This is a genomic window from Streptomyces sp. CWNU-52B (assembly GCF_047444975.1).
GTDB lineage: Bacteria > Actinomycetota > Actinomycetes > Streptomycetales > Streptomycetaceae > Streptomyces.
On the sequence record NZ_JBLFJV010000006.1, the window covers coordinates 340,435 to 396,376 of the forward strand.

Below are 55,942 nucleotides of genomic sequence, written 5' to 3' on the forward strand. Positions count from 1 at the left end.
CTTCGAACCGCGTCCCCGTACCTCCTTCAGTGAGCGGCGGTTCGCCTCTCCGGCCACCGGGGCCTGTGGCAACGCCCGTGCGGTGACGGTGTGGAGCGACCCTTCGAACGACCCCCGTTTCCGTGTCTTCCAGCTGTCCGTCGCACAGAACGGCGAGGAGCGGTACGCGTTCACCGTCCTGGGGGACACCATCGGCAGACGAGGGCCCGTGCCGATCGCGCTCGACCCGGACCGCCTCTTCTCCCGGGCCGGGACCGACCCGGAGAGACTGGGGGAGCGGCGTGCCCTGCGGGCGCTCGCGGCCGAGTTCGGTGTCCGGCTACCGAGGTTCGCTCTCGGGCACGGACGTCTGCACACCCTCCGCACCAGACCCTGGAGCCACTCGTCACCGTCTTCATAGGACTTCATAGGGTCCGGTGCGGGGCGCTCGGGCTCGTGCCGGGCGGGCGGGCGGGGCAGCAGAGCTGGGCTCAAGCCGTGACCGTGGTGTCGGAATCGGAGTCGGCGCCGATGCCGGCGGGGAGCTCGGTCATTCGCTCGTCGTAGCCGGTGTCGGGGTCGACGACGCGGCCCGCGGCCCACCAGTTCTCGCTTGCTGTTTCGAAGGCCACGAGCATGACGTCCTCTTCGGGGACGTCCGCGAAGAGCCGGAGGTTGTCGACGATCGCCCGGAACAGCGCGGCCTTCTGCTCCGGGCCGCGCCGGTTGAAGGACAACTGGATGAACAGGGTGCGCTCACTTCGCCGCCGCAGGCCGAACACGACCGGCTGGATGACGAAGTTGTCGCTCGTGACCTCGTGGAAGACGTGGAACTGATCGTCCTGGGGGATTTTGAGGACATCGACCATGGCGGTGTGCAGGGCCGCAGAGACGAGGCGGCGGTACTCGGGCGTGGTGCCCTGACGCAGGGAGACGGTGATCAGAGGCATGGCTGTTCGCGGCTTTCTGGTGAGTCGTGTCGTTGCTGAGTCGTGTGGTGCGGCGATGGAGCGGGAACCCGGAAGCAGGCCAGCAGCGCGGAGGTGTTGAGGTACTGGCCGATCAGGTTGACCAGGGCCACGAGCAGGTCCGTGCCGAACACCGTGACGGCCTCGTCGTAAAGGCCTTGCGGTACGTGGTGGTCGCCGACCAGTGCGACGGCCAGCCGATGGGCGACATGGGCCTCGGCGCGCATACCGAGGGGAGGCTCGCCACGGACCAGGGCGGCGACGGCGGGCCCGGGTACCCCCGCTTTTCCGGCGGCCAGGGTGTGCGCGTAGAGCACGTACTCGGCACGCCACTGTGCTGCGACGGTGAGGACGACCACCTCGCGGACGTCCGCCGGAATGCCGGACCCGGCAATGGCCTGGGCCCACTCCAACAGGGGTCCGGCGAGCTCCGGGGCCCGCAGCATGGCATTGAACGGACCGATCAGCCGCCCGTCGGGCAGAACGGCCGCGTAGCCCGCGTCCTCCGCACCGCGTACCCGTGTGACGTGCAGGCGGTGGTGCAACGCGCGCTGTGCGTCGTCGAAGGAGGCGGGGTGGATCAGGGGCAGCCGGCCGCCCAACAGCCGGTCGTCGCCGGCGGGTCGCTGGTTCATGCCTCCACGCTAAGGAGCCGCACAGGCATTCCGCCATCGAATGTTCAGCATGATGGGTATGCTCATTGCTCATGGGATTCGCCGATGTGACGCTGGCCGGACTGCGGGTGCTGCGCGAGGTGGCCGAGCGGGGCACCTTCACGGCAGCCGCGCAGGCGCTGGGGTACACGCAGTCGGCCGTCTCCAGGCAGGTGGCCGCGCTGGAACAGGCGACGGGTGCCCGGCTCTTCGACCGCTACCCGGGCGGGGTACGGCTGACCACCGCGGGCCGTGCCCTGCTGGGCCACGCCGTCTCCGCCCTGAACGCCCTGGAGGCGGCCGACCGGGAGCTGCGCGGAGCGGAGCCGGGCACCGGCCGGGTCCGGCTGGGGTACTTCCCGTCGGCGGGAGCGGTGATCGTGGCCCGCGCCGTCGAGGACCTACGCGAGGAGCACCCGCACATCAGGGTGACGACGCGCGAAGGAAGCACGCCCGCACTGGTACGCGCACTGCGCAGCGGCACCCTCGATCTCGCCCTCCTGTCCTCCCGGCCCCCGCACCGCTCCCCCGACACGGACGACCCGCCCCTACGCGTCGAACCGCTCCTGGAAACCCGCCTGGCCCTGGCGGTTCCGACAGGCGGCCGCTGGGCCGGCCGAGCCAGTGTCAGCGCCGACGACCTCGCGGGCGAACAGTGGATCGCCAGCCCCGGCAGCCCGGGGGAACCCCTGCTCGGAGTCTGGCCGGGACTGCCCGGACGCCCCCGGATCAGCCACACCGCCCGCGACTGGCTGACAAAACTGCACCTGGTCGCGGCCGGAGCGGGCATCACCACAGCCTCCCCGGCCCTCCTGCCGGTGGTCCCACCCGGCGTCCGCTTCATCGAGGTGGAGGGAGTGGGAGAGGAACTACGTCGCATCAGCCTGGCATCGACACCGACCCCACCCACGCCCCCGGCACAGTCCCTGACCCGGGCCCTGCGCCAACAGGCCCAGAACCTGACGGACCAGGACTGATCCGCTGCTCCGCTCCGCCCCGCCCTCAACTCGTGCTCGGCGAGCTCCCCGAGAGCGCCCGGTTCACCACGACGCTCAGGACCCGTACGCCATGAGTGGACCCAGGATGGATCCCGGTGAGCTCCCGAGCACGCTGTAAGCGGTAGTCGAGCGTCCGTGGATGGACGTTCAACGCCGCGGCCGCGTGCGTCCGGTTCATGTCGTTCCGGTAATACGTCTCCAGCGTGGTGATGAGGTCGGGCCCGTCCGAGAGCCGCGCGCCGATGTCCCGCAGCCAGCCCTGGGCCTCCGGCAGCCGCGCGACGCCGAGTTCGAGGAAGACATCGCCCAGGGTGTGCAGGCGATGCGGTCGCCTCTGCATCGGGGCCACGCGGCTGACACCGCGCGCCCGGGTGAGTGCTTCGGCCAACGCGCCGACGGGCCCTGCGCTCACGCCGATCGCGCAGGCGCCTCCCACTCCTTCCGCGACATCGCGTACCAAGGAGAGCGCGCGGTCCTCCACGACCGCCGAGGCCGTGCCGGGCGACCGGTTCGTGCCAGTCGATGGGTTCGTGCCGTCCGGCTGGACGGGGTAGCCAGGGATCAGCGCCACCAGTTCCTCGGGATCGCGCCACATGACCGGCACCCCCCGGCGCCGTACGAGAGCCTCGGTGATCTCCTCGCGGCGGGCGGCGGTGGGACACGGCCGGGCGGGAAGGCGGATCACGGTCACCAGATATCCCGGATGAAGGCGCATCTGGACGCCGTGTGCCAGATGCGACGCGGCGGGATCGTCGGCGAGCAGCGCTTCGGCCAGCGTCCGGACGCGGCTGACGACGGACGCGCGACGTCCCTGCCCCTCGACGTGACCGGACATGTAGGCGTCACCGCCGCGTGTCCCCTGCGGTCCGAACCACCGCATCAGGCGCATCAGTTCGTCGCCGTCGCCCGGCTCGGTCGCCTCCTGGATCTCGCGCAGCATCAGGCTGGTGTGCGAGACGACCAGTCGCTGATGTGACCGCAGGGACAGCCCTCTCTCGGCTCGCTGTCTCCCGACCGACGCCATGAACGCGAGATCGTCGGAGCTGAGCGGTTGCTCCCGCTCCGCCAGCTCGACGGTGCGGCGCCGCAGCCACACCGTGTACTCCAGCGCCTCCGCCCGCGAGCGGACGTCGCGTTCCAGCACCTCGTACTCCCGGACCTCCTGCCGGTAGACGTCCATCGCGTGCCGTGCGTTGGCGTCCACCCGTGTCATCAGCCTCGCGAAGAGATTCCCCATCTCGTCCTCCCGGTCTCACCCGTGTCCGGCCTCGCCGCCTTCGCTGCCCTCGCGGCGAGGACTCCTGGACAGTTGTTCGTGTGAACCACCGCTGTGGATTGAGCTGTTGCGATGTTTCGCGGTGACACGTGGTGCTGCGGTGGCCTGCACGGGCCGCGCCGCGACCGCTGGTGAGAAGTGACAGACTCCGGCGCAGTTGAGGGCGCCGGTTGCTGGTGAAGGCACGAAGACGAGGCCCTGCCGCCTCCGTGATGCTGGTGCACGGCCAAGGCGCTCACGGCGCCCGGAGATCACGGAAGGCAGACGATGATCACGTCAACCATTGGCAAGTTAACCGGTGCCCTGCTCGCGGTGGGCGCTGCGGCGGCCGTACTGATGCCCTCGCCGGCCGCTGCAGCGCCCGCGTCCGTCCAGGCGAACCAGGACGGTGTGTGCACCGGCGGCGAGTACTGTTTCGCCAGCAACATCCTCGGCAACGGAAGCCTCTCCGACTTCTCCGTCGCCGACAGCAACCTCAACAACAACGTCTACACCACCCCCGGTCTCGGCCAGGGCACGCCGCTGGGCAACACCGCGCGCTGGGGCTGGAACTACGACTCGACGCGCAGCGCCGTGATCTGCACGGGCACCGGCTACACGGGCAACTGCGCGGGCGCGCCCCCGAACACCGGCGGCCAGTACAACGTGACCTACCGGGGCAATGTCGAATCCATCTACTGGACGTAGCCCGTTGCGCGGGATCGTGGTGGCGCTCGCCGCGACTGCCGCCGCCGCGCTCACCGCGGGGTGCTCCGCAGCGGCCGGGGACCAGCCCGAAGAGGTACCCGTGCTGCTGCGGAGCACCGGCCTCCGGCTCCCGCTGGACGCGTACCTGCTGTCGCCGGGCGAGACGACGGAGGTCACCGAGGCGCACCGGGTGCTCGTACGGCGGTGCATGGTCCGGTTCGGGTTCGACTATCCGCCCGTCACGGCCGGGGGAACGGGCGGCGGCCTGACGAGCTGGACGCAGCGGCGGTACGGGATCACCGACCCGACGGAGGCGGCGGCCCGCGGATACCGGCTGCGCGCCCCCGCCGATCCGGCCCCGTCCGCCGACCCGGGGCCGCAGGAACGCGTCGCACTGACCGGCGAGGGAGGAAGCCGGATCAAGGGCCGCGCGGTGCCCGAGGACGGTTGCGCCGGGGAGGCGGGGCGGCGGCTACGGGCGGGCGGCCCCGAGGACGTGGACCGGAGCCTGGCCCAGACGCTGTCGGCGGAGAGCTACGAACGATCGCTCCAGGACAAGCGCGTCCGAGCTGTGACGGAACAGTGGTCGCGGTGCATGGCGGCGAACGGGCTGGTCTACGCAGGCCCGCTCGACCCGCCGAAGGACCGCCGTTTCCAGGGCACCGCACCGTCGACAACCGAGCGCACCACAGCGAAGACCGACGTCAACTGCAAGAAGCGGACGAACCTGGTCGGCATCTGGTTCACAGCCGAGACGGCCACCCAACGGTCACTCATCGCCAGAAACCACGAGGCGCTGACCCGAGTGGCGGCAATGAACCGAACAGAACTCACCACTGCCCGGACCGTACTGTCGAAGTTCCCCTCAGAAAACGACTGACCTGAGGGAACGAGACCCGACGCATGCGTCCCGTCGCCCTGCTCCCACCACGATGCAACGAACCCGAAACGGCCAGCCGGGGACTGCCACACGACCGAGAAACGAAACGACCTAGCCAGGGCGATCGGCGCACAGCAACGACAAAGAGCGGGACCCAGTGAAACTGGTTCCCGCTCTTCATACGTGGCACCTGCGCTGACCAACCGCATCATCGTGCTGGTTGAAGCGAAGTGCCCCCGGCAGGATTCGAACCTGCGCACACGGCTCCGGAGAGCACGCTCCTGACATGCTGGATTGTGGCTCTGACCTGCATGGGAGTGCTGGGGCATGTCTGCGGTCCGCGAGCTCACACGCTTCTCACACGTCGGCTAGCGACAAGGAGCCTGGCCTACTCCAGCGAGTAGTCATCCTTGAGGATCTTGGCGGTGTCGTTGATCTCCAGAACCTCTAGTTCGACCTCTAGCTCAGCGAGCCTCTGGGCGCATCGGGCCAGGCTCACTTGGGAGAACGTGAAGAGCGCTTCTGGTGTGGCCGGGCGCCCGCCAAAAGCGAGAACGATCTTTGTTGGCTGGAAGTCGTCTGGGATCTCGCGCTTCCCCTTGCTTTCTCGTCTGACGACTTCCTGCATTTTCGGCACCGTGTCCGGTTGGCGACGTAGCGCTTCGGCGGCGACGAGGGCTTGATTGAAGAGATGGCTTGCTGAAACGGAGCCATCCATACGCTTCACGTGGATAAGTTCATCGTCTGGACCTAGGAGATCGCAGACCTCGAAACCCTTCGGGTGCTGCGTGGTGTACAGCAATCTTGTATCCAAGCGCAGGAAGCGTGAGTCATCATGTTGGACAAGGAGGTTGTACCTCCCTTCAACGGCGGCTGCAATATTTCCCCTCTTCTTTACCTCTTGCGGCCAGTCAGAAACCGAAAGTTCGCTCCTCTTACTCAGGATTTTTGCGACTTTCTGTCGCAGCAAGTCTAGGTATGCGCCGCCGATGTCGAACCAACGTCCTTGGTGAAATACGTACCTCTTTCCTTCGTGATCGGTTTGAAACGTGATCCACTTATCCCCGTGAATGGCTCTGGAGATGGAAAATCCATCACTGTTAAGACCCTGTATAGTGATTCGCTTCAGGGCGTCAAAGCGAGTCGAAGCCTCGCGGCGAGTCAGCGGTTGTAGGAGGTGGTGCAGCTCCAACTCCTCGGGCTGTTCCTCGCGACCTGCGCCAGACCCACGGATCTTGTAGCTGTCGGCTTCTCCGTGATCACTCTCCTGCCACTCGGCCGGCCACGTAAGAGCAATGAGTGGCGACCCTGGTTCCAGGGCCTGGGACAGCAGCCTCTGAAGTTGAGTGGTCTCTGGCGCCCCAGGGCGCAGCGGACGCGTGTGCTCGAAGTGTTCGAGCCCCTTAACAGGCGGCTCATTCTCCACGGTGTCATGCAGGTAGCCCAGGTCGGCGAGCAAGTCCCGTGGACTCTTAGCAAGCGGCAGGCTTAGTCCATCGGCCCCTCTGACCGTCGCGTAGCTGTCTGCCTTACCGGCGGCTGCCGTCAGTCCGGAGACTGATATTCGTCCGACCAATCGGCTTATGACCTCGCCGATTTCTTCAACACCGAAGGCGTCCAATGAAGCACCGGATGGAACGCTCGTACGTGCAGTTCTAGCGAGCGTATCCATTGTGTGGCTCGTAAGGGATCGCACCTGGTCCGCGCTCGCTTTACGTATGGCAAAGCGAAGGCCGAAGCCGGGGTCAAGGAATATGGGATTCAGTAGGATGTGCCCGAATCCCCACGTTAGCGCATAGTCGTATCCTTGCTGTGGGACTATCAGCGCTGCTGCGGAAGTTATGTTCTTGAGTTGAGGGTTGAGGCCAACTAGCGAGACGAGGTGCGGCATCCATCGAGGTTCATCTGTGCTTATCTTTCCCGTAATGAGAAGCGATTGGGTCCCGCTGATGGATACCTCGCGCATCTGAAAATCATCCTCGTTCTCTGCGTACTTCTGCTGTATGCAGAGTTCGAGGGGTTCATCGCCAGGTCGGGAAAGTCGGTAAACCGTCGCCTTCTTGGCCGGTGCCTGCTGACGTGCCATGGCCTACCCCCAAGCCCGAGGTTCCGTCGATGCGCAGAATTGGCGCATCAGGTCATGTCTTCCCCTGGTGTCCTGGATGTCTAACGAAGTCCACCTATCACGCTTTATCGAATATTTGACCGAATCGCCGTCCGAGGTTGGGCGGTCGACTCTTGCATCTGGTGCCTGGCAGTGGCCGTTGCGCCGATGGCTGCAACACCGGGGGTGTTACAGCCACCAATACGGTCGGACAGGTGGGACAGTCCGGTTTCCCGCTGTCCCACCTATTTGTGCAGGTCAAGAGCAGTAGTGGGACAGTCGGACAGCTAGGACACTGCCTGTCCGGCGGTAGGCTGCGCGCCCCGTGGCACCCTTGGCAGCGGGCAGTGCAGAGAGCGAGAGGAGCTGAAGTGTCGGAGGCCAGTCCGCGCGGAACCTACCTGGTCATCTCGGAGGCGCTACGGAAGCGGATCGACAAGAACCAGGCCGAAGATGGTGTGGCGTCGGAGGCCGAGTTGATGCGCGAGTACGGGGTCTCACGCAATACGATCCGGCGCGCTCTCAAGGTCCTTGAAGCCGAGGGTGTTCTTGAGCCCGCCCCAGGGATCGGGTGGCGTGTCGTACGGGGTGGTGATCGCCGTTCCCTTGAGGACCGGATGGTTGATCTGATTGCGGAGGACTCGCTGTCGGTTGGGGACATGTACCCGTCTGAAGCGAAGCTCTGTGAGCGCTTCGGGGTGTCCCGTACGGCCGTGCGTCGTGTCCTTGCACAGATGGAGGGAAACGGCTTGCTCGCCACCGTTCATGGCAAGGGGCGCACAGTGCGCACTCTCCCGACTCCCAGCCTTCGGCCGTAGCCTTAGCCGCCATGGGACTTACTGAGTGGGCGTACTCGCTCTCCGAATCGCTGCTGTCCGATCCGCTCCCGCGTCGGTGGGCGCACTCTCTGGGGGTCGCTGAGCGCGCTCGCTCCTTGGGTCCGATCCTGAGCGACGATGCCGAACTGTTGGAAGCCGCCGCGGTACTGCATGACATTGGATACTCGCCGGCGATCGCCGTGACTGGCTTCCACCCGCTGGACGGAGCGCGGTTCCTCCGGGACCAGGAGAGTGCGGACGAACGGGTGGTTCGTCTCGTTGCCCATCACTCCTGTGCCCTGCTCGAAGCCGAGGAGCGGGGGCTGAGGCAGGAACTGGAGAGTGAGTTCGAGCTAGAGCGCCCGGACCTTGTTGACGCGCTGCTCTACTGCGACATGACGACGACGCCAGACGGGACGCACACCACGCCGGCCGAACGGCTGGACGAGATTGTGCAGCGGTACGGCCCGGACACGATCGTGGGGCGGTTCATCCAGCGCGCGGCGCCTGAGATCCACGGAGCCGCGAAGCGTGTTGAGGACCGATTGATGCGGGTCTCCGTTGGGGATCAGCCGATGTAGGGCTCTCGCCGTGATTCGTCGAGGCCGTGCCTGATGCGCAGCATCATCGACGGGTGGATGTCCAATTCACCAAGGTCCGCTGGGTCGACCCAGCGGACCTCTTTCGACTCGCTGCTAGTGCGCAGAGAGCCGCCAACGGGGTGGGCCCGGAAGCAGATGGAGAACTGTTGCCGCACCTCCCCGTCGTCGTATGCCAGCACGTGTTCAGGGTCGGTGTAGAGCCCCACGATGCCGTCAACCTCAACTTGAATGCCTGTCTCTTCCAGGACCTCTCGCACGGCGGTGTCACCGATGCGTTCGCCAATGTCGTGGCCCCCGCCTGGCAGAGCCCACAGATCATTGTCGGTCTTGTGGATGAGCAACAACCGTTCGGCGTCGTCTTGAACGATCGCCGTGACCGAGGGCACCACTGAGTTCGCCTTCGGGGCTTTCGGGTCACGGAAGTAGTCGATGCGGCTCATCAGGGGGCGCCTTCCCATTCGGCGGGCGAAGAGATCGGGCGGGCCGATTCCCATACCCTCTCAACGCTCTCAGCGTAGGCGTCGAAGAGTTCACCGCCGGGTACGCGTTGCAGGTGCAGCACGGGGGCCATGTAGGCGCCGACGCCGTAGAGGTGCCCGTTCGCCAACATCTCGTCATCGGCCCGGTAGATCGAGTTGTAGAGCGTGGTGCTGTGCAGACGGAAGTCAACTCCGGGGAGGCCGAAGAGCGGGCCGTAGTTGATGAGGGCGTTGCGGATCTTTCCTCCCATCGCCGCTCCGATCCCCTCGTCTTCCCCGCGCGCAGCCACGGCTTGCGAGGTGGGTTCACCGAGCATGAAGCGGATAGGTACTCCGTCGGCCGACTTCTCTTTCACGATGCGGTGGAACGTCGCGTCTTCAGTGAGCCAGAACCCGGAGTAGACCAGCACGTCGAACTGACGCGCTGCCTTGGCGTAGAGGCTTGTCCAGAGGGTCTGCATCACGACGGACCGGTGCGGATAGAGCCTGACCAACTCCGCGTTGCCGGATGCCGTGACCTCGGCTGATGTGCGTTCGTCTGGCCACAGGTACGACACTTCGCACTTCAGCAGCGAGGCGGTCGCGTACTGGAAGCGGCGGTATGGCTTGCGTTCGGGTTCGTTGATCCAGCGTTCGACCGTCTTGGGTGCGACCCCGAGCCGCTGAGCGACCTCATCAAGCGTCAGACCCAAGTCCACTATCGCGCCGCGCAGTCGCTCGTTCGCCACGCCAACCTCCGTCTTGCTGGGACGACTTGGTACGACTTCACGCTAGCTAAGAGCAACCCAAGTCGTACAGGTGCGAAGTCGAACGTCGTCGGCGCCGACGGCAGTCTGTAGGTACATCGAGGCGAGGGGCTCGCCGAACTCCAACAGCCGAGGGGCTTGACGGGGTGAACTCCTCTCTGCATGATGAGGGACATGTAATACATGTACCTCTTGAAGTGGCCCGACGAACCCCGTGAAAACGGGAGCCCCTCCAGGGGTTACCGCGTTCGCCGGAAGCGATTGATCTTTGACAACTGAATGGGGATCACGCCGCCTCTCCTCGGTCAAGTAGGCGGCCACGTTGGACTCCGTCCCGCGTGAGGTACAGCGCAACCCCTCGCAGCGCTCTGGCGCTGCTGCCCCCGGCTCAGCCGTGACGGTGGCGGATCGAATCCGCTCCGGGGCGCTTGCCCCCCTGCCGCGCCGTGCGGCTGGGGGTTTCCGGAGTGGCCGTCGTCTCGCCAAAAGCCTGCGGCTCTTCGGCTTCCTGTCCCTCCGATTCAGGAGCGTTCATGCACGCCTACATCGGCGGCCATCAGGCCGTGAACGACACCGATTTCGTCGAACTCGCCCTCGGTACCCCGGTTGAGCTGTGGCTCGGGGTCGACGGCGAGAGCGAGGAGGAGCGCGCGGCCCGGCTGGACGCGGCCCGTGACATCCTCGCCGCCCCCGAGTACTGCGACCTGCCCGACCTCGTGAGCCGGGTCGCCGCCGAGGCGATCGAGGCCTATGCGCCGGAGCTGTTCAACGTCATCGAGCTGCCGCGCCCCGCGCGGCGCCGCACCTCCCGGAAGGGGGCTGCGGCATGAGCACCGCAACCGAGACGGCAGCACCTGCGGTGCCGCCGCTGACGAAGCCGGAGCTGTGGCTGTTGGGCGCGGTCGCCGTGCTCGCGGCCGGGGTCGGCGGGCTGGGCCTGGCGTCCTCGTTCGAGGCAGTGTCGGACGCCGGAGCCCGTTGGGGATTCGCCTCGCCGTGGATGCTGCCGGTCGGTATCGACGTGGCCATTCCGGTGTTCACCGCGGCGTTCCTGCTGCTGATCCGCACGGACATGCCGTTGGGCTGGGTGCGGTTCGTACCGTGGGCGCTGACCGGGGTGACGTGCTGGCTGAACATCGCGGCCGGGCACTCGCTGTCCGCCAAGCTGGCGCACGGCACGATGCCGCTGCTGTGGGTGGTTCTGTCCGAGGTGGCCGCGCACGTCTACGCCTCCCGGATCGGCGCCGTGACGGGTCGTCGGATGGAGAAGATCCGGCGCTCTCGCTGGCTGCTCGCCCCGCTGTCGACGTTCGCTCTGTGGCGTCGCATGACGCTGTGGGAGGTCACCTCCTATGCGGACGCGCTCGGCGGGGAGCGTGAGCGGCAGTTGGCCCGTGCGGAGCTGCGCGAGCGGTTCGGCCGGCGGTGGCGTTCCAAGACGCCGCGGCCGGAGCGGGTGCTGTTGAAGCTGGGTGAGCTGGCCCCGGCCGGTGACGACCTGCCGCCGGTGCCGCCGCAGAACCCGAAGCCGGAGCCGAAGGCGGCCAAGCCACCGCGCAAGCGCACCGCCAAGCCCAAGGCCAAGACCGGCAAGGCGCCGCGGACTCCCGCGGAGCTGCTCGCCGAAGCCCGCGAGGCCACGACCGCGTGGGCGGATGACGCGATCAACGCCGAAGCAGTCCGCACCACGCTGCACTGCTCGGCAGCGAACTCCCGCGTGCTCCGGGACCTGCTGTTGAGCGAGCGCGCGGACGGCCGACGCCTGCACCCCATCGACGACACGGACGACGGCGAGGGGGCTGCGGCATGAACACCCTGGCCACGGTCCTGCTGTCCGCACTGCCCCTGATGGCCGGTTGGGCGGTCCACGTGTGGTGGCTGCGCGCTCACCTGCACACGGCACGGCGTGACCCGCTCACCGGCTTACGCACCCGCGACGGGTTCACCCGCCGCGCCACCGCCCTGCTCAAGGACCCGCGCGCGGTCGTCGTGCTGGCCGACGTGGACCGCTTCAAGCAGATCAATGACACCCACGGGCACGCGGCCGGGGACGCGCTGTTGAAGGCGACCGCCGACCGGCTCGCCCACCACGTCGGCCCGTCCGGGGTTGTGGGACGGCTTGGGGGTGATGAGTTCGCCGCCGTCGTCATCGACGAACGCGGCACGGCCGGCGACCTGCTCGCCGTGCTGCACGGGGTGCTCGCCCGCCCGGTCGAAGGTCAGGACCCGGACGTACGCACCACGGTCTCGCTGGGCTGGGTGCGCGCCGCGGACTTCCCCGCCGATGACCTGTCCGGCCTGCTGCGGCGGGCGGATGAGGCGATGTACGCGGCCAAGCAAGGTCGCGCCGGAATGCGCCGGGCCGGTCTCGGCTGGTTGTTCGCCACCGTTGCCGGACGCCGCGCCGGTCGGACCGGCGCCCGGACGGCGGCGCCCGTGGTCGGGGTCGCGGCATGAACGGGCCCCGGATCGGATCGGTCTGCACCGGATACGGCGGGCTGGACATCGCCGTCCAGGCCGTGTTCGGCGGGGAGTTGGCGTGGGTGGCGGACAACGATCCCGGCGCTGCGCGCATCCTGGCCCACCATCACCCCGAGGTGTCCAACCTCGGGGACATCACTGCCGTCGACTGGCCCGGCGTCGAGCCGGTCGACATCTACATCGGCGGCTATCCGTGCCAGCCGTTCAGCACCGCGGGCAAACGGAAGGGAACCAAGGATGCCCGGCACCTCTGGCCGCACATCGCCCGCGCCCTTGGGGTTCTACGACCCCGGCTCGCGGTCTTTGAGAACGTCGCAGGGCACCTTTCTCTCGGCTTCGACACCGTGCTTGGAGACCTTGCCGCCCTCGGGTTCGATGCGGACTGGTGCTGTGTACGAGCGTCGGACGTCGGCGCCGCCCATCAGCGCAACCGGCTGTTCTTCTGGGCCTGGCCTGCCGACTCCGGCAGCGAGGGACTGGCGCGGCGGTGGGCAGAGCGGGCAACTGCCCACCGCGGTATCGCTGTTGCCGACGCCGTCGACCTCGGAGAACACGGGGGCGGGGCATGCGGCACAGGGCGGGATGAACCTGCGGCACGTGGTCTCGCTGCTGCCCACTCCGCGCGCGTCGGAGAGCGAGAACCGGCAGACCCGGCGCAGCCCCTCGCAGGAAGCGGGCACGCACGGCAAGAGCCTGGCCGCGGAGGTGGGCGAACTGCTGCCGACCCCGGCCGCAGCGAGCTGGCCGAGCAATCAGTCTCCGAGCCCGGGGGCGACGGTGCGGCCGTCGCTGCATCAGGTCTCGGAGTTGATTGGGGGCCGTACGCCGCGGCGGTCGAAAGGTGGCAGGCGGTCATCGGCCGCCCCGCCCCCCGGCCAACTGACGCTCTGGGACGGCTGAACCCGCCCTTCGTCGAATGGCTGATGGCACTGGACGACGGCCACGTGACGGCCGTTCCGGGCTTGTCGCGCACCGCGCAGCTCAAGGCGCTCGGCAACGGGGTGGTGTGGCCGCAGGCGGTCGCCGCCCTGCGCATCCTGCTCAGCCGGACCGATCCCGTGCGGTGGGGGAGGGCTGCGGCGTGAAGTCTCAGCCCATCGTCGGCGCCGCCGTGTTCGTCACGGTCATGGAGGCCGCCGGCCACCGCTGCCAGTGCGAGGGCGAGTGCGGCCAGCCCCACACCAAGGGCGACGGCCGGTGCCCGCACGAGCACGACCACTACACCAGCAAGCACGGGCGCCTGGTGCGGCTGATGGCCGCACCGGTCGACCCGCTCGCCACCGACGTCGCCGCCGCGCGCCTCCCCGCGAGCGAGCTGCGCGCCTGGTGCCCCGACTGCCACGGCGCTGCCGCACGGCGCGCCAAGCGGCAGTTTCCCCCGACCCCGACGGATCAGTGCGGCCTTTTCGAGCTGTAGCGCACCCGTGTGCGAGGGGCAGAAATCCTGCCCCTTCCCACTCCATTGGGCGCTCAGCATCAAAGCACGGGCCCGACCGCTCACCTCCTACAGCGTTCGGCCGGGCCCGTCATCCCTCACACCCGAAAGTGGAAGGAACCTCAGTGAAACACCCCGACGACGACAACGAACTGTTCAACCGGCTGGAAGCCGAGATGGCCGACCCGGGCGCCCCGTCCGGGGGTGAGGTGGTCGACCTCGGCAAGGCCCGTACCGAGCGCGACGGGTCGCCCGACTCGACTGCCCACCCGTCGGCCGACTCCCGGTCGTCGAAGTCGGCCGACCCGGAGCCGACCGAGTCGCCCGACGTACGGTCGACTCTGGTCGACAACGCCGTGCCGACTGTGTCCGGCCCCGGCGTCATCGACCGCATCAAGAACTCCAAGCGGCTGGACGTCTTCCCGGCGTGGCTGAAGTCGAGCGCGGAGTTCAAGGAGGCGCTCGGCTGGCTGGCCGGGCACGCCTGGCATACCGTCGCCTTCCACGCGGTCCGGGTGCCGTTCGTCTACCTGCCCAAGCTCGTCTGGCGCTCGCCGCGCGGCGCGCTCAACACCCTTGGCAGGGTGGGGCGTTGGGCCGTGGACGGCGAGGGCGAGGCGCTGCGCCAGTACACCGCCACGAACGAGCAGGTGGATGAGTACCTGAAGCTCTCGCGGCAGCGGGACCGGCGCGTCCGCCTGCGGATGATCCTCACCATCCTGGGCGGCATCTTCGCCCTGGGAGTGAGTCTGTTCCTGGTGTTCGGCGCGCAGCCGATGACGCAGGTCATCGCCGCCATCGTGGCCGTGCTCGGCTTCGGGTGGGCAGGGGCGCCGGCGGATGCTCCGCTCGCCACGCGCGCGGTCATCAAGACCGAGGTGCAGAAGCTGACCAGCGACATCGTGGTCAAGGCCATGGCGTCCATCGGCATCGGCCAGATCACCTCCGCGGTCGCCAAGGGCCAGGACGGCATCAAGTTCGTCTCGCCCATCACCCGCGAGGGTCCGGGCTGGCGCGCGGACATCGACCTGCCGCTCGGCGTGACGGTCGCGGACGTGGCAGACCGGCGCTCCCGGCTCGCCTCCGGCCTGCGCCGTCCGCTGGGGTGCGTGTGGCCGGACGCCGACCCCGACGAGCACGAGGGACGGCTGATCCTGTGGGTGGGTGACAGGGACCTGTCCAAGACCGGCATCGTCAAGTGGCAGCTCGCGAACGCCCGTCGGCACGACATCTTCAAGCGGAACCCGTTCGGCATCGACCCGCGCGGCCGTGCTCAGTCGGTGCCGATGATCCAGCACAACATCCTGGTCGGCTCGCTGCCCGGCCAGGGCAAGACCGCCTCCGTGCGCGTGCTGGCCTGCGGTGCCGCCCTGGATCCGTCGGTGGAACTGTGGCTGCACGAGAACAAGGGCACCGGCGACCTGGACTCCCTCGAATGCGTCAGCCACCGGTTCGTGTCCGGCATCGACGACGACTCGATCAAGTACGCGGCGGATTCTTTGAAGCTGCTGCGTGCCGAGGTCATGCGGCGTGCGGGCGTGATCAAGAAGCTGCCGCGGGACCTGTGCCCCGACAAGCGCATCACCCGCGCGATTGCCGACAAGCGCTCGTTGAAGCTGTGGCCGCTGGTCGGCGTGTTCGACGAATGCCAGAACCTGTTCGCCCACCCCAAATACGGCAAAGGGGCAGGTGACGACGCCGAGTTCATCATCAAGCTCGGCCGCGCGCTCGGGGTCATCCTCGTACTGGCCACGCAGCGCCCCGACAAGGACTCGCTGCCCACGGGGATCAGCGGCAACGTGTCCATCCGCTTCGCGCTCAAGGTCGCGGGCCAGACCGAGAACGACATGATCCTGGGTACGTCGGCGTACAAGAACGGCGTGCGCGCCACCTCGTTCCGCCCGGAGATCGACGCCGGTAACGGCTACCTCGCCGGCGCGACCGCGCTGCCGGTCGTGGTGCGCACCGCCTACCTGGACGACAACGCCACCCACGCGATTGCGCAGCGCGCGCATGCGCTGCGCAAGGCCGAGGGCACGCTGTCCGGGCACGCGCTGGGGGAGGACGCCGAGACCACCACGGGCCCGTCGTACGACCTGCTCGCCGATGTCGCCGCTGTCGTACCGCCCTCGGAGAAGCGGGTGTGGAACGAGCGGATCGCCGCCCGGCTCGCGGAGCTGCGGCCGGAGGTCTACGGCGGCTGGAAGGGCGAGAACGTCACCTCCGCGCTCAAGCCGCACGGCATCAAGACCACTGGTGTGGCCGGAACAACGGACGACGGCGAGCGCACCACGCGCCGCGGAATCGCCCGTGACGACCTCACCGCAGCGATTGCGGATCGTGACGAAAACCGGGGCGCCGCCTAGCCCCGGACGGCTGCTACCGGTAGCGGGCTCACCTGCTACCGGTAGCACCCCCGCTAGCACCCCAAACGGCACCCCATCTGCGATCTAGCGGATAGCACCCCACCTGCGAAGACCCCGGAAACCGGCCTGGAGGGACTCTGATGACCCCCATAGCCCTTGCTACCGCCTTCCTGCTCACCGTCACACTGTGTTACGCGGCTGTTTGTGCGGGAAGCCCGTTCGGCACCTGCCGCAAGTGCCACGGCTTCGGCTTCGCCACCACCACCGACCGCAAGGGACGCCCCAAGCGCGGCAAGCGCTGCCGCCGCTGCAAGGGCCGCGGCAAGCGCGTCCGCATCGGCCGCTGGCTCTTCAACCGCGCCCAGCGGATCTACCGCGAAGGCACCCACTGACCCGAAAGGAGGTCACCGGCATGGCCGTGACCATCTCCCTCGCCCTGCTCTTCGGCTTCGTCCTGTTCATGCTGCTGCGCTCCAAGACCCTCGGAGCGGGCTCCGCGTTCGTCGCCGTGATGTTCGGCTTCTACCTCGCCTCCACCGGCGCCTCCACCACCGTCAACGAACTCATGAGCGCCCTCGTCACCGCGCTCCCGGACCTGTAGGAGCCAGCCGTGAACGAACAGATCGTGGCGCGCCACTGGCTCGCCCTCATCGCCCCCAAAGCCGCCCCCGCGCTCGCCACGTCCACCGTGTTGATCCTGGCTCGGATCTGGAACGCCAACGGCGCCGAACACTCCCTCGGCAACGCCGTGTTGATGACCGCGCTCTCGCTCGCCGCCGCGGCGGCCGGCGCCTGCGCGAGCGTCGGCCGCGCCGGAGACCCCGTCATCGCCGGAACCGCGTTCGCCGCGTCCGGCGGGCTCGCCCTCGCGGGAGTTGGCGGGTACGCCGACGGCATCTCTCTGCCGCTGCTGCTGTGGGTGCTGGCGACAGCCGTCGCCTACGGGCTCGCCGCCCGGTACTGGCGCGACGACCGCCGCGCGCGCGTGGCCTTCGAGCGGCACGTGAGCGAGCGGCGCGAGGAACGCGCCCACATCGAGCGCGTCGAGACGATCCGCGGCACCACGCAGATCGAGGTGGCCCGCACCGGCGCCGCCTACGCCGAACAGCTCGCCGCCGCGCTCACCGCCCGCGCGATGCTGCCCGGCTTCGACCCCCAGACGCTGGAAACCGCAGGCCTGCCCCAACTCCCCACCGCTGAGAGGAAATCCGTATGAGCGCCGTCCTGTGGTCCGTCACGGGCCGCATCGTCGCCGCCCTGAACGCCGCCAACGGCACCGGCGAGCACGAGAGCGCGATGCGCCTGATGAAGGTGACCGAGGAAGCCGGGGAGGCCGCTGCCGCATACATCGGCACGACCGGCCAGAACCCCCGCAAGGGCACCACCCACACCCACGCCGACGTGGCCGACGAACTGTGCGACGTCATCATCGCCGCCGCGGTCGCCCTGCACGCCTTCACCCCCGCCGCGCCCGCCGTGCTGGACGCCAAGCTGCACGCCGTGGCCCGCCGGCTGAACGCGGACACACCGGAGCGCACCGCATGAGGCAGCCCGAACCCGTCTCCGTCGGACCCATCCACCGCGCGCCGTACGGCTTCGTCGAAGACCCCGGACAGCGCGCCGCACTGCTCGCCGAACTCAAAGCTGCCGGGGTCGAACTCGGCACCTACGACCTGCGGATCGTGGACTGGCTCGCGGGCTGGGACTGGCCCACCGTCGCCACGATCGCCAGCCTCATCCGCCGCGCCCACCGCTCCGCAACCCGCCCCACCCACACCGAAAGCGAGTGATCCCATGTCCGTGGGAGAGACCCCCATCACCATCGTCGGCAACCTCGCCGGAGACCCGGAACTCCGCTTCACCACCAGCGGCGCCGCCATCGCCAAGTTCTCCGTCGCCTCCACCCCTCGCAGCTACGACAAGACCACCAACCAGTGGCAGGACGGCACCGCGATGTTCCTGCGCTGCACCGCATGGCGCGACCTCGCCAACCACGTCGCCGAGAGCCTGACCAAGGGCATGCGCGTGGTCGTCACCGGCCGTCTGCGCCAGCACAACTGGAAGACCGACCAGGGCGAGAACCGCTCGATGCTCGCCCTGGAAGTCGACGACATCGGCCCCTCGCTGCGCTTCGCCACCGCCAAGGTCGACCGCGTCCAGCGCAACGGAAACGGTGCCGCCTCCGGCCCGGCCACCGACGCATGGAACACCGCGGCCCCGGCCGGAGCCGGGGCCGCTGGGGAGTCGCAGTACCGCGAAGAGCCGCCGTTCTAGATGCGCCCGGGGTGGGTGCTGTCTCGCCAAAGCCTGCACCCACCCCGGTTCTCCGTGTCCCTCCAAAGAACAGGAGAGCTACCAGCATGACGCAACCGAGCCCCTCCAACCAGCTGGCCTCAGCGCTTGACGCAGCGTCGCGGGACTGGCAGGTCTTCCCCCTCATCCCCGGCGACAAGCGTCCGGCCGTGCGCGACTGGGAGGCTCGCGCCACCGCCGACCGCGAGCGCATCACGCGCTGCTGGACGCACGCCCCCTACAACGTCGCCACTGCCACCGGCCCTTCCGGCCTGGTAGTCGTCGACCTCGACACCCCCAAGGGCCCGGACGACACCCCGCCGGCCGAATGGGCCGAGCACGGCGTCACCGACGGAGCCGACGTGCTCGCCGTGCTCTGCGAGCGCCACGGCCAGCCGCTCCCCACCGACACGTACACGGTGCGCACTTGGAGCGGCGGCACGCATCTGTACTTCGCCGCACCCGAGGGCGAGCCCTTGCGCAACACCGCCGGGGACAGCGCCCGAGGGCTGGGCTGGAAGGTCGACACCCGCGCGGCGGGAGGCTACGTCGTCGCCCCGGGCAGCATCGTCAACGGCCACCGGTACGTGACCGTCCATGACGTGCCTGCGGCCCCCCTGCCGCACTGGCTGACGAACCTGCTGCGCCCGGCACCACTGCCCCCGCAGCGTCCGGTCACGGTCCCGCTGACGATCCGCGACCGGCGAGGCAAGTTCCTGAACGCGGCAGTCAACGGCGAGTTGGCGCGCGTCACCGGCTCCGGCGAGCACCAGCACAACAACGCGCTCTACATCGCCTCCGTCGCCCTCGGCCAGTTGGTCGCCGGGGGAGAACTGGACACGTACGAGGTGACCGAGAAGCTTGCCGAGGCGGCGCTGAGCGTCGGCCAGGGCGAGCGCGAGGCACGGCGCACCATCGCCTCCGGCCTGCGGGCCGGAGCCAACCGCCCCCGAACGGTCGCGGCATGAACAGCAACCCCGTTTCCCCGCCCTCAGACGAGCACGACAAGGGCCGTGACCCCATCCCCCCACTGCACCTCTACTCCGTGCCCACCGACCCCGAGACAGCCCTGGAGGCACCGCCGAAGCGGGAACGCCCGCGCACGGCGTGGACCGCAGATCAGCTCATGGCCGCGGACTTCCCGGAGCCGAAATGGGCCGTGCCCGGCATCCTCGCCGAGGGCGTAACCCTGCTCGCCGGTCCGCCCAAGGTGGGCAAGTCGTGGCTGTCTCTCGGCCTTGCTCTTGCGGTCGCGGCCGGAGGACACGCGTTTGACTCTCTGCCCGTGAAGGTCGGCCCGGTGCTCTACCTCGCCTTGGAGGACACCCCGCGCCGTCTCCAGACCCGCATGGGCAAGCTTCTGGAAGGTCAGGCGGCTCCGGCCGGGCTGACGCTGGTTACCGAGTGCCCGCCCTTCCCTCAGGGTGGCAGCGAGGCCATTGCCGGATGGTTGGAGCGCAACCCGGACGCGCGCATGGTCGTCGTTGACGTGTTCGCCAAGATGCGCGGTCCCGCTCCACAGGGCGTGTCCGCGTACGACGCAGACTACGTCGCCGTCACCTACGCCAAGCGGATCGCCGATCACTACGGCATCGCCGTGGTGCTCGTCCACCACGTCCGCAAGATGGCTTCCGAGGACTTCCTGACGGAGGTCTCCGGCACCAACGGCATTGCAGGTGCCGCAGACGCCACGCTCGTACTGAAGCGGGCACGCGGGCAGGCGGACGGCATCCTGCACGTCACCGGACGCGACGTCGACGAAGCCGAGTACGCGCTTCAGTTCCAAGCCGGATCCGGCGCCTGGCACATGCTCGATGGCCCGGTCGCTGACCACACCATCGGCGACACCCGCGCCGCGATTCTGCGGCACGTCCGTGCCCACCCCGGTGCCCGGCCCAAGGGCATCGTCGCCGCGCTGCCGCAGCTCGATGCCGAGAACGTCCGCCGCACCTGTTCCCGCATGGTCGCAGACGGACAGCTCACCAAGGACGGCACCGGCCGGTACTACCCGGACACCGAGACCCGGACAGAGAGCACGCCGGGGGTGTCCCAGCTGTCCGACTGTCCCAGTACGCCCCCTGACCTGCACGAACAGGTGGGACAGCTGGAATCGGGACTGTCCCACCTGTCCGACTCCCGTTCCGCTGGTGAGAACTCGGAAGGAACTGACCGTGGCGCGTGACGAGATGCTCACGATCTCTCAGGTCATTGAGGAAATCGGCGTACCCCTGTCGACCTTCTACCGCTGGCGGCAGACGAGGAAAGGGCCGAAAGCCATCAAGCTCCCGAACGGTTCCGTGCGCATCCGTCGTTCGGAATTGGAGCGCTGGATTGCTGCTCTGGAGGAAGCCGCGTGAACCATCGCAAGACCAGTGCAATTCCGGGCGCTCGCGAGGGCGAGCGCCCGGCCGCACCCGAAGAGCCCACGGTTTCCACAGACGTCCGAGTATGGAAAGTCAGTAAGATTTCCAGCAAGACGGCGCCATACCAGCTCCGTTGGAAGGTTGCTGGGAAGGTTCGCCACGCGACTTTCACAACGTCGGCCCTTGCCGAGAGCCGACGATCTGAGCTGTGGCGAGCCATGCGTAGGGGCGAGGCTTTCGATGCGGAAACCGGGCTTCCTGAATCTGAACTCCGAGTAGCGGCAGAGAAAGCGAAGGCGAGCACCCGACCGGACCCGTCATGGTGGGAATTTGCCCGTGAGTACATGGGAGTTCGTTGGCGCACTGCCGCAGCAAAGACCCGCGAGGGACTGGCGGACAGCCTCGCTACAGCGGCTCTCGGCATGATGGGGGAGACCTCGGGGGCGCCGCAGTTGGAAGACGTACGACGTGCCGTGCGGTGGGTAGTCGTGCCCAGCCACAAGGGCGAAGAGCCTCCGCCGGATCTGGAGAAGGCCTGTGCGTGGCTGTCGGCACACGCGCTCCATCTGTCAGCTCTCAAGGAGTCCAAAGTCGTTCGAGACGTCCACTATCGGCTGTCGTTTCGGCTGGACGACAAACTGGCAGCAACGGATACGTACAGGCGCCGTCGTCGCGGATTCAACACGGCAATGGAGTACGCGATTCAGGAGGGGTATCTGGACGCAAACCCGCTTGCGGGATTGAAGAGGCTCGCTTCCCCGGGGAGTGACAGAGTGGACCGTCGAGTCCTGGTCAACGAGACGCAGGGAAGACAACTCCTCATGGCTGTCTCGTATGTCGGCTCGGTTCACCGGAACAGAGGGAGGCGCCTTGTCGCATTCTTCGGCTGCATCCTCTATGCGGCGATGCGTCCGGCGGAAGTGGTCGGGCTCAAGCTGGCTGACTGCCATCTCCCCGAAAAGGGATGGGGGACTCTGACTCTCAGTGAGACGCGTCCGATCTCGGGCAAGATTTGGACCGACTCAGGAGATCGTCACGATCGGCGGGGACTGAAATCACGGGAGCCTGGTACAGATCGACCGGTACCGATTCCGCCCGTGCTCGTAGCGATGCTGCGGGCGCATCTGAAGGCATTCGGCACGGCCAAGGACGGGCGGCTCTTCCCGAATGAGCGGGGGGACTTGCTCGGCACGTCCAGCTACTGGCGGGTGTGGCAAGAAGCCAGACCGCTGGCGCTCCCGCCGGACAAAGTGGACTCCCCCTTGGCCCGGAAGCCCTACCATCTCCGAGCTACATGCATAACGAACTGGCTCCGCGCAGGCCTCCCGGTTGCTGAGGTAGCTCGGCGCGCCGGCAACTCTCCAGAAGTCATCCACCGACGCTACGCAGGTGTCATCGATGACAGCGAAGCGGAGAACAACAAGAAGATTGAAAAGGTCATGGGTTGGCGTGATGGGAGTTGACATGAAGCCGCAGTGGATCAATTTCGAAAGAAGCTGGAAACTGCCATCGCGACAGTAACTACAGAAAGCGCCCCGGTCGCGTAGGTAACGAAGGTAGGCCTTCCGGAGTCGTAGGGCTCGGCCTCAACGACATCGACATCGATCAGGGAATGCTGGCAGGAGAATGACGCGTCTCCGTCGATAAGCACTGAATAGGTGATTTGGCTCTGACGTCCGATTCGCCCAGGGCTGATATGTAGCTCTGATCCGCTGATCGTGGCGGCTGGTGCTTGGGCGGTCGCTGGCAACGCTTCAGTGCCGAGGAGATCCAAGATGCTGGTCCCCAGTCCCACTTTTAGGGGAAGCCCTTGATCGAATGACGAGCTAGCTATGTCCCGACGGCTGGGATTGCGGAGATAGATGCTGACAAGTCGCGGGTCGCGGAGGACGGTGCCACCGCGAGTGATCTCAAGCGTTGGGCCCAGGCGGGCGCGTCCTCTCAGTAGTCGCGTCTCGACCATTGAAATGTGCACGCTGCGTTTCGGGTTGGCCGCGCGAAGCGTTGCCCACACCGCGCCAACCCCGACTGCGATCGCCACGATCACGGCTGCGGCGGCCCAGAAGGTGCCTGAGGTGTAGAAGGCGTCCGAGGCGACAAGCATGGAGACATCCAAGCACCGGTGCGAGCCCATGCGCGGCTGATCGGTGAGGCTTCTCCGCTACTGGCGACGGCCCACACGCTACTCACACGCGGCCAGTGCGAAACAACGAGAAAGAGCGGGAGTCAGTGAGACTGACTCCCGCTCTCTCATGTCGGCATCCGCACAGGTCAGAGCCAAATTTCTGCTGCTTGACTGGCGAGTGCCCCCGGCAGGATTCGAACCTGCGCACACGGCTCCGGAGGCCGTTGCTCTATCCCCTGAGCTACGGGGGCGTGTCGGGCGCTGTGTTTGCGGCGACGGGTAGAACCCTACCAGCTCTTTCGGGGTCTCCATGAACGGTTTCCGGGGGTGGGGGAGCGGGTGTCGGAGGCTGGTTGGATCTTGGTGGGGTGCGGGGGCGGGAGTCCCCCGTGCGGGGTGGAAGTGGGGAAAACCCGGACGCGGTGCCGCGCGTCGACCTACTCTCGAGTTGTGCCAGGCGCGTCGGGTCGGGTGCTTGTTGTGGACGACAACAAGGTCATCCGGCAGCTGATCAGGGTCAACCTCGAGCTGGAGGGTTTCGAGGTCGTGACCGCGGCCGACGGTGTCGAATGCCTGGACGTCATACACCAGGTCCGGCCCGATGTGGTCACCCTCGACGTGGTCATGCCGCGGCTCGACGGGCTGCGTACCGCCGCCCGGCTCCGGGCCGATCCGCGGACCCGTAACCTCCCCCTCGCCATCATCAGCGCCTGTACCCAGTCCGAGGTCGAGAACGGCCTCGACGTCGGTGTCGACGCCTTCCTCGCCAAGCCCTTCGAGCCCGCCGAACTCATCAGGCTCGTACGGCAGTTGCTGGAGCGGCGGGACACCGCGGGCAGTGGTTCCGGTGCCTCGTTCGACAGTCCCGCGAGCGTCTACGGACCCAGCGGGACCGAACGCGCCGGCCGCACCGGCAATTGACCGGCAATCGATGGACACGGAGATGGACATGGAGACAGGGGCTGGTGCGGGGGAGCTGTAGGGGATAGGCGCGTCCATCCCATATCCCGGACCTCCGCCCCAATCCATTCGCCTACCCACCCCCCTCCTCCCCTACCCTTGCCCCGTGACCCCCGTCGAGCTCTCCAGCACCGTTCTGCGCGCCGTGCGCCGTGCGGTGGATGCCGGTGAGCTCGCCGTGGTCGTGCCCGAGCGAGTGCAGGTCGGGCCCCCAGGAGCCGGTGGCCTCGGGGACTACGCCACCAACGTCGCCCTGCGGCTGGCCCGCCCCGCAGGCCGGCCGCCTCGCGAGGTCGCCGAGATCCTGCGGCCCCACCTCAGCGGCGTGGCGGAAGTGGCGCGGGTCGAGATCACCGGGCCCGGCTTCCTCAACATCACCGTCCGGGGGCGAGGACAGGCCCTCGTCGCCGAGGTTCTGCGGGCGGGGGGAGTAGGCGGAGCTGAGGGTCAGGGGGAGCCTTACGGGTACGTTGCCGGGGGGGACGACGTGGGTACCGGCTCGTCCGTCCGGTTGCGCTACCCCCGCGAGGTGCGCGCCGCCGTTTCCGCGCAGGTCCTCGCCCGAATCCTGCGGTCCCAGGGCACCCTCGTCCGTACGTCCTGCGAGGTCGCGCCCGGACACGGCTCAGGCCCCGGACCCGACCCCGCCTGGGCGAAGCCCCTCGGCGTCACCCTCGACCCCGACGGCGCACCCGGCACGCCCAGCGCCCCCGCGCCCCTCGACATCAACCTGCGCCCCGTACCCGCCGGCCAGGACCCCACCCCCCTCGGCCGTGACGCCGCCCGCTGGGCCCTGCTCCACCCCACGCCCCACGACCGGCCCCACATCACCGACGAGCACCTCGTCCAGCGGGAGAGCAACCCGCTCTTCAGGGTTCGCTACGCCCACGCCCGGTCCCGGGCGCTCGTCCGGAACGCCGCCGGTCTCGGGTTCGGCGGCGTGCCCGGCGAGATCGATTCGTCGTCGGCCGCCGGGCGCCTCCTCGACGCCCTCGACGGCTACCCGCACGCCCTCTCCGCCGCGGCCCGCCACCGCGGGCCCGACCGGCTCGCGCGGCATCTTGTCGTCACCGCCGACGCCATGCTCGCCTTTCAGCACACCGTGCTCCCGCTGGGCGACGAGAAACCCTCGGCCGCCCACCGCCACCGGCTCGCGCTCGCCGAAGCCGCCGGGACGGTGCTGGCCGGCGGCCTCTCCCTGCTCGGCATCGACGCACCGGCACACCTCTGACACCTGTGACACCTGTGACACCCCTGACATCTCTGAACTTCTCCGAGAGAGCCCTACCGACATGAGCCGTTCCGCACACCCCGCCGGGCCCCGCCACGCCGATGTCCTGCCCGAGGGCCACTACACCGCCCCCGCGGCCGACCTCAACGCCCTCGACCCGAAGGTCTGGGCGCAGACCGTGACCCGTACCGACAACGGGTCGGTCAGTGTCGGCGGGATCGATGTGGCGACCCTCGCCGAGGAGTACGGCACGCCCGCCTACTTCGTCGACGAGACAGACTTCCGGGCGCGGGCGCGCGCCTGGCGCACCGCCTTCGGGCACGACGCCGACGTCTTCTACGCCGGGAAGGCGTTCCTCTCCCGCGCCGTCGTGCGCTGGCTGCACGAAGAGGGCCTCAACCTCGACGTCTGTTCCGGTGGCGAGCTGACCACCGCCCTCTCCGCCGGCATGCCCGCCGACCACATCGCCTTCCACGGCAACAACAAGTCCGTGGAGGAGATCACCAAGGCCGTCGACGTCGGCGTCGGACGCATCGTCCTGGACTCGTTCCAGGAGATCGTGCGGGTCGCGCACATCGCGCAGAGCCTCGGCAAGCGGCAGCGCGTGCAGATCCGCGTGACCGTCGGCGTCGAGGCCCACACGCACGAGTTCATCGCCACCGCGCACGAGGACCAGAAGTTCGGGATCGCGCTCGCGGACGGCCAGGCCGCCGAGGCCGTACGCCGCGCGCTCACCCTCGACGGGCTCGAACTGATCGGCATCCACTCCCACATCGGGTCGCAGATCTTCGACATGGCCGGGTTCGAGGTGGCGGCCCGCCGTGTCGTGTCGTTGCTCGCCGAGATCCGTGACGAGCACGGCGTCGAGCTCCCCGAGATCGACCTCGGCGGCGGGCTCGGCATCGCCTACACCAGCGACGACGACCCCAGCGAGCCCCACGAGATCGCCAAGTCGCTCGGTGAGATCGTCACGCGTGAGTGCGAGGCGGCGAAGCTGCGAACCCCTCGAATCTCCGTCGAACCCGGGCGCGCCATCGTCGGGCCCACCGCCTTCACGCTCTACGAGGTCGGCACCATCAAGCCCCTCGACGGACTGCGCACGTACGTCTCCGTGGACGGCGGCATGTCCGACAACATCCGTACCGCGTTGTACGACGCCGAGTACAGCGTGGCCCTCGTCTCCCGTACGAGCGACGCCGAGCCCATGCTCGTCCGCGTGGTCGGCAAGCACTGTGAGAGTGGCGACATCGTCGTGAAGGACGCCTTCCTGCCGGCCGACCTCGCCCCCGGCGACCTCATCGCGGTGCCCGCGACCGGCGCGTACTGCCGCTCGATGGCGAGCAACTACAACCACGCCCTGCGGCCCCCCGTCGTCGCCGTCCGCGACGGCGAGGCCAGGGTGATCGTCCGCCGGGAGACGGAGGAGGATCTTCTGCGTCTCGACGTCGGCTGACCAGGTTGGACCGAGTTTGACCAGGTCCGACCGAGGAAATCGGGGCGACCGACAGGGCCGGGCAGCGGGCCGCCGCATCCGGCGGAAGATCTCCTGTCTCCCAGCCCCGTACAAATGAAATAGATATCTCACGATCCGGACGAAGGGCAGAAACTCCCGTCCGGTGAGTGAGACTGGTTCCACCGTGACGGTATGAGGAAACGAGGTCGGATGATGCGTACGCGTCCGCTGAAGGTGGCGCTGCTGGGCTGTGGGGTCGTCGGCTCAGAGGTGGCGCGCATCATGACGACGCACGCCGCCGACCTCGCCGCCCGGATCGGCGCTCCCGTCGAGCTGGCGGGCGTGGCCGTGCGGCGCCCCTCCAAGGTGCGTGAGGGCATCGACCCCGCCCTGGTCACCACCGACGCGACCGCCCTGGTCAAACGGGGTGACATCGACGTGGTCGTCGAGGTCATCGGCGGTATCGAGCCCGCCCGTACGCTCATCACCACCGCCTTCGAGCACGGCGCGTCCGTCGTCTCCGCCAACAAGGCGCTCCTCGCCCAGGACGGTGCCGCGCTGCACGCCCTCGCCCAGGAGCACGGCAGGGACCTGTACTACGAGGCCGCCGTCGCCGGCGCCATCCCGCTGATCCGGCCGCTGCGCGAGTCCCTCGCCGGTGACAAGGTCAACCGCGTCCTGGGCATCGTCAACGGCACCACGAACTTCATCCTCGACAAGATGGACTCGACGGGCGCCGGCTACCAGGAAGCCCTCGACGAGGCCACCGCCCTCGGGTACGCGGAAGCCGACCCCACCGCCGATGTCGAGGGGTTCGACGCCGCCGCCAAGGCCGCCATCCTCGCCGGAATCGCCTTCCACACGCGCGTGCGCCTCGACGACGTGTACCGCGAGGGCATGACCGAGGTCACCGCCGCCGACTTCGCCTCCGCCAAGGCGATGGGCTGCACCATCAAACTGCTCGCCATCTGTGAGCGGGCCGCCGACGGCGGGTCCGTCACCGCGCGCGTGCACCCCGCCATGATTCCGCTGAGCCACCCGCTCGCCTCCGTGCGCGGCGCCTACAACGCCGTGTTCGTCGAGTCGGACGCCGCCGGGCAGCTCATGTTCTACGGGCCGGGCGCCGGCGGCGCCCCGACCGCCTCCGCCGTCCTCGGGGACCTCGTCGCCGTCTGCCGCAACAAGCTCAGCGGCGCGACCGGGCCCGGCGACTCGGCGTACGCCCGGCTGCCCGTCTCGCCCATGGGCGGGGTCGTGACCCGCTACCACATCAGCCTCGACGTGGCGGACAAACCGGGCGTTCTCGCTCAGGTGGCGACCGTCTTCGCCGAACACGGAGTGTCGATCGATACGGTTCGCCAGCAAGGTCGGCAGGACGGCGGCGGCGATGCCTCCCTCGTCGTCGTCACGCACCGCGCGTCCGACGCGTCCCTGACGGGGACCGTCGAGGCGTTGCGCAACCTCGACACCGTGCGGGGTGTCGCCAGCATCATGCGGGTTGAAGGAGAGTAACCAGCAATGACCCACCAGTGGCGCGGAATCATCGAGGAGTACCGGGACCGGCTGCCGGTATCGGACACCACGCAGGCCGTCTCGCTCCGCGAGGGCGGTACGCCGCTCGTGCCCGCGCAGGTGCTCTCCGAGCGCACCGGCTGCGAGGTCCACCTCAAGGTCGAGGGTGCCAACCCCACCGGGTCCTTCAAGGACCGCGGTATGACCATGGCCATCACACGGGCCAAGGAGGAAGGCGCGAAGGCCGTCATCTGTGCCTCGACGGGCAACACGTCTGCCTCCGCAGCCGCCTATGCCGTACGGGCCGGGATGGTCTGCGCCGTGCTCGTCCCGCAGGGCAAGATCGCGCTCGGCAAGATGGGCCAGGCCCTCGTGCACGGCGCGAAGATCCTCCAGGTCGACGGCAACTTCGACGACTGCCTCACGCTGGCCCGCAGCCTCTCCGACAACTACCCGGTGGCGCTGGTCAATTCGGTGAACCCGGTGCGTATCGAGGGGCAGAAGACCGCGGCGTTCGAGATCGTGGACATGCTCGGCGACGCCCCCGACATCCATGTCCTTCCGGTGGGCAACGCGGGCAACATCACCGCGTACTGGAAGGGGTACACGGAGTACGCGGCCGACAAGATCGCCACGCGGACGCCGCGCATGTGGGGTTTCCAGGCGTCCGGGTCCGCGCCCATCGTGCGCGGTGAGATCGTCAAGGACCCCTCGACGATCGCCACCGCGATCCGGATCGGCAACCCGGCCTCGTGGCAGTTCGCGCTGGCCGCGCGGGACGAGTCGGGCGGCCTCATCGACGAGGTGACGGACCGTGAGATCCTGCGCGCCTACCGGCTGTTGGCCGCGCAGGAGGGCGTTTTCGTCGAGCCGGCCTCGGCGGCCTCCGTCGCGGGCCTCCTCAAGGCCGCCGAGCAGGGCAAGGTCGATCCCGGCCAGCGCATCGTGTGCACGGTGACCGGAAACGGCCTCAAGGACCCCGACTGGGCCGTCGCGGGCGCCCCGCAGCCGGTCACGGTCCCGGTCGACGCGGTCACGGCCGCGGAGCGCCTCGGTCTCGCGTGACGCGCTGAACCACCTGCACACCCGCACCACCTGCACCCATGTGACCCACGTGAGCTGGCGTGCGGGGGCTCCGTACGTACCGAGCCCCCGGCGCGCGGCGCGTCGGACACGCCGTTCCGCACCACCTGACAGGGGGTGCACAAGGGGCCTACGACACGCATCGTGCGCCTCCTGTGCGCCCTATGTCGCCACAGAACCTTCCTTCGATAGGCTGTACCGAACCCGCCCGCCGCATATGCCGCGGTGCCGCGCCGTCCCTGCGGCCTTTGGGTATTCCGCATTCTCCGTACGTCTCGCAGGATTTCGAGAATCTCGCAGCTCAAGCTCAAGGAGAGTCATCGAGCGATGGCCGGTCCAGCGTTCCGCGCCGCCGCCGTCCGGGTGCGCGTCCCCGCCACCAGCGCCAACCTCGGCCCGGGCTTCGACGCCTTCGGTCTGTCATTGGGGCTGTACGACGACGTGGTCGTCCGGGTGGCCGACTCCGGCCTGAACATCGACATCGCGGGTGAGGGAAGCGAGACACTCCCGCGCGACGAGCGCCACCTGCTCGTACGTTCCCTGCGCACCGCTTTCGACCTGCTCGGCGGCCAGCCCCGCGGGCTGGAGATCGTGTGCGCCAACCGCATTCCGCACGGCCGCGGCCTGGGCTCCTCGTCCGCCGCGATCTGCGCCGGCATCGTCGCCGCACGCGCCGTGACCATAGGCGGCGACAGCAAGCTCGACGACACCGCGCTCCTTGAGCTCGCCACCGAGATCGAGGGGCACCCCGACAACGTCGCGGCCTGTCTCCTCGGCGGATTCACCCTGTCCTGGCTGGAGGGCGGCGCCGCGCGCGCCATCAGGATGAAACCCGCGGACTCCGTCGTTCCGGTGGTCTTCGTGCCCAGCAGGGCCGTGCTGACGGAGACCGCCCGCGGACTGCTTCCGCGCACCGTCCCGCACATCGACGCCGCCACCAACGCGGGCCGCGCCGCACTGCTCGTAGAGGCCCTGACCAGGCGCCCGGAGCTGCTGCTGCCCGCCACCGAGGACCGACTGCACCAGGACTACCGCGCACCGGCCATGCCGGAGAGCGCGGCGCTGGTGGAGCGGCTGCGGGCCGATTCGATCCCCGCGGTGATCTCGGGCGCCGGGCCCACCGTGCTCGCGCTCGCCGACGAGGCCGGGGCCGACAAGGTCGCACGACTGGCGGGAGAGGGCTGGGCGGCCAACAGGCTGGGCCTCGACGCCACCGGAGCGAGCGTGTTGCCGCTTGCTCCGTGACACTCGGTTGCCGGATTTCGAGAGGGGGAATGTTTGTTGGATCCGGTAGTGTTAACCTCAAGTCTGCACCCGACCCCACCATGGCGAGGTGCTTCACGTCCCCGTCCGGGACAATCATTCTTCCGGGAGCCCCCCAAACTGCTTTGCGCCATGCATTGGGTGCTATGCGCTGAGCGGTGTTGAGAACGCTCCGGAACCGGCGTGACCGAGCCGACGGACACAGAACCTCAAGTCCACGGCCCCGGGAAACGTCATCCCAGAAATTCCCTCCGCCTTTTGGCGGACCACCGCCCCGGCACGGTTCACACAGCAAGGACCACTGTCGGACAGCACAACCGGTCGCCGAGCCAGACAGGCCGACGTCCGCTCCAGGGAAGGACCCTTCGTGAGCGACACCACCGATCTGATGGGCGCACGTGTCGAGGAGACCGCTGCCGCGCCCGCCACGGACGCCTCCGCGCCTGCCACCGGTGCAGGCTCCCGTCGGCGCCGCGGCACCGGCCTTGACGGCATGGTGCTGGCCGAGCTGCAGCAGGTCGCAACCGGCCTCGGAATCAGGGGCACCGCGCGGATGCGCAAGAGCCAGCTGATCGAGGTCATCAAGGAGGCGCAGGCCGGGGGCGGTGCCTCGGCAAAGGCCGCGTCCTCCACCGGGGACGCCACCGAGACGAAGCCCAAGCGCCGGGCCACCTCGAAGGCGCGTACGGGGGACGAGGTCGCCGCTCCCGTCGAGAAGAAGGCGGAGGCCAAGGCCGAGAAGGCCGCGGCACAGCAGCAGATCGACATCCCGGGCCAGCCGGCCGGCGGCCCCGCCCGCGCAGGCGAGACCGAGCGTGACAGCGGGGGCGACGACGCCCCGGTCGAGCGCCGTCGGCGTCGCGCCACCGCGCAGGCGGGCAGCCCCGAGACGGTCACCGCCGAGGTGAGGAGCGAGCCGCAGGCCGAAGAGTCCGCCCCGTCCCAGAACCAGGCGCAGAACCAGTCCCAGGGTGAGTCCAGGGGCGAGGGATCCGACGGCGGAGCCGACGGCCGTCAGGGCCGCCGTGAGCGTCGTGACCGCGGCGACCGGGGTGACCGTGCCGAGCGCGGCGACCGTGACCGCGGGACCCGCGACCGCGACCGCCGCGGCAAGGGCGACGAGCAGCAGGGCGGCGGCCAGGGCGGTCAGAGCGCCCAGGGCGGTCAGGGCGGCGGCAACCAGCAGCGCCAGGACCGACAGGACCGTCAGCAGCAGGGCGGCGGCCGTCAGGACCGACAGGACCGCCAGCGTGACAACGGCCCGCAGGACGACGGCTACGACGACGAGGCAGGTGGCCGCCGCGGCCGCCGCGGTCGTTACCGGGACCGCCGTGGCCGCCGTGGCCGCGACGAGTTCGGCGCCAACGAGCCGCAGGTGGCCGACGACGACGTCCTGATCCCCGTCGCGGGCATCCTGGACATCCTCGACAACTACGCGTTCATCCGTACGTCGGGCTACCTGCCGGGGCCCAACGACGTGTACGTCTCCCTGGCCCAGGTCCGCAAGAACGGTCTGCGCAAGGGCGACCACGTCACCGGCGCCGTACGGCAGCCCAAGGACGGCGAACGCCGCGAGAAGTTCAACGCGTTGGTCCGGCTGGACTCGCAGAACGGCATGGCGCCCGAATCCGGGCGCGGACGGCCGGAGTTCAACAAGCTGACGCCGCTCTACCCGCAGGACAGGCTCCGGTTGGAGACCGACCCGGGTGTGCTGACGACCCGCATCATCGACCTCGTCGCGCCCATCGGCAAGGGCCAGCGCGGTCTGATCGTGGCCCCGCCGAAGACCGGCAAGACCATGATCATGCAGGCGATCGCCAACGCGATCACGCACAACAACCCCGAGTGCCACCTGATGGTCGTCCTGGTCGACGAGCGTCCGGAGGAAGTCACCGACATGCAGCGGTCGGTGAAGGGCGAGGTCATCTCCTCGACCTTCGACCGTCCCGCCGAGGACCACACCACGGTCGCCGAGCTCGCCATCGAGCGGGCCAAGCGGCTGGTGGAGCTGGGCCACGACGTCGTCGTGCTGCTCGACTCGATCACGCGTCTGGGCCGTGCGTACAACCTCGCCGCCCCGGCCTCCGGCCGCATCCTGTCCGGTGGTGTCGACTCGACCGCGCTGTACCCGCCGAAGCGCTTCTTCGGTGCCGCGCGCAACATCGAGGACGGCGGCTCGCTGACGATCCTGGCCACCGCGCTCGTCGACACCGGCTCGCGCATGGACGAGGTCATCTTCGAGGAGTTCAAGGGCACGGGCAACGCGGAGCTCAAGCTCGACCGCAAGCTCGCCGACAAGCGCATCTTCCCGGCGGTGGACGTGGACGCGTCCGGTACCCGTAAGGAAGAGATCCTGCTCGGCAGCGACGAGCTCGCCATCACCTGGAAGCTGCGTCGGGTGCTGCACGCCCTCGACCAGCAGCAGGCGATCGAGCTGCTGCTCGACAAAATGAAGCAGACGAAGTCGAACGCCGAGTTCCTGCTGCAGATCCAGAAGACCACGCCGATGCCGGGCAACGGCAACGACTGAGGTCACCGCCGGCGCAGCCGGTACCGCGGAGGGCCGTCCCCGTCACATCGGGGGCGGCCCTCCGCGTTGTCGTGGACCAGGGCATGCGTGGGTGACCGCGAGGGTCGCCGCAAGTCCGGTACGGGAGACCTTCGCCACAGATGTGCAGGGTGCCATCGGCTCGCGGAAGCACCGGGTCCGCCCCCGAAACCGCAGGTGAACGCCGATCGGCCGACCTCGTCAGTCACTCACCGTATCTGCTGTCGCACAGTACGGTCACAGCGCGTTGTGCAACCCTTTTTTCGGTTTCACCGTCTGAAAGGACGGGTCCTGACAGAGACGTCACGGCATTTGACCCACGCCTGGCCCTGACCGCAGGGGGTACCGAGAGAACCAGCGAGGACTGAGGAGCGCATGACTGCCGAGAACCAGCCGGAACCAGAGAGCACGCCGGAACCCACAGGTCCGGAAGCCGGCGCTCCGGACGACTCAGCCTCCGGCGGCGCCAAGGGTCGCCGCCGTGCCACAGGCCGTCGCCGCAAGCCGCGCAGCAGGCGTCGCAAGGCGCTGCTCGTCACGGCCTGGTCCGCCGCGGGGGTCCTGGCACTGGGCGGCACCGGTCTCGGGTACGTGTACGTCAACCTCAACGACAACATCAAGAGCGTCGACATCGACCAGGCCCTCGGCACCGACCGGCCCCTGGACGTCGACAACGGCTCGCAGGACATCCTCGTACTCGGCTCGGACACCCGCTCCGGCAGCAACAAGGACCTCGGCGGCGGCACCGACGACGGCAGCGCCCGCTCGGACACCGCGATGATCGTGCACGTCTACGAGGGCCACAAGAAGGCCAGTGTGGTCTCCATACCGCGCGACACCCTCGTGCCCCGGCCCGAGTGCACCGACGGCCAGGGCGTCACGCACGACGCCTCGTCCCTGGCGATGTTCAACTCCGCGTACTCGACCGGCGGCGCCGCCTGCGCTGTGAAGACCGTCGAGTCGATGACCGGCATCCGCATGGACCACTACGTCGAGGTCGACTTCAGCGGCTTCCAGAAGCTGGTCGACGACCTCGGCGGGGTCGACGTCACCACGACCGAGGACATCGCCGACAAGGACAGCCACCTGAACCTGAAGGCCGGCACGCACCGGCTCACCGGTGAGCAGTCGCTGGGCCTGGTCCGTACGCGGCACGGGGTCGGCGACGGCTCCGACCTCGGCCGTATCCAGCTCCAGCAGGCGTTCATCAAGGCCCTGGTCGAGCAGGTCAAGAGCGTCGGCGTGCTGACCAGCCCGAAGAAGCTGTACGACCTCGCGAACACCGCGACCAGGACCGTCACCACCGACTCCGACCTGGCCTCGGTCAAGAGCCTGGCGTCCTTCGCCAACGGGCTCAAGGGGATCAGCTCCTCGAAGATGAACATGGTGACGATGCCCGTCGCGTACGACCCGGCGGACGCGAACCGGGTCCTCGTCGAGAAGGACAAGGCCGAGTTGGTCTGGGACGCGTTGAAGAACGACCGCCCGGTTCCGAAGTCGGCGACGGAGGGTACGGCGACGGGTGACGCCAAGGGTGTCGTCGGCTGAGCGGTTCGCTCTGCGGGGAGGCGGGAGAGGCCGTTTGCCGGGTGCGGGTGGGTGGGGGCTGATCGCGCAGTTCCCCGCGCCCCTGAAGGCAGGGGCTGCGCCCCTGCCTTCGTCAGCTGCCTTCGGCAGCGACGAAAATCCGGCGCGTTCCGGGCCTGGGGAATAGCAGACGCCCTCCCTCGGTTTGGGGGGATGGCACCAGTCCTGGCAGACTGGTAAGTCGGCCCCGGTTCACGCCCCCGCAATCCGCGGCAGCGACCCGGTGCCCTCCCGAAACTAGGAGACACCTTGAAGCGCGACATCCACCCCGAGTACGTCGAGACCCAGGTCAGCTGCACCTGTGGCGCGTCGTTCATCACCCGCAGCACGATCTCCAGCGGCACCGTCCGTGCCGAGGTCTGCTCCGAGTGCCACCCGTTCTACACGGGCAAGCAGAAGATCCTCGACACCGGTGGCCGCGTGGCCCGCTTCGAGGCCCGCTTCGGCAAGGCAGCCGCTGCCAAGAAGTAGCGAGCTCACAGCGCCGGTCTTCGGTGCCTCCGTCCAGGGGGCACCGGGACCGGCGCTTTGCGGTGCAGCCCTCTCCCTCCGCTCTCGCCATCGACACCGACACCGATCGGGGTCGTGATCGTGGCCGATCGAGCAGCGGGAACCCCCATGCCGTACCCCCCATGCCGTACCTACGTCCCCGAGTCCGTGATCGTGCCGGGGGCAGTCCATTGGAGCCGGAGATGTTCGAGGCGGTCGAGGAACTCATCGGCGAGCACGCCGATCTGGAGAAGAAGCTCGCTGACCCGTCGGTCCACGCCGACCAGGCCAACGCGCGCAAGCTCAACAAGCGCTATGCCGAGCTGACCCCGATCGTCGCGACGTACCGCTCCTGGAAGCAGACCGGGGACGACATCGAGACGGCGAAGGAGTTCGTCGCCGACGACCCCGACTTCGCGGCCGAGGTCAAGGAGCTGGAGAAGCAGCGTGAGGAGCTCACCGAGAAGCTGCGGCTGCTCCTCGTCCCGCGCGACCCCAGCGACGACAAGGACGTCATCCTGGAGATCAAGGCGGGCGCGGGCGGTGACGAGTCGGCGCTGTTCGCCGGTGACCTGCTGCGCATGTACCTGCGGTACGCCGAGCGCGTCGGCTGGAAGACCGAGATCATCGACTCCACCGAGTCCGAGCTCGGCGGCTACAAGGACGTCCAGGTCGCCGTGAAGACCAAGGGCGGCCAGGGCGCCACCGAGCCCGGCCAGGGCGTCTGGGCCCGGATGAAGTACGAGGGCGGTGTGCACCGGGTGCAGCGGGTGCCGTCGACCGAGTCGCAGGGCCGTATCCACACCTCCGCCGCCGGTGTGCTCGTCACGCCCGAGGCCGAGGAGGTCGATGTCGAGATCCACGCGAACGACCTGCGGATCGACGTCTACCGCTCCTCCGGACCGGGCGGTCAGTCCGTCAACACGACCGACTCCGCGGTGCGCATCACGCACATTCCCACCGGAGTCGTCGCCTCCTGCCAGAACGAGAAGAGCCAGTTGCAGAACAAGGAGCAGGCGATGCGTATCCTGCGCTCCAGGCTCCTCGCCGCGGCACAGGAGGAGGCGGAGCGCAACGCCGCGGACGTCCGCCGCAGCCAGGTCCGTACCGTCGACCGCTCCGAGAAGATCCGTACGTACAACTTCCCGGAGAACCGCATCTCGGACCACCGCGTGGGCTTCAAGGCGTACAACTTGGACCAGGTCCTCGACGGTGACCTCGAAGCGATGATCCAGGCCTGCGTGGACGCCGACTCGGCGGCCAAGCTCGCCGCGGCGTAAGCGCGTCGCAGGGCACGCGGGCGCGACCGGCGCCTGCGTACCCGGACAACCGCAGTACACGGACGACAGAAGCAGACAGCCGCAGTACACAGTCGCAGTACACATCCGCACGACGGACAACAGCTCAGCCCGGAGGACCAGCGTGCAGCAACATCTTGGGGGGCGACCCCCAAACCCCCGCGGCGTGCTGCTCGCGGAAGTGGCCCAGGCGACCCAGCGGCTGGCCGTCGCCGGCGTGCCCTCGCCGCGCAACGACGCCGAGGAGCTCGCCGCGTTCGTGCACGGTGTGAAGCGGGGCGAGCTGCACACGGTCAAGGACGCGGACTTCGACGCCCGGTACTGGGAGACGATCGCGCGCCGCGAGGCACGTGAGCCGCTCCAGCACATCACCGGACGCGCCTACTTCCGGTACCTGGAACTCCAGGTCGGACCGGGGGTGTTCGTGCCCCGGCCGGAGACCGAGTCCGTGGTCGGCTGGGCCATAGACGCGGTCCGCGCGATGGACGTCGTGGAGCCGCTGATCGTCGACCTGTGCACCGGCTCGGGCGCCATCGCGCTGGCCCTCGCACAGGAGGTGCCCCGCTCGCGCGTGCACGCCGTCGAGCTGTCCGAGGACGCGCTGCGGTGGACCCGTAAGAACGTCGAGGGCTCCAGGGTCGACCTGCGCCAGGGCAACGCCCTGGACGCCTTCCCCGACCTCGACGGGCAGGTGGACCTCGTCATCTCCAACCCGCCGTACATCCCGCTCACGGAATGGGAGTACGTCGCTCCGGAGGCCCGGGACCACGATCCCGAACTCGCCCTGTTCTCGGGCGAGGACGGCCTCGACCTGATCCGTGGACTGGAGCGCACCGCGCACCGGCTGCTGCGGCCGGGCGGTGTCGTCGTCGTCGAGCACGCCGACACCCAGGGCGGTCAGGTGCCGTGGATCTTCACCGAGGAGCGGGGGTGGGCCGACGCCGCCGACCACCCCGACCTCAACAACCGGCCGCGGTTCGCGACCGCCCGCAGGGCGACGCCATGACCGCGGCGACTTCGGCGGCTTCTTGCGTGTACGACGTGAAACAGGTCAGGTGCGCGGCCAACGGGGCCCGCGTGTTCGAGGAGGCTTGCTGATATGGCTCGGCGATACGACACCAACGACGCGACCGACCGCTCGACGGGTCTGCGCGAGGCCGCGTCCGCCGTCCGCCGGGGCGAGCTCGTCGTGCTGCCGACGGACACGGTGTACGGCGTCGGCGCCGACGCGTTCAGCTCGGAGGCCGTGTCCGACCTGCTGGAGGCCAAGGGCCGCGGCAGGAACATGCCCACGCCCGTCCTCATCGGCTCCCCGAACACCCTGCACGGCCTGGTCACGGACTTCTCCGAGATGGCCTGGGAACTCGTCGACGCCTTCTGGCCGGGCGCGCTGACCCTGGTCGCCAAGCACCAGCCGTCGCTCCAGTGGGACCTCGGGGACACCCGTGGCACCGTCGCCGTGCGGATGCCGCTGCACCCCGTCGCCATCGAGCTGCTGACCGAGGTCGGCCCGATGGCGGTCTCGTCCGCGAACCTCTCGGGACACGCGTCCCCCGAGGACTGCGACGCCGCGCAGGAGATGCTCGGCGACGCCGTCTCCGTGTACCTCGACGGGGGCCCGACCCCCGGCATCGTCCCGTCGTCGATCGTCGACGTGACGGGCAAGGTGCCGGTGCTGCTGCGGGCTGGCGCGCTGTCGGCCGAGGAGCTGCGAAAGGTCGTACCCGACCTCGAGGTGGCGAATTGACAGCCCCTGACGCGGGGCGTGGCATAGGTACGGGGACGGGGTACACGGGGGCTTACGGCGACGGGGCCTCGGGCGACTCCTCTTTTCGCATCCTCCACGTCAGCACCGGCAATGTGTGCCGCTCGCCGATCACCGAGCGGCTGACCAGGCATGCCCTGGCGGACCGGCTCGGCGACCCCCTGTGGGGCGGCCTGATCGTGGAGAGCGCGGGTACCTGGGGGCACGAGGGCGCGCCCATGGAGGCCAACGCGGAGGCGGTCCTCGCGGACTTCGGCGCGGATGCCTCCGGCTTCGTCGGCCGGGAGCTCCTCGACGAGCACGTCATCAGGGCCGACCTCGTCCTCACCGCGACCCGCGACCACCGCGCGCAGGTCATCTCGATGGGTCACTCGGCCGGCCTGCGCACCTTCACCCTGAAGGAGTTCACCCGTCTGGTCCGCGCGATAGACCCCACCACGCTGCCTCCCCTGGACGACGGCATGGTCGAACGCGCCAGGGCCCTGGTCCGCGCCGCGGCGGCGCTACGCGGGTGGCTCCTGGCCCCGACGGCGGAGGCGGACGAGGTGTACGACCCGTACGGCGCCCCCCTGCCGTTCTTCCGCTCGGTGGGCGATGAGATCAACCAGGCGCTGGACCCTGTGGTGACGGCGTTGACGGGGGCGTCGGGGCGGGTCTGACGGGGGCACGGTGCGGCTCTCCGGCGGACGGAGTCCGGCGCAGCGGTGCGAGTGGCGCGTCGGGGATCGGTTGAGATCAACCAGGCGCTGGATCCTGTGGTGACGGCGTTGACGGGGGCGTCGGGGCGGGTCTGACGGGTGGGTCGGCCCTGCCTGATCGGGGTGTGGGGGCCGGCCGCTGCTCGGTGGCGACACCGGGCGCGGTGGGGGACTCGGTTCTACATTGGACCCAGGTTCTGTCGTCCCCTCGCCGAGGTCCGGAGTCCGCCATGCCGGTCACACACATGCCTGAAGGTCCGCTCATCGCCGATGTGCTCGGCCGGCAGGACCCGGAGCTGGCCGAGGTCCTCCTCGCCGAGCTGGCGCGTCAGACGACGACGCTGCAGCTGATCGCCGCCGAGAACTTCACCTCGCCGGCCGTCCTGGCCGCGCTGGGCTCGCCCCTCGCCAACAAGTATGCCGAGGGCTATCCCGGCGCCCGCCACCACGGCGGCTGCGAGCTGGTCGACGTCGCCGAGCGGCTCGCCGTGGACCGCGCCAAGGCCCTCTTCGGCGCCGAACACGCCAACGTGCAGTCCCACTCCGGGAGTTCGGCCGTACTGGCCGCGTACGCCGCCCTGCTGCGCCCTGGTGACACCGTTCTCGCGATGGGTCTGCCGCACGGCGGGCACCTCACGCACGGGTCGCCCGCGAACTTCTCCGGCCGGTGGTTCGACTTCGTGGGGTACGGGGTCGACCCGGAGAGCGGCCTCGTCGACTACGAGCAGGTGCGGGCGCTGGCCCGCGCGCACCGGCCCAAGGCCGTCGTGTGCGGGTCCATCTCGTATCCCCGGCACATCGACTACGAGGCGTTCCGCGCGGTGGCGGACGAGGCCGGCGCGTACCTCATCGCCGACGCCGCCCACCCGATCGGCCTCGTCGCCGGGGGAGCGGCGCCCAGTCCGGTCCCGTACGCCGACGTCGTGTGCGCGACCACCCACAAGGTGCTGCGCGGGCCGCGCGGCGGCATGCTGCTGTGCGGGAGCGAGCTGGCGGAGCGGGTGGACCGGGCGGTCTTCCCGTTCACCCAGGGCGGCGCGCAGATGCACACCGTCGCCGCGAAGGCCGTCGCGTTCGGCGAGGCGGCGGCGCCGGCGTTCACCGTGTACGCCCACCAGGTGGTCGCCAACGCGCGGGAGCTGGCGCGGGGCCTGGCCGCCGAGGGGTTCGTGGTCACCACCGGCGGCACCGACACCCACCTGCTGACCGTCGACCCGGCGCCGCTCGGCGTGGACGGGCGCACCGCCCGCGGCCGGCTCGCCGCCGCCGGGATGGTCCTCGACACCTGCGCGCTGCCCCGCCCCGAGGTACGGGGCCTGCGGCTGGGCACGGCGGCCGTCACCACCCAGGGCATGGGCGAGACCGAGATGGCCCGGATCGCGGTACTGCTGGCCACCGCGCTGCGCGACGAGTCCGCAGGCCGCCGGGTACGTGAAGAAGTGCGGGACCTGACCGGGAGATTTCCGCCCTATCCCGGCTAGTGGGGGGTGGGCGGGCAGAGGAGTACGGCCACTCGTGCAACCATCGGCTCTACCCGGAAGTCCCCAACCCCATGCGCGGAAAGCTAGGGTGTGGGGCTGAGATGGCCAGCGAGACCTGTGGGGAAGCCCGTGCGTGAATACCTCCTGACGCTCTGCATCACGGCCGCTGTGACGTACCTGCTGACCGGGCCGGTACGCAAGTTCGCGATCGTGGCCGGAGCGATGCCGGAGATCCGGGCACGTGATGTGCACCGAGAACCCACACCGCGGCTGGGGGGCATCGCGATGTTCTTCGGACTGTGCGCGGGCCTGCTGGTCGCCGACCACCTGACGAACCTCAGTGTGGTCTTCGAGAACTCCAACGAGCCGCGGGCCCTGCTGTCGGGTGCCGCCCTGATCTGGCTGATCGGGGTCCTGGACGACAAGTTCGAGATCGACGCCCTGATCAAGCTCGGCGGCCAGATGATCGCCGCGGGCGTCATGGTCATGCAGGGTCTGACGATCCTGTGGCTGCCGATCCCCGGTGTCGGCTCGGTCTCGCTGACCCAGTGGCAGGGCACGCTGCTGACCGTGGCACTCGTCGTGATCACCATCAACGCGGTGAACTTCGTCGACGGCCTCGACGGCCTCGCGGCCGGCATGGTGTGCATCGCGGCCGCCGCGTTCTTCATGTACGCCTACCGCATCTGGTACGGCTACGGCCTGGAGTCCGCGGCCCCGGCCACGCTGTTCTCCGCGATCCTCATGGGCATGTGCCTCGGTTTCCTGCCGCACAACATCCACCCCGCCCGCATCTTCATGGGCGACTCGGGTTCGATGCTCATCGGCCTGGTCCTGGCGGCCGGTGCCATCTCCATCACGGGCCAGATCGACCCCGACGCGATGAACCTGTTCGCGGGGTCCGAGAAGGAGGCCGTGCACCAGACGGTGCCCGTCTACATCCCGCTGCTGCTGCCGCTGACGATCATCGCCGTCCCGGCGGCCGACCTGGTGCTCGCCATCGTGCGGCGCACCTGGCGGGGTCAGTCCCCGTTTGCCGCCGACCGCGGGCACCTGCACCACCGTCTCCTCGAGATCGGGCACTCGCACAGCAGGGCCGTGCTGATCATGTACTTCTGGTCGGCGCTGATCGCCTTCGGAGCCCTCGCCTACTCGGTGAACTCGGGCGCCATGTGGATCGTGCTCGGCATCACGGCGCTCAGCGCGGTGGGCCTGCTCCTGCTCCTGCTGCCCCGCTTCACACCGCGGGCCCCGCGCTGGGCCGAGCACCTGGTGCCGCCCCGCTACCGCAGGCGCAAGGCCGTGGACGTGTCCATGGAGGGCGCCCCGGCGACGAGCGGGACGAGTGCGGGGACGCACGGCGGGGCCGGGGACGGTGCCGCCCAGGGCGCGGAGGGCCGTACTCCGGTGGCGGTCGGGGTCTCAGGAGTCAACGGGGCGACGGCTGTTGGTCCTCGTGAGCGTCTGCTGGAAGAGCGCAGGGCCGGTACGTCACGCTGACCCGGTAAGAATCGTGCAAGAGCCATCCATCGGATGGCTCCTCGAAAACGCCCCAATACCACACAAGTCGACTGCTTGGGCGCGCAGACGTGCATGTTCACTCTCATGTGTGACGCCAAGCACACCAACCAGGTAAAGACCTCATCAAATAGTTTGTGATACGGTTCACGAGAACCCGGGGCAGAGCCGAGGGACCGCAGTCTGACGGTTCGCCGGCGGTGAGGTTCTCTCTCTGTCCGGGACTACGCTCGTCCATGACGACACCTGCCCCCCCTTGAAGCAAAGCGGAGATGCCGCCATGCCCTCCAATGACGTCCGGACCCTTCTCCAGGCCGCTGTGCCCACAGCTGTCGTCGGCGCGATCGCCGCCGTCGTCAGTGGTGTGGTCGCAGGGGGCAAGGGGGTGGTCGGGGCGCTTGTGGCGACGCTGGTTGTGATCCTCTTCATGGGTATCGGGCTGTACGTTCTGCAGCGCACCGCCAAATCGCTTCCGCACCTGTTCCAGGCGATGGGTCTGATGCTCTACACGGCACAGATTCTTCTGCTGTTCATCTTTGTCGCCGCGTTCAAGAACACGACGCTGTTCAACCCGAAGGCCTTCGCGATCGCGCTCGTCGCCACCACGCTCGCGTGGATCGGTGCCCAGGCGCGTGCTCAGATGAAGGCCAAGATCCTTTACGTCGAACCCGACTCTTCGAAGGGCGAAAAGCCCGAAAAGACGGGGCACTCGTCGTGAGGGGTAGGGCCGGGATAAGTGCGCGTCGCAGACCCTGCTATCGTCCGGTGCCAACTGCGGCATCGCGGGCGCGGGCATCTGAGCTGACGCCTGCTCAATCGCGAGGCTTGATGCCCCCCAGCCGCCCTCACATCCGTAACACCAGTCCAGTGCCGAACCGCGGCTGCGCGCCGCGCCGACACAACGAGGTTGCCGTACCTATGCGCCACGCTGAAGGAGCCCGCGGTGAGTGCTGACCCGACGCAGGTGCTCGCCTTCGAGACCGACTGCCACCTTTTTGACGGGTGTGGCTTCCCGGCCCCGGGCCTGCACTCGTTTTTGTTTGAACCGCTCATGGGCGACGCCGACGGCAACGGCCTCTACTTCAACAAGCCCATGCTGCTCGCTCTGCTCGGTTCCATCATTGTGGTGGGCTTCTTCTGGGCCGCGTTCAGCAAGCCGAAGCTGGTCCCCGGCAAACTGCAGATGGTGGCCGAGGCCGGTTACGACTTCGTACGTCGCGGGATCGTGTACGAGACGATCGGCAAGAAGGAAGGCGAGAAGTACGTTCCGCTCGCCGTCGCGTTGTTCTTCTTCATCTGGATGATGAACGTCTGGTCGATCGTTCCGGTCGCCGCGTTCCCGGTCACCTCGATCATCGCGTATCCGATCGTCCTGGCCGCGATCGTCTACATCACCTGGGTGTCGCTGACCTTCAAGCGGCACGGCTTCGTCGGAGCCTTCAAGAACTTCACGGGCTACGACAAGTCGCTCGGCCCGGTGCTGCCGCTGGCCATGCTCATCGAGTTCTTCTCGAACCTGCTGGTCCGCCCCTTCACGCATGCTGTGCGACTCTTCGCGAACATGTTCGCGGGCCACACGCTGCTGCTGCTCTTCACGATCGCCAGCTGGTACATGCTGAACGGAATCGGCATCGCCTACTCGGCCGTGTCGTTCGTGATGGTCATCGTCATGACCGCCTTCGAGCTGTTCATCCAGGCTGTCCAGGCGTACGTCTTCGTACTGCTGACCTGCACCTTCATCCAGGGCGCGCTCGCCGAGCACCACTGAGTGCCGCTCTCACGAACCCCATAGTCGTCCGGTGGCCAACCCCCACCGGTTCGTAATGAGAAGGAAGAACTGGCATGTCTAACCTTGCTGCTGTCACCGGTGACCTCGGTTCCGTCGGTTACGGTCTCGCTGCCATCGGTCCCGGCGTCGGCGTCGGCATCATCTTCGGTAACGGCACCCAGGCGCTCGCTCGCCAGCCTGAGGCTGCCGGCCTGATCCGTGCCAACCAGATCCTCGGCTTCGCCTTCTGTGAGGCGCTCGCCCTCATCGGTCTGGTCATGCCGTTCGTCTACTAGACGAACCACGACGACCAGCCGTATTAGACGAAAGGCACTGATGTGAACCCCCTGGTTCAGCTGGCGGCCGAGGCGGAGAAGGAGAACCCCCTCATTCCGCCGTGGCCGGAGCTTGTCATCGGCCTGATCGCCTTTGTCATCGTCTTCGGTTTTCTCGCCAAGAAGCTCCTCCCGAACATCAACAAGGTTCTGGAGCAGCGCCGCGAGGCCATCGAGGGCGGTATCGAGAAGGCCGAGGCCGCTCAGACCGAAGCCCAGAGCGTGCTGGAGCAGTACAAGGCCCAGCTCGCCGAGGCACGGCACGAGGCCGCGCGTCTGCGCCAGGAGGCGCAGGAGCAGGGCGCCACGCTCATCGCCGAGATGCGCGCGGAAGGCCAGCGGCAGCGTGAGGAAATCATCGCCGCCGGTCACTCGCAGCTCGCCGCCGACCGCAAGGCCGCCTCGTCCGCGCTGCGCCAGGACGTGGGCCTGCTGGCCACCGAGCTGGCCGGCAAGCTCGTCGGTGAGTCCCTGGAGGACCACGCCCGGCAGAGCCGCACGATCGACCGGTTCCTCGACGGTCTCGACGAGACCGCTTCGAAGGCCGAGGCCACGCGATGAACGGAGCGAGCCGCGACGCACTGGCTGCCGCACGTGAGCGTCTCGACGCGCTGACGGACTCCCCGTCCGTCGACGTGACGAAGCTCGCCGAGGAGCTGGCCGCCGTCACCGTGCTGCTCGACCGTGAGGTGTCCCTGCGTCGGGTCCTCACCGACCCGGCGCAGGCCGGCGAGGCCAAGGCCGAGCTGGCCGGACGCCTGCTGAGCGGCCAGGTCAGCGCCACCACCGCCGACCTGGTGGCCGGTCTGGTGCGCGCCCGCTGGTCGCGCTCGCGCGACCTGGTCGACTCCGTCGAGGAGCTGGCCGACACCGCCGACCTCACGGCGGCGCAGAAGTCGGGCGCGCTCGACGACGTCGAGGACGAGCTGTTCCGGTTCGGCCGGATCGTCTCCTCCAACACGGGCCTGCGTGCCGCGCTGACCGACCGCGGTGCCACGGGCACGGCCAAGGGCGAGCTGCTGCGCAGCCTGCTCGGCGGTCGCGCGAACGCTGTCACCGAGCGGTTGGTCACGCGCCTTGTGACCGCGCCCCGGGGACGTAGCCTGGAGTCGGGACTGGAGTCCCTGTCCAAGCTCGCCGCCGAGCGCCGCAGCCGCATGGTCGCCGTCGTCACCTCGGCGGTCCCGCTGAGCGAACCGCAGAAGCAGCGCCTGGGCGCCGCCCTCGCGAAGCTCTACGGCCGCCCGATGCACCTCAACCTCGACGTGGACCCCGAGGTCCTCGGCGGGATCCGGGTGCAGGTCGGTGACGAGGTCATCAACGGTTCCATCGCGGACCGGCTGGAGGGCGTCAGCCGCCGCATGGCGAGCTAGCCGAGTCAGCAGCAACTCAATACGCGTAACAACACGTAGTCATACGCAGTCACTCAGTACTTACGGCCCTGGTTGGGCCGTGCAGAGGATTCCTGGGGGCCCGCGGCCCAGCCGCAAAGGGAAAACGCCCCAGACCCCCCAAGAAAACTTCGGGCCCAACAAGGAGAGCAGGGAACCCAGATGGCGGAGCTCACGATCCGGCCGGAGGAGATCCGGGATGCGCTGGAGAACTTTGTCCAGTCGTACAAGCCGGACGCGGCCTCGCGCGAGGAGGTCGGTACGGTCACCCTTGCCGGCGACGGCATCGCGAAGGTCGAGGGCCTTCCCTCGGCCATGGCCAACGAACTGCTGAAGTTCGAGGACGGCACTCTCGGCCTCGCGCTGAACCTGGAAGAGCGCGAGATCGGTGCGGTCGTCCTCGGCGAGTTCAGCGGTATCGAGGAGGGACAGCCGGTCACGCGTACCGGCGAGGTCCTGTCCGTGGCCGTCGGCGAGGGCTACCTCGGCCGCGTTGTCGACCCGCTCGGCACCCCGATCGACGGTCTCGGTGAGATCGAGACGTCCGGACGCCGCGCGCTCGAACTGCAGGCACCGGGCGTCATGGCCCGTAAGTCGGTGCACGAGCCGATGGAGACCGGCTACAAGGCCGTCGACGCGATGACCCCGATCGGCCGTGGCCAGCGTCAGCTGGTCATCGGCGACCGTCAGACGGGCAAGACCGCGCTGGCCGTCGACACGATCATCAACCAGCGTGACAACTGGCGCACCGGCGACCCGAAGAAGCAGGTCCGCTGCGTCTACGTCGCCATCGGTCAGAAGGGTTCGACCATCGCCTCCGTGCGTGGCGCCCTCGAAGAGGCCGGCGCGCTGGAGTACACGACCATCGTCGCCGCCCCGGCGTCCGACCCGGCCGGCTTCAAGTACCTGGCGCCGTACACCGGCTCGGCCATCGGCCAGCAGTGGATGTACGAGGGCAAGCACGTCCTCATCATCTTCGACGACCTCTCCAAGCAGGCCGACGCCTACCGCGCTGTGTCCCTGCTGCTCCGCCGTCCGCCGGGGCGCGAGGCCTACCCCGGTGACGTCTTCTACCTGCACTCCCGTCTCCTCGAGCGCTGCGCGAAGCTCTCGGACGAGATGGGCGCGGGCTCGATGACCGGTCTGCCGATCGTCGAGACCAAGGCCAACGACGTCTCGGCGTTCATCCCGACCAACGTCATCTCCATCACCGACGGCCAGTGCTTCCTGGAGTCGGACCTGTTCAACGCCGGTCAGCGCCCCGCGCTGAACGTCGGTATCTCCGTCTCCCGAGTCGGCGGTTCCGCGCAGCACAAGGCGATGAAGCAGGTCTCCGGCCGACTGCGCGTCGACCTCGCCCAGTTCCGTGAGCTGGAGGCGTTCGCCGCCTTCGGTTCCGACCTGGACGCCGCGTCGAAGTCGCAGCTGGACCGCGGTCAGCGGATGGTCGAGCTGCTCAAGCAGGCTCAGTACCAGCCGATGGCCACCGAGGACCAGGTCGTCTCCGTGTGGGCGGGTACCACCGGCAAGATGGACGAGGTCCCGGTCAACGACATCCGCCGCTTCGAGAAGGAGCTCCTGGAGTACCTGCACCGCAAGGAGCAGGGCCTCATGACCTCCATCAAGGAGGGCGGCAAGATGTCGGACGACACCCTGCAGGCCATCGCCGACGCGATCGCGGACTTCAAGAAGCAGTTCGAGACGTCGGACGGCAAGCTGCTCGGCGAGGACACCCCTGCCGCTGCGGGCAAGTGACGACGGAAGGGACCTGACTCATGGGAGCCCAGCTCCGGGTCTACAAGCGTCGCATCAAATCCGTCACCGCGACCAAGAAGATCACCAAGGCGATGGAGATGATCGCTGCCTCGCGCGTCGTCAAGGCGCAGCGCAAGGTGCGGGCCTCCACGCCGTACGCGACCGAGCTCACCCGCGCGGTCACGGCGGTCGGGACCGGTTCGAACACCCGGCATCCGCTCACCACGGAGGCCGAGACGGCGACCCGTTCCGCGGTGCTGCTCCTCACGAGCGACCGCGGGCTGGCCGGCGCCTTCAACTCCAACGCCATCAAGGCGGCGGAGCGGCTGACCGCCCGTCTCGAGGCCGAGGGCAAGGAGGTCGACACGTTCATCGTCGGCCGCCGTGGCCTCGCCCACTACAACTTCCGTGAGCGCAAGGTCATGGAGTCGTGGTCGGGCTTCACCGACGAACCCTCGTACGGGGACGCGAAGAAGGTCGCCGTCCCGCTGATCGAGGCCATCGAGAAGGAGACGGCGGAGGGCGGCGTGGACGAGATCCACATCGTCTACACCGAGTTCGTCTCGATGATGACGCAGACGGCGGTCGACAGCCGCCTGCTGCCGCTCAGCCTCGAAGAGGTGGCGGAAGAGTCGTCCTCGAAGGACGAGATCCTTCCGCTGTACGACTTCGAGCCGTCGGCGGAGGACGTCCTGGACGCTCTTCTGCCGCGGTACGTCGAGAGCCGTATCTACAACGCGCTGCTCCAGTCGGCTGCTTCCAAGCACGCCGCCACCCGCCGCGCGATGAAGTCGGCGACCGACAACGCGGGAGACTTGATCACCTCGCTCTCCCGCCTTGCCAACGCGGCCCGCCAGGCCGAAATCACCCAGGAAATCAGCGAGATCGTCGGTGGCACCGCAGCCCTGGCCGACGCGACCGCGGGGAGTGACAGGTAAATGACGACGACAGTTGAGACGGCCGTTGCCACGGGCCGCGTCGCCCGGGTCATCGGCCCGGTCGTCGACGTGGAATTCCCCGTCGACGCCATGCCGGAGATCTACAACGCCCTTCACGTCGAGGTGGCCGACCCGGCCGACGCCGGCGCGAAGAAGACGCTGACCCTTGAGGTCGCCCAGCACCTGGGCGACGGTCTGGTCCGCACCATTTCGATGCAGCCCACCGACGGTCTGGTCCGCCAGGCCGCGGTGACCGACACGGGCTCCGCCATCAGCGTGCCCGTCGGCGACTTCACCAAGGGCAAGGTCTTCAACACCCTCGGTGAGGTGCTGAACTCCGACGAGGAGTACCAGGGCGACCGGTGGTCCATCCACCGCAAGGCCCCGGCGTTCGACCAGCTCGAGTCGAAGACCGAGATGTTCGAGACCGGCCTGAAGGTCGTCGACCTGCTGACCCCGTACGTCAAGGGCGGCAAGATCGGTCTGTTCGGTGGTGCCGGTGTCGGCAAGACCGTGCTGATCCAGGAAATGATCATGCGTGTCGCCAACCTCCACGAGGGCGTCTCCGTCTTCGCGGGCGTCGGTGAGCGCACCCGTGAGGGCAACGACCTCATCGCGGAGATGGAGGAGAGCGGCGTTCTCGACAAGACCGCTCTTGTCTTCGGCCAGATGGACGAGCCGCCGGGTACCCGGCTGCGCGTGGCCCTGGCCGGTCTGACCATGGCGGAGTACTTCCGCGATGTGCAGAAGCAGGACGTGCTGTTCTTCATCGACAACATCTTCCGCTTCACGCAGGCCGGTTCCGAGGTCTCCACGCTGCTCGGCCGTATGCCGTCCGCGGTGGGTTACCAGCCGAACCTGGCCGATGAGATGGGTCAGCTGCAGGAGCGCATCACCTCGACGCGTGGTCACTCGATCACGTCGATGCAGGCGATCTACGTCCCCGCGGACGACCTGACCGACCCGGCCCCGGCCACCACGTTCGCCCACCTCGACGCGACGACGGTGCTTTCCCGTCCGATCTCCGAGAAGGGCATCTACCCGGCCGTGGACCCGCTGGACTCCACGTCCCGCATCCTGGACCCGCGCTACATCGCGCAGGACCACTACGACGCCGCCATGCGCGTCAAGACGGTCCTGCAGAAGTACAAGGACCTCCAGGACATCATCGCGATCCTCGGTATCGACGAGCTGGGCGAAGAGGACAAGCTCGTCGTCCACCGGGCCCGTCGCGTGGAGCGCTTCCTGTCCCAGAACACCCACGCCGCCAAGCAGTTCACCGGTGTGGACGGATCGGACGTCCCGCTGGAGGAGTCGATCGCGGCCTTCAACGCGATCATCGACGGCGAGTACGACCACTTCCCGGAGCAGGCGTTCTTCATGTGCGGTGGCATCGAGGACCTGAAGGGCAACGCCAAGGAACTCGGCGTTTCCTGAACCTCGCGTTCAGGATGAGGGGGCGGGCAGGTCCTGCCCCCTCGTCCACGCCCACGCGCCATCCCCGGGGCCCGGCACCTGTGGTGCTCGGAGCCCTATTAGACTTAGACCCAACACCCGGCGGCAACGGCCGGGTGGTGACCCGAGGAGCCCACCTTGGCTGCTGAGCTGCACGTCGAGCTCGTCGCCGCGGACCGCAGTGTCTGGTCCGGCGAGGCCACCCTGGTCGTCGCGCGCACCACGTCCGGCGACATCGGCGTCATGCCCGGTCACCAGCCGCTGCTCGGTGTGCTGGAGTCGGGCCCGGTGACCATTCGTACGAGTGAGGGCGGAACGGTCGTCGCCGCGGTGCACGACGGTTTCATCTCATTCGCTGACAACAAGCTGTCCCTGCTGGCCGAGATCGCCGAGCTGTCGGACGAGATCGACGTCCAGCGTGCGGAGCGGGCGCTCGAGCGCGCGAAGTCGGACGCGGACGCGTCCGCCGAGCGTCGCGCGGATGTCCGACTGCGGGCGGTGTCGGCGCACTGAGACCAGCGCGCAGAAGGAAGTGACTCAGCCGCGGCCAGGACCGGAGCTTTTCCGGACCGGGTCGCGGCTGAGGCGATGCGGGTGCTTTTTTCCTTTCCGTTACCTAGGAGACGAGGAGGTCGGTGTCGATGGTCCTCGCTCTGACTGTGGTCGGGTCGGTAGTACTGCTGGTGGCCCTCGGACTCTTCGTCTTCGGCCTGCGTCGCAGAGTGATCCAGCGCTCGGGCGGCACCTTCGACTGCAGCCTGCGCTGGAATGTCCCGGAGAAAGGTGACACCAGCGGCAAGGGCTGGGGTTACGGCATCGCCCGCTACAGCGGTGACCGGATCGAGTGGTTCCGCGTCTTCTCGTACGCGCTTCGGCCGCGCCGGGTGCTCGAACGTTCCGCGATCGAGGTGGCCGGCCGGCGGGCCCCCGAGGGGGAGGAGGAGCTGGCGCTGCTCTCCGACGCGATCATTCTGACGTGTGTTCATCGTGGTACGCGGCTTGAGCTGGCCATGAGCGAGGACGCGCTGACCGGATTTCTTGCCTGGCTCGAAGCTGCGCCGCCCGGGCAGCGAGTGAATGTGGCTTAGCCGTTCACTCGCTGCCCGGGCGGTCTTGGTTCAGCGCCGCTGGGGTCGTGTGGATTCTGCGGGTCCGTCGTGGCTGGTCGCGCAGTTCCCCGCGCCCTTCGGGGCTCGGGCCGCTAGTTGAGGCCGTTGTTGATGGCTGTCACCAGTTCGCCGTTGCCGGTGTCACCGCTGAACTCCCAGAAGAACGCGCCTCCCAGGCCCTGGCTCTTGGCCCAGGCCATCTTGGAGCCGATGGTGGCCGGGGTGTCGTAGCTCCACCAGTTGTTGCCGCAGTAGGCGTAGGCCGTGCCGGCGATCGTGCCGGTGGCGGGGCAGGAGCTCTTGAGGACCTTGTAGTCCTCGATGCCCGCCTCGTACGTGCCCGGAGCCGCGCCGGTCGCCGAGCCGCCGGGGGCGGCCTGGGTGACACCGGTCCAGCCACGTCCGTAGAAGCCGATGCCGAGCAGCAGCTTCTGCGCCGGTACGCCCTTGCTCTTGAGCTTGGCGATCGCGTCGGCCGAGTTGAAGCCGGCCGTCGGGATGCCGCTGTACGAGGTCAGCGGCGAGTGCGGGGCGGTCGGACCGTCCGCGTCGAAGGCGCCGAAGTAGTCGTACGTCATCACGTTGTACCAGTTGAGGGACGCCGAGGCGCCGCCGTAGTCGGCCGCGTCGATCTTGCCGCCGGCGGAGCCGTCCGCCGTGATGGCCGCGGTGACCAGGTAGCTGGAGCCGAACTCGGTGCGCAGTGCCTGGGTGAGGGTCTTGAAGGAGCTGAAGCCGGACGCGTCGCAGCTCAGGCCGCAGGCGTTCGGGTACTCCCAGTCGATGTCGATGCCGTCGAAGACGTCGGCCCAGCGCGGGTCCTCGACCAGGGCCTTGCAGGAGGCGGCGAAGGCGGCCGGGTTGGCGGCGGCCTCACCGAAACCGCCCGAGTAGGTCCAGCCGCCGAACGACCACAGCACCTTGATGTGCGGGTACTTGGCCTTCAGCTGGCGCAGCTGGTTGAAGTTGCCGCGCAGCGGCTGGTCCCAGGTGTCGGCGGTGCCGCTGACGGACTGGTCGGCGGTGTACGCCTTGTCGGTGGCGGCGTAGGCGTCGTCGAGGGTGCACTTGCCGCCCTTGACGTTGCCGAACGCGTAGTTGATGTGGGTGATCTTCGACGCGGAGCCGGAGCTGACCAGGTTCTTCACGTGGTAGTTGCGGCCGTAGACGCCCCACTCGGTGAAGTAGCCGAGCTTGACCTTGTCGCCGGTGGGCGGCGGGTCGGTGGTGCCGCCGGTGGTGTGCACGGCGGTCGCGCCGCTGACCGGGCCGGTCTGGTCGGCGGTGTCACGGGCCTGCACGGTGTACGAGTAGTCGGTGCCGGCGGTCAGGCCGGTGTCGCTGTACGAGGTCCCGGTCACCGTGGCGACCTTGGCGCCGTCGCGCAGGACGTCGTAGTTCTTGACGCCCTTGTCGTCGGTGGCCGCGCTCCAGGAGAGCTTCACCGAGGTGTTGGTGATGTCGGAGGCGGTGGGCTTGCCCGGCGCGGAAGGCGCGTTGTCGCCGGGGACCGAGGGGCCGCCGTCGCAACTGCCGCCGTTGAGCTTGCAGTTGGCGGGGGCGCCGGTGCCCGCGCCGTTGAAGCCGAAGGAGAGGGAGGCGCCCGGCGCGATCGTGCCGTTCCAGGACTTGTTCTTGGCGGTCCAGTGGGTGCCGGAGCTGGTGACGTCGGCGTCCCAGGCGGAGGTGACCGAGGTGCCCGAGGGGAAGTCCCACTCGACGGTCCAGGAGCTGAGGGCCGTGGTCCCGGTGTTCTTGACGGTCCACTTGCCTTCGAAGCCGGTGCCCCAGTCCTGGGTCTTGGCGTAGGTGGCGGTCGCCGACGTGGCGGCGGAGGCGGGGCTCGCGAGCCCTACCAGGGCGGCGAACGGCAGCAGCAGAGTGGTGAGTCCTGCGACGGCTCTCTGCCCGAATCTGGGGCCGGGTCTGTGCCCGGATCGGTGTCCGAGTCTGTGTCCGAGGCGCATCCGCGTCTCCTTGGGGGAGTTTTGTGAGGTGCGCAGGACAATAGAAAGGTCTGGACCAGAGGTCAATAGGTCCAGACCAGTGAGGGGGCGGGGTGCGACTACTTGTTACACGCCCAATTCCTGGGCCAGCACGGCCGCCTGGACCCGGCTGCGCAGCTCCAGCTTGCCCAGGAGGCGGCTGACGTGCGTCTTCACGGTGGCCTCCGCCATGTCGAGACGTACCCCGGTCTCCGCGTTGGACAGACCCTGGCCCAGGCAGGAGAGGACCTCCCGCTCCCGCGGGGTCAGCGCGTCCAGGACGGCGGGGTCGGCCGTCGGCTCTCGGACGGGCTTCGCGGCGAACTCGGCGATCAGCCGGCGGGTGACCGCCGGAGAGATCAGCCCTTCGCCGCCCGCCACCGTGCGCACAGCGTCGAGGAGTCGGCTCGCCTCGGTGTTCTTCAGCAGGAAGCCGGAGGCGCCCGCGCGCAGCGCGCCGAACACGTACTCGTCGAGGTCGAAGGTGGTCAGTACGAGGACGTCGGCGAGGTCCTCCCCGACGACCTGGCGGGTGGCGGAGACCCCGTCGAGGCGGGGCATCTGGACGTCCATCAGGACGAGGTCGGGCCGTAGTTCCCTGGCCAGGGCGACCGCCTGCTCACCGTCCGCGGCCTCGCCCACCACCTCGATGTCGGGGGCGCTGCCCAGGATGAGGACGAGTCCCGCGCGTACGGCGGACTGGTCCTCGGCGACGAGCACGCGGATCATGCGGTTTCTCCTTCGGTGATCGGGAGGGTGGCGCGGACCACCCAGGTCTTGCCGCCCGCCGCGTCCGCGGGGCCGGGTTCGGGGCCCGCCTCGAACGTGCCCTGCAGCAGGGCGGCCCGCTCCCGCATCCCGACCAGGCCCGCGCCCGAACCGGGGGCGCGCGGCCCGTCGTCCCGGGCGCCCCCGAAGGGGCTGGTCACGGAGACGTCCAGGGCGTGGTCGCGTCGGGCGAGGCGGACGGCGACCCGGCCGGGGGAGGCGTGCTTGAGGGCGTTGGTCAGGGACTCCTGCACGATGCGGTACGCGGCCAGTTCGACCGGGGCGGGGGCCGGGCGCGCGGTGCGGGTGATGTCGAGGTGGACGTCGAGACCGTTGGCGCGGGCGTGGTCCACGAGGGAGCCGACTCCGTCCAGGGTGGGCGCGGCGGCCGGCTCGGTGTCGCCGCTGCTGTCGCGCAGGATGCCGATGAGGCGGCGCATCTCGGCGAGCCCCTCGACGCTGTTCTCGCGGATCACACCGAGGGCCCGCTTCGAGGTGTCCGGGTCGTCGAGGGAGAGCGCGGCCGTGGAGTGGATGGCGATCGCCGACAGGTGGTTGGCCACCAGGTCGTGCAGCTCCCTTGCCATCCGGGCGCGTTCGGCGGTGACGGCCTGGGTGCGGTCGATCTCGGCGAGCAGGGCGGTCTGGTCGGCGCGCAGCCGGGCGGCCTCGGCGGCGTCGCGGTGGTTGCGGACGACCCAGCCGGTGGCGCCGGGGGTGAAGACCACGATCCCGATGACCACGCCGATGAGCAGTGCCTCCGGCTTCCGCCAGAGCGCGAAGGGCACCACGGTGGCGAGCACCGTGAGCAGTCCGCTGATCCACAGGAGCCGGCGGGCGCTGGTGGCTGCCCCGTACAGGACGACCGCGTACACCAGGTCCGTGAACATCACGATGGACACGAGGTTGCCCTCGGTGACGGTGTCGAGGGTCACCGCGGCGGCGCCCACCAGCAGGCCGGTGCGCGGGTGGGTCCTGCGCAGCAGCTCGCAGCCGGCGATCACGGCGAGCGGCAGCAGGATCGGCCAGCGGCCCGACCAGAGCACGATCGGGTCGTCGGCCGGGCGGCTGGCGAGACCGGCACCCCAGAAGAGGAGCCCGCCGGTCAGTCCCGCGAGCGCGATACGGACGTCGTCGCGGTGCGGGCGGGGGCGTCGCGTGGCCATGACTCCATCCAACACGCAGCGCCCGCTCGTCGCCTGATCCTGGGGGACGGTCCGTGAGTACATCGAAGGATGCAGGGCGAGTTCGTCACCGCCGACGACGAGCGGGGGCGGGGGGCACGGGAGCCTGGAAGGGAGATCGAGAGGAGTCAGCCGTGATCGTCACATTGATCGTCGTCTGCGAGGTCGGCTTCTGGGTGCTGCTGGCGGCGGGGCTGGGCTGCCGGTATCTGCTGCGGATGCCTCGTACGGGGCTCGCCCTGTTGCTGTGCGAGCCGCTGCTGGAGGTCGTGCTGCTGGTGGTCACGGCGCTGGACCTGAAGAACGGCGCCGAGCCGAACTGGGCGCACGGGCTGGCGGCGCTGTACATCGGGTACACCGTCGGGCACGGGCACCGGACGGTGAAGTGGCTCGACGGGCATGCGGCGCATCGGCTCGGCGGGGCGGGGAGGCCTGCGGTCGCGCCGCGGTACGGGATGCCTCGGGCGCGGCACGAGGGGAAGGTGTGGCTGGGGACGGTGGTGGCGGCTGGTGTCGCCACGGTGTTGTTGCAGCTCGCCATCTGGTACGTGGGGGATGCGGGGCGGACCGGGGCGTTGGAGAGCTGGCGGTTCACTGCGTGGCGGGTGGCCGGGGTTCACGGGGTGGTCGCGTTGACGTATCTGGTGTGGCCGAAGAAGGAGCCGGGGTCTGTTCCGGGGGAACTGACGAAACGGTGAGGGGGGAGAGGTGCGGGAGGGGAGGGAGAGGGGTGGCTGGGGTGGTGTGTCGGGTGCGGGTGGGTGGGGGCTGGTCGCGCAGTTCCCCGCGCCCCTGAAAGATTGCGCCGTTTCCCGCGCCCCTGGGACGACAAGGCTGCGCCGTTTCCCGCGGCCCTGAGACGACGAGGCTGCGCCGTTCCCCGCGCCCCTGAGACCTGCGCCCCCGGCGGCGTCAGCGTTTGCCGCCCGGGAGCCATAGGACGTCGCCGAGTTGCTTGTTCGCTGTTCTGGCCAGGATGAACAGGAGGTCGGAGAGGCGGTTGAGGTAGGTGGCCGTGAGGGGGTTCATCGTTTCGGCGTGGGACTCCAGGGCTCCCCAGGTCGAGCGTTCCGCCCGGCGGACCACCGTGCACGCCTGGTGGAGGAGGGCCGCGCC

Annotated in this window: 59 protein-coding genes and 1 tRNA gene (2 of these 60 running past the window's edge); 48 read left to right on the top strand and 12 right to left on the bottom strand. The window is 68.8% G+C overall.

The features are described from left to right. Positions 1–400 carry the 3' portion of an SMI1/KNR4 family protein gene (locus ACLVWQ_RS08900; RefSeq protein ID WP_414107681.1) on the top strand. The gene continues 1,544 nt to the left of window position 1, outside the view, so 400 of the gene's 1,944 nt are visible here — the last part of the coding sequence; its start codon lies off the left edge, out of view; its stop codon occupies positions 398–400. A gap of 70 nt (positions 401–470) precedes the next feature. On the opposite strand, the gene ACLVWQ_RS08905 is transcribed toward ACLVWQ_RS08900, so the two are convergent. Together ACLVWQ_RS08905 and ACLVWQ_RS08910 are read right to left on the bottom strand one after the other, a co-directional pair. After that, a complete protein-coding gene (locus ACLVWQ_RS08905) occupies positions 471–929 on the bottom strand; it encodes a tautomerase family protein (protein WP_414107682.1) in 459 nt (152 codons plus the stop codon). After that, entirely contained in the window at positions 920–1,582 is a 663-nt protein-coding gene (locus tag ACLVWQ_RS08910) for a carboxymuconolactone decarboxylase family protein (protein ID WP_414107683.1), read from the bottom strand. The genes ACLVWQ_RS08905 and ACLVWQ_RS08910 overlap by 10 nt, the downstream gene beginning before the upstream one ends. Before the next feature lie 71 nt (positions 1,583–1,653). Between ACLVWQ_RS08910 and ACLVWQ_RS08915 the strand changes: the two genes are divergently transcribed. Further along, positions 1,654–2,577, top strand: a complete 924-nt coding sequence (locus tag ACLVWQ_RS08915; protein WP_414107684.1) for a LysR family transcriptional regulator — start codon at positions 1,654–1,656, stop codon at positions 2,575–2,577. Between the two features lie 25 nt (positions 2,578–2,602). On the opposite strand, the gene ACLVWQ_RS08920 is transcribed toward ACLVWQ_RS08915, so the two are convergent. Next, positions 2,603–3,835, bottom strand: a complete 1,233-nt coding sequence (locus tag ACLVWQ_RS08920; protein ID WP_414107685.1) for a PucR family transcriptional regulator — start codon at positions 3,833–3,835, stop codon at positions 2,603–2,605. Positions 3,836–4,141: 306 nt separating this feature from the next. Here ACLVWQ_RS08920 and ACLVWQ_RS08925 point away from each other — a divergent pair, with 306 nt between their 5' ends. After that, entirely contained in the window at positions 4,142–4,561 is a 420-nt protein-coding gene (locus ACLVWQ_RS08925; RefSeq protein WP_414107686.1) for a hypothetical protein, read from the top strand. A gap of 4 nt (positions 4,562–4,565) precedes the next feature. Next, a complete protein-coding gene (locus ACLVWQ_RS08930) occupies positions 4,566–5,441 on the top strand; it encodes a hypothetical protein (protein WP_414107687.1) in 876 nt (291 codons plus the stop codon). 388 nt (positions 5,442–5,829) lie between these two features. Here the strand turns inward: ACLVWQ_RS08930 and ACLVWQ_RS08935 are convergent, their stop codons facing one another. Beyond that, on the bottom strand, positions 5,830–7,527 hold the full coding sequence (locus ACLVWQ_RS08935; RefSeq protein WP_414107688.1) for a DUF6119 family protein: 1,698 nt from the start codon (positions 7,525–7,527) through the stop codon (positions 5,830–5,832). A 389-nt stretch (positions 7,528–7,916) separates the two neighbouring features. Between ACLVWQ_RS08935 and ACLVWQ_RS08940 the strand changes: the two genes are divergently transcribed. Both ACLVWQ_RS08940 and ACLVWQ_RS08945 read left to right on the top strand, forming a co-directional pair. Continuing rightward, on the top strand, positions 7,917–8,363 hold the full coding sequence (locus ACLVWQ_RS08940; protein ID WP_414107689.1) for a GntR family transcriptional regulator: 447 nt from the start codon (positions 7,917–7,919) through the stop codon (positions 8,361–8,363). 11 nt (positions 8,364–8,374) lie between these two features. Next, entirely contained in the window at positions 8,375–8,944 is a 570-nt protein-coding gene (locus ACLVWQ_RS08945; protein WP_414107690.1) for an HD domain-containing protein, read from the top strand. Here ACLVWQ_RS08945 and ACLVWQ_RS08950 read toward each other — a convergent pair. Beyond that, entirely contained in the window at positions 8,932–9,405 is a 474-nt protein-coding gene (locus ACLVWQ_RS08950) for an NUDIX domain-containing protein (RefSeq protein ID WP_414107691.1), read from the bottom strand. The genes ACLVWQ_RS08945 and ACLVWQ_RS08950 overlap by 13 nt on opposite strands. Beyond that, on the bottom strand, positions 9,405–10,172 hold the full coding sequence (locus ACLVWQ_RS08955) for a helix-turn-helix domain-containing protein (RefSeq protein WP_389951492.1): 768 nt from the start codon (positions 10,170–10,172) through the stop codon (positions 9,405–9,407). The genes ACLVWQ_RS08950 and ACLVWQ_RS08955 overlap by 1 nt, the downstream gene beginning before the upstream one ends. 551 nt (positions 10,173–10,723) lie before the next feature. Here ACLVWQ_RS08955 and ACLVWQ_RS08960 point away from each other — a divergent pair. From ACLVWQ_RS08960 to ACLVWQ_RS09035, 16 genes are all read left to right on the top strand, one after another. Then, a complete protein-coding gene (locus ACLVWQ_RS08960) occupies positions 10,724–11,020 on the top strand; it encodes a hypothetical protein (RefSeq protein ID WP_414107692.1) in 297 nt (98 codons plus the stop codon). Further along, positions 11,017–12,000, top strand: a complete 984-nt coding sequence (locus tag ACLVWQ_RS08965; protein ID WP_414107693.1) for a DUF2637 domain-containing protein — start codon at positions 11,017–11,019, stop codon at positions 11,998–12,000. The genes ACLVWQ_RS08960 and ACLVWQ_RS08965 overlap by 4 nt, the downstream gene beginning before the upstream one ends. Continuing rightward, the gene (locus ACLVWQ_RS08970; RefSeq protein ID WP_414107694.1) at positions 11,997–12,647 is read left to right on the top strand and encodes a GGDEF domain-containing protein; all 651 of its coding nucleotides are present in this window, start codon (positions 11,997–11,999) and stop codon (positions 12,645–12,647) included. The genes ACLVWQ_RS08965 and ACLVWQ_RS08970 overlap by 4 nt, the downstream gene beginning before the upstream one ends. After that, positions 12,644–13,756 carry a DNA cytosine methyltransferase gene (locus ACLVWQ_RS08975; protein WP_414107695.1) on the top strand — a complete coding sequence of 371 codons (1,113 nt, stop codon included), beginning with the start codon at positions 12,644–12,646 and terminating at the stop codon, positions 13,754–13,756. Before ACLVWQ_RS08970 ends, ACLVWQ_RS08975 begins: the two co-directional genes overlap by 4 nt. Next, a complete protein-coding gene (locus ACLVWQ_RS08980) occupies positions 13,753–14,088 on the top strand; it encodes a hypothetical protein (RefSeq protein ID WP_414107696.1) in 336 nt (111 codons plus the stop codon). Before ACLVWQ_RS08975 ends, ACLVWQ_RS08980 begins: the two co-directional genes overlap by 4 nt. A gap of 143 nt (positions 14,089–14,231) precedes the next feature. Beyond that, positions 14,232–16,472 (top strand): cell division protein FtsK, encoded by a 2,241-nt coding sequence (locus tag ACLVWQ_RS08985; protein ID WP_414107697.1) that lies wholly within the window; start codon positions 14,232–14,234, stop codon positions 16,470–16,472. A gap of 140 nt (positions 16,473–16,612) precedes the next feature. Then, positions 16,613–16,864 (top strand): hypothetical protein, encoded by a 252-nt coding sequence (locus tag ACLVWQ_RS08990; RefSeq protein WP_414107698.1) that lies wholly within the window; start codon positions 16,613–16,615, stop codon positions 16,862–16,864. A 20-nt stretch (positions 16,865–16,884) separates the two neighbouring features. Further along, positions 16,885–17,073, top strand: a complete 189-nt coding sequence (locus ACLVWQ_RS08995) for a hypothetical protein (protein WP_414107699.1) — start codon at positions 16,885–16,887, stop codon at positions 17,071–17,073. 9 nt (positions 17,074–17,082) lie between these two features. Then, positions 17,083–17,688 carry a hypothetical protein gene (locus tag ACLVWQ_RS09000; RefSeq protein ID WP_414107700.1) on the top strand — a complete coding sequence of 202 codons (606 nt, stop codon included), beginning with the start codon at positions 17,083–17,085 and terminating at the stop codon, positions 17,686–17,688. After that, positions 17,685–18,017: a hypothetical protein gene (locus ACLVWQ_RS09005; RefSeq protein ID WP_414107701.1), complete on the top strand. Its 333-nt coding sequence runs from the start codon at positions 17,685–17,687 to the stop codon at positions 18,015–18,017. The genes ACLVWQ_RS09000 and ACLVWQ_RS09005 overlap by 4 nt, the downstream gene beginning before the upstream one ends. Next, positions 18,014–18,262 (top strand): hypothetical protein, encoded by a 249-nt coding sequence (locus ACLVWQ_RS09010; protein WP_414107702.1) that lies wholly within the window; start codon positions 18,014–18,016, stop codon positions 18,260–18,262. Before ACLVWQ_RS09005 ends, ACLVWQ_RS09010 begins: the two co-directional genes overlap by 4 nt. Before the next feature lie 4 nt (positions 18,263–18,266). Beyond that, positions 18,267–18,746 carry a single-stranded DNA-binding protein gene (locus ACLVWQ_RS09015; protein WP_414107703.1) on the top strand — a complete coding sequence of 160 codons (480 nt, stop codon included), beginning with the start codon at positions 18,267–18,269 and terminating at the stop codon, positions 18,744–18,746. Positions 18,747–18,832: 86 nt separating this feature from the next. After that, positions 18,833–19,732 (top strand): bifunctional DNA primase/polymerase, encoded by a 900-nt coding sequence (locus tag ACLVWQ_RS09020; RefSeq protein WP_414107704.1) that lies wholly within the window; start codon positions 18,833–18,835, stop codon positions 19,730–19,732. 77 nt (positions 19,733–19,809) lie between these two features. Next, positions 19,810–20,946: an AAA family ATPase gene (locus ACLVWQ_RS09025; protein ID WP_414107705.1), complete on the top strand. Its 1,137-nt coding sequence runs from the start codon at positions 19,810–19,812 to the stop codon at positions 20,944–20,946. Further along, the gene (locus ACLVWQ_RS09030; RefSeq protein WP_164192116.1) at positions 20,930–21,121 is read left to right on the top strand and encodes a helix-turn-helix transcriptional regulator; all 192 of its coding nucleotides are present in this window, start codon (positions 20,930–20,932) and stop codon (positions 21,119–21,121) included. Before ACLVWQ_RS09025 ends, ACLVWQ_RS09030 begins: the two co-directional genes overlap by 17 nt. Next, on the top strand, positions 21,118–22,590 hold the full coding sequence (locus ACLVWQ_RS09035) for a tyrosine-type recombinase/integrase (protein WP_414107706.1): 1,473 nt from the start codon (positions 21,118–21,120) through the stop codon (positions 22,588–22,590). Before ACLVWQ_RS09030 ends, ACLVWQ_RS09035 begins: the two co-directional genes overlap by 4 nt. Positions 22,591–22,607: 17 nt before the next feature. Here ACLVWQ_RS09035 and ACLVWQ_RS09040 read toward each other — a convergent pair whose 3' ends face one another. After that, positions 22,608–23,231 (bottom strand): hypothetical protein, encoded by a 624-nt coding sequence (locus ACLVWQ_RS09040; protein ID WP_414107707.1) that lies wholly within the window; start codon positions 23,229–23,231, stop codon positions 22,608–22,610. A gap of 200 nt (positions 23,232–23,431) precedes the next feature. Then, positions 23,432–23,503 (bottom strand) — tRNA-Arg (locus tag ACLVWQ_RS09045). Between the two features lie 145 nt (positions 23,504–23,648). Between ACLVWQ_RS09045 and ACLVWQ_RS09050 the strand changes: the two genes are divergently transcribed. The 25 genes from ACLVWQ_RS09050 to ACLVWQ_RS09170 all read left to right on the top strand — a co-directional run bounded on the left by ACLVWQ_RS09050 (position 23,649) and on the right by ACLVWQ_RS09170 (position 50,868). Then, complete coding sequence (locus ACLVWQ_RS09050; protein ID WP_414107708.1) at positions 23,649–24,173, top strand: response regulator; 525 nt, start codon at positions 23,649–23,651, stop codon at positions 24,171–24,173. A 145-nt stretch (positions 24,174–24,318) separates the two neighbouring features. Next, positions 24,319–25,443, top strand: a complete 1,125-nt coding sequence (nrtL, locus tag ACLVWQ_RS09055) for an ArgS-related anticodon-binding protein NrtL (protein WP_414107709.1) — start codon at positions 24,319–24,321, stop codon at positions 25,441–25,443. Positions 25,444–25,504: 61 nt separating this feature from the next. Then, positions 25,505–26,896: a diaminopimelate decarboxylase gene (gene lysA / locus ACLVWQ_RS09060; RefSeq protein WP_414107710.1), complete on the top strand. Its 1,392-nt coding sequence runs from the start codon at positions 25,505–25,507 to the stop codon at positions 26,894–26,896. 213 nt (positions 26,897–27,109) lie between these two features. Further along, positions 27,110–28,408 carry a homoserine dehydrogenase gene (locus tag ACLVWQ_RS09065; protein WP_414107835.1) on the top strand — a complete coding sequence of 433 codons (1,299 nt, stop codon included), beginning with the start codon at positions 27,110–27,112 and terminating at the stop codon, positions 28,406–28,408. Positions 28,409–28,414: 6 nt separating this feature from the next. Next, positions 28,415–29,473, top strand: a complete 1,059-nt coding sequence (gene thrC / locus ACLVWQ_RS09070; RefSeq protein WP_414107711.1) for a threonine synthase — start codon at positions 28,415–28,417, stop codon at positions 29,471–29,473. A 345-nt stretch (positions 29,474–29,818) separates the two neighbouring features. Further along, entirely contained in the window at positions 29,819–30,736 is a 918-nt protein-coding gene (gene thrB / locus ACLVWQ_RS09075) for a homoserine kinase (RefSeq protein WP_414107712.1), read from the top strand. A 385-nt stretch (positions 30,737–31,121) separates the two neighbouring features. Then, positions 31,122–33,284 (top strand): transcription termination factor Rho, encoded by a 2,163-nt coding sequence (rho, locus tag ACLVWQ_RS09080; protein ID WP_414107713.1) that lies wholly within the window; start codon positions 31,122–31,124, stop codon positions 33,282–33,284. A gap of 393 nt (positions 33,285–33,677) precedes the next feature. Continuing rightward, the gene (locus ACLVWQ_RS09085) at positions 33,678–34,850 is read left to right on the top strand and encodes an LCP family protein (protein ID WP_414107714.1); all 1,173 of its coding nucleotides are present in this window, start codon (positions 33,678–33,680) and stop codon (positions 34,848–34,850) included. Between the two features lie 288 nt (positions 34,851–35,138). Continuing rightward, positions 35,139–35,360 (top strand): 50S ribosomal protein L31, encoded by a 222-nt coding sequence (gene rpmE / locus ACLVWQ_RS09090; protein ID WP_383290642.1) that lies wholly within the window; start codon positions 35,139–35,141, stop codon positions 35,358–35,360. A 221-nt stretch (positions 35,361–35,581) separates the two neighbouring features. Further along, positions 35,582–36,658 (top strand): peptide chain release factor 1, encoded by a 1,077-nt coding sequence (gene prfA, locus ACLVWQ_RS09095; protein ID WP_414107715.1) that lies wholly within the window; start codon positions 35,582–35,584, stop codon positions 36,656–36,658. A 184-nt stretch (positions 36,659–36,842) separates the two neighbouring features. After that, entirely contained in the window at positions 36,843–37,682 is an 840-nt protein-coding gene (prmC, locus tag ACLVWQ_RS09100; RefSeq protein ID WP_414107716.1) for a peptide chain release factor N(5)-glutamine methyltransferase, read from the top strand. 93 nt (positions 37,683–37,775) lie between these two features. After that, positions 37,776–38,423 carry an L-threonylcarbamoyladenylate synthase gene (locus ACLVWQ_RS09105; protein ID WP_414107717.1) on the top strand — a complete coding sequence of 216 codons (648 nt, stop codon included), beginning with the start codon at positions 37,776–37,778 and terminating at the stop codon, positions 38,421–38,423. Then, positions 38,420–39,100 carry a protein-tyrosine-phosphatase gene (locus ACLVWQ_RS09110; protein WP_414107718.1) on the top strand — a complete coding sequence of 227 codons (681 nt, stop codon included), beginning with the start codon at positions 38,420–38,422 and terminating at the stop codon, positions 39,098–39,100. Before ACLVWQ_RS09105 ends, ACLVWQ_RS09110 begins: the two co-directional genes overlap by 4 nt. A gap of 269 nt (positions 39,101–39,369) precedes the next feature. Continuing rightward, on the top strand, positions 39,370–40,620 hold the full coding sequence (gene glyA, locus ACLVWQ_RS09115) for a serine hydroxymethyltransferase (protein ID WP_414107719.1): 1,251 nt from the start codon (positions 39,370–39,372) through the stop codon (positions 40,618–40,620). Between the two features lie 129 nt (positions 40,621–40,749). Next, positions 40,750–42,120, top strand: coding sequence for an MraY family glycosyltransferase (locus tag ACLVWQ_RS09120; RefSeq protein ID WP_414107720.1), 1,371 nt, complete (start codon positions 40,750–40,752; stop codon positions 42,118–42,120). 298 nt (positions 42,121–42,418) lie between these two features. Further along, complete coding sequence (locus ACLVWQ_RS09125) at positions 42,419–42,856, top strand: hypothetical protein (protein WP_414107721.1); 438 nt, start codon at positions 42,419–42,421, stop codon at positions 42,854–42,856. Between the two features lie 210 nt (positions 42,857–43,066). Continuing rightward, complete coding sequence (gene atpB, locus ACLVWQ_RS09130; protein ID WP_414107837.1) at positions 43,067–43,906, top strand: F0F1 ATP synthase subunit A; 840 nt, start codon at positions 43,067–43,069, stop codon at positions 43,904–43,906. A gap of 74 nt (positions 43,907–43,980) precedes the next feature. Beyond that, a complete protein-coding gene (gene atpE, locus ACLVWQ_RS09135; RefSeq protein WP_004925497.1) occupies positions 43,981–44,202 on the top strand; it encodes an ATP synthase F0 subunit C in 222 nt (73 codons plus the stop codon). A 42-nt stretch (positions 44,203–44,244) separates the two neighbouring features. Beyond that, positions 44,245–44,802, top strand: coding sequence for a F0F1 ATP synthase subunit B (locus ACLVWQ_RS09140; RefSeq protein WP_414107722.1), 558 nt, complete (start codon positions 44,245–44,247; stop codon positions 44,800–44,802). Further along, entirely contained in the window at positions 44,799–45,614 is an 816-nt protein-coding gene (locus ACLVWQ_RS09145; protein WP_414107723.1) for a F0F1 ATP synthase subunit delta, read from the top strand. Before ACLVWQ_RS09140 ends, ACLVWQ_RS09145 begins: the two co-directional genes overlap by 4 nt. Before the next feature lie 180 nt (positions 45,615–45,794). Next, positions 45,795–47,387 carry a F0F1 ATP synthase subunit alpha gene (atpA, locus tag ACLVWQ_RS09150; RefSeq protein ID WP_414107724.1) on the top strand — a complete coding sequence of 531 codons (1,593 nt, stop codon included), beginning with the start codon at positions 45,795–45,797 and terminating at the stop codon, positions 47,385–47,387. Positions 47,388–47,407: 20 nt separating this feature from the next. Further along, positions 47,408–48,325: a F0F1 ATP synthase subunit gamma gene (locus tag ACLVWQ_RS09155; protein WP_414107725.1), complete on the top strand. Its 918-nt coding sequence runs from the start codon at positions 47,408–47,410 to the stop codon at positions 48,323–48,325. After that, a complete protein-coding gene (gene atpD, locus ACLVWQ_RS09160; protein WP_414107726.1) occupies positions 48,326–49,762 on the top strand; it encodes a F0F1 ATP synthase subunit beta in 1,437 nt (478 codons plus the stop codon). A gap of 156 nt (positions 49,763–49,918) precedes the next feature. Then, complete coding sequence (locus ACLVWQ_RS09165; RefSeq protein ID WP_414107727.1) at positions 49,919–50,293, top strand: F0F1 ATP synthase subunit epsilon; 375 nt, start codon at positions 49,919–49,921, stop codon at positions 50,291–50,293. A 128-nt stretch (positions 50,294–50,421) separates the two neighbouring features. Then, positions 50,422–50,868, top strand: coding sequence for a DUF2550 domain-containing protein (locus ACLVWQ_RS09170; protein ID WP_414107728.1), 447 nt, complete (start codon positions 50,422–50,424; stop codon positions 50,866–50,868). Between the two features lie 113 nt (positions 50,869–50,981). Here the strand turns inward: ACLVWQ_RS09170 and ACLVWQ_RS09175 are convergent, their stop codons facing one another. From ACLVWQ_RS09175 to ACLVWQ_RS09185, 3 genes are all read right to left on the bottom strand, one after another. After that, positions 50,982–52,856 carry a glycosyl hydrolase family 18 protein gene (locus ACLVWQ_RS09175; protein ID WP_414107729.1) on the bottom strand — a complete coding sequence of 625 codons (1,875 nt, stop codon included), beginning with the start codon at positions 52,854–52,856 and terminating at the stop codon, positions 50,982–50,984. A gap of 105 nt (positions 52,857–52,961) precedes the next feature. Then, positions 52,962–53,603 carry a response regulator gene (locus ACLVWQ_RS09180; RefSeq protein ID WP_414107730.1) on the bottom strand — a complete coding sequence of 214 codons (642 nt, stop codon included), beginning with the start codon at positions 53,601–53,603 and terminating at the stop codon, positions 52,962–52,964. Further along, positions 53,600–54,808: a sensor histidine kinase gene (locus ACLVWQ_RS09185; RefSeq protein ID WP_414107731.1), complete on the bottom strand. Its 1,209-nt coding sequence runs from the start codon at positions 54,806–54,808 to the stop codon at positions 53,600–53,602. The genes ACLVWQ_RS09180 and ACLVWQ_RS09185 overlap by 4 nt, the downstream gene beginning before the upstream one ends. A 152-nt stretch (positions 54,809–54,960) precedes the next feature. On the opposite strand from ACLVWQ_RS09185, the gene ACLVWQ_RS09190 reads away from it, so the two are divergent. Next, entirely contained in the window at positions 54,961–55,524 is a 564-nt protein-coding gene (locus tag ACLVWQ_RS09190; RefSeq protein WP_414107732.1) for a hypothetical protein, read from the top strand. Between the two features lie 214 nt (positions 55,525–55,738). On the opposite strand, the gene ACLVWQ_RS09195 is transcribed toward ACLVWQ_RS09190, so the two are convergent. Further along, a protein-coding gene (locus tag ACLVWQ_RS09195) for a cob(I)yrinic acid a,c-diamide adenosyltransferase (protein ID WP_414107733.1) crosses the window boundary here: on the bottom strand, positions 55,739–55,942 show its end. The gene runs 369 nt beyond the window's last position; only the last 204 of its 573 coding nucleotides appear in the window; the start codon falls outside the window, past its right edge; it ends in the stop codon at positions 55,739–55,741.

Bases quoted from the DNA above. Each gene is read 5' to 3' on its own strand.
- ACLVWQ_RS08905 (WP_414107682.1), bottom strand. From the start codon at position 929: ATGCCTCTGATCACCGTCTCCCTGCGTCAGGGCACCACGCCCGAGTAC.
- ACLVWQ_RS08910 (WP_414107683.1), bottom strand. From the start codon at position 1,582: ATGAACCAGCGACCCGCCGGCGACGACCGGCTGTTGGGCGGCCGGCTG.
- ACLVWQ_RS08915 (WP_414107684.1), top strand. From the start codon at position 1,654: ATGGGATTCGCCGATGTGACGCTGGCCGGACTGCGGGTGCTGCGCGAG.
- ACLVWQ_RS08920 (WP_414107685.1), bottom strand. From the start codon at position 3,835: ATGGGGAATCTCTTCGCGAGGCTGATGACACGGGTGGACGCCAACGCA.
- ACLVWQ_RS08925 (WP_414107686.1), top strand. From the start codon at position 4,142: ATGATCACGTCAACCATTGGCAAGTTAACCGGTGCCCTGCTCGCGGTG.
- ACLVWQ_RS08935 (WP_414107688.1), bottom strand. From the start codon at position 7,527: ATGGCACGTCAGCAGGCACCGGCCAAGAAGGCGACGGTTTACCGACTT.
- ACLVWQ_RS08945 (WP_414107690.1), top strand. From the start codon at position 8,375: ATGGGACTTACTGAGTGGGCGTACTCGCTCTCCGAATCGCTGCTGTCC.
- ACLVWQ_RS08950 (WP_414107691.1), bottom strand. From the start codon at position 9,405: ATGAGCCGCATCGACTACTTCCGTGACCCGAAAGCCCCGAAGGCGAAC.
- ACLVWQ_RS08960 (WP_414107692.1), top strand. From the start codon at position 10,724: ATGCACGCCTACATCGGCGGCCATCAGGCCGTGAACGACACCGATTTC.
- ACLVWQ_RS08965 (WP_414107693.1), top strand. From the start codon at position 11,017: ATGAGCACCGCAACCGAGACGGCAGCACCTGCGGTGCCGCCGCTGACG.
- ACLVWQ_RS08970 (WP_414107694.1), top strand. From the start codon at position 11,997: ATGAACACCCTGGCCACGGTCCTGCTGTCCGCACTGCCCCTGATGGCC.
- ACLVWQ_RS08975 (WP_414107695.1), top strand. From the start codon at position 12,644: ATGAACGGGCCCCGGATCGGATCGGTCTGCACCGGATACGGCGGGCTG.
- ACLVWQ_RS08990 (WP_414107698.1), top strand. From the start codon at position 16,613: ATGACCCCCATAGCCCTTGCTACCGCCTTCCTGCTCACCGTCACACTG.
- ACLVWQ_RS08995 (WP_414107699.1), top strand. From the start codon at position 16,885: ATGGCCGTGACCATCTCCCTCGCCCTGCTCTTCGGCTTCGTCCTGTTC.
- ACLVWQ_RS09005 (WP_414107701.1), top strand. From the start codon at position 17,685: ATGAGCGCCGTCCTGTGGTCCGTCACGGGCCGCATCGTCGCCGCCCTG.
- ACLVWQ_RS09010 (WP_414107702.1), top strand. From the start codon at position 18,014: ATGAGGCAGCCCGAACCCGTCTCCGTCGGACCCATCCACCGCGCGCCG.
- ACLVWQ_RS09015 (WP_414107703.1), top strand. From the start codon at position 18,267: ATGTCCGTGGGAGAGACCCCCATCACCATCGTCGGCAACCTCGCCGGA.
- ACLVWQ_RS09020 (WP_414107704.1), top strand. From the start codon at position 18,833: ATGACGCAACCGAGCCCCTCCAACCAGCTGGCCTCAGCGCTTGACGCA.
- ACLVWQ_RS09040 (WP_414107707.1), bottom strand. From the start codon at position 23,231: ATGCTTGTCGCCTCGGACGCCTTCTACACCTCAGGCACCTTCTGGGCC.
- lysA (WP_414107710.1), top strand. From the start codon at position 25,505: ATGAGCCGTTCCGCACACCCCGCCGGGCCCCGCCACGCCGATGTCCTG.
- ACLVWQ_RS09065 (WP_414107835.1), top strand. From the start codon at position 27,110: ATGCGTACGCGTCCGCTGAAGGTGGCGCTGCTGGGCTGTGGGGTCGTC.
- thrC (WP_414107711.1), top strand. From the start codon at position 28,415: ATGACCCACCAGTGGCGCGGAATCATCGAGGAGTACCGGGACCGGCTG.
- thrB (WP_414107712.1), top strand. From the start codon at position 29,819: ATGGCCGGTCCAGCGTTCCGCGCCGCCGCCGTCCGGGTGCGCGTCCCC.
- ACLVWQ_RS09085 (WP_414107714.1), top strand. From the start codon at position 33,678: ATGACTGCCGAGAACCAGCCGGAACCAGAGAGCACGCCGGAACCCACA.
- prfA (WP_414107715.1), top strand. From the start codon at position 35,582: ATGTTCGAGGCGGTCGAGGAACTCATCGGCGAGCACGCCGATCTGGAG.
- ACLVWQ_RS09105 (WP_414107717.1), top strand. From the start codon at position 37,776: ATGGCTCGGCGATACGACACCAACGACGCGACCGACCGCTCGACGGGT.
- glyA (WP_414107719.1), top strand. From the start codon at position 39,370: ATGCCGGTCACACACATGCCTGAAGGTCCGCTCATCGCCGATGTGCTC.
- ACLVWQ_RS09125 (WP_414107721.1), top strand. From the start codon at position 42,419: ATGCCCTCCAATGACGTCCGGACCCTTCTCCAGGCCGCTGTGCCCACA.
- atpE (WP_004925497.1), top strand. From the start codon at position 43,981: ATGTCTAACCTTGCTGCTGTCACCGGTGACCTCGGTTCCGTCGGTTAC.
- ACLVWQ_RS09145 (WP_414107723.1), top strand. From the start codon at position 44,799: ATGAACGGAGCGAGCCGCGACGCACTGGCTGCCGCACGTGAGCGTCTC.
- atpA (WP_414107724.1), top strand. From the start codon at position 45,795: ATGGCGGAGCTCACGATCCGGCCGGAGGAGATCCGGGATGCGCTGGAG.
- ACLVWQ_RS09155 (WP_414107725.1), top strand. From the start codon at position 47,408: ATGGGAGCCCAGCTCCGGGTCTACAAGCGTCGCATCAAATCCGTCACC.
- atpD (WP_414107726.1), top strand. From the start codon at position 48,326: ATGACGACGACAGTTGAGACGGCCGTTGCCACGGGCCGCGTCGCCCGG.
- ACLVWQ_RS09170 (WP_414107728.1), top strand. From the start codon at position 50,422: ATGGTCCTCGCTCTGACTGTGGTCGGGTCGGTAGTACTGCTGGTGGCC.
- ACLVWQ_RS09175 (WP_414107729.1), bottom strand. From the start codon at position 52,856: ATGCGCCTCGGACACAGACTCGGACACCGATCCGGGCACAGACCCGGC.
- ACLVWQ_RS09180 (WP_414107730.1), bottom strand. From the start codon at position 53,603: ATGATCCGCGTGCTCGTCGCCGAGGACCAGTCCGCCGTACGCGCGGGA.
- ACLVWQ_RS09185 (WP_414107731.1), bottom strand. From the start codon at position 54,808: ATGGCCACGCGACGCCCCCGCCCGCACCGCGACGACGTCCGTATCGCG.